We start from the raw sequence: 57,378 nt of genomic DNA on the forward strand, positions 1-57,378 counted from the left end.
GAACGAAAACCCTTGTGCATGCAAGGGTTTTTTCCTGCTCAAAAAAATCAGAGGAAATTCCTTTCCGGATCCCTCTGATTTTCTATTTTTCTTTTTTTCAGAATTTTCTCTGCAATTTCTGTTTTTACAGGTTCGGTCTTACAATCTTCGGTGTATAACCAGCCTCTTCCAGTGCTTTGACGATACGGTTCTTGTGATCGGTGCCGAATGCCTCCATTGTGATGCGGAGCTCTACTGCAGCACTTCTGTTCGTTGTAAAGAACTGGTTGTGGTCCAGTTTGATGACGTTTCCGTTCTCGTTTGCAATCACCTGGGAAACGCGTACCAGCTCGCCTGGTTTATCCGGCAGAAGAACGGATACAGTAAAGATACGGTCTCTCTGGATCAGTCCGTTCTGGATCACGGAAGACATGGTGATGACGTCCATATTTCCGCCGCTTAAGATAGAAACAATCTTTTTGCCCTTGACATCCAGATGCTTTAATGCAGCCACAGTCAGAAGACCGGAGTTCTCAACGATCATCTTGTGGTTTTCTACCATATCAAGGAATGCTACGATCAGCTCATCATCATCCACAGTAATGATCTCGTCCAGGTTCTGTCTTACATACGGGAAAATCTTGGATCCCGGTGTCTGTACTGCAGTACCGTCTGCAATTGTGCTGACAGGAGATACGGTCGTTACCTCGCCTTTTTCAAAGGAAGCCTTCATACAGGCTGCTCCGGACGGCTCAACACCGATGACTTTGATGTTTGGTTTCAGCAGCTTTGCCAGTGTGGAAACACCGGTAGCCAGTCCGCCTCCTCCGATCGGAACAAGGATATAATCTACGAGCGGAAGCTCCTGAATCACTTCCATAGCGATGGTTCCCTGGCCGGTTGCAACGGTCAGATCATCGAACGGGTGAATAAAGGTATAGCCATGCTCTGCTGCAAGCTCGTATGCTTTTGCACATGCCTCATCGTACACATCTCCGTACAGAACAACCTCAGCGCCGTAGCTCTGGGTACGCTCTACTTTGATGAGCGGTGTGGTAGTCGGCATTACGATGACAGCCTTTGCACCGTAGCATTTTGCCGCATACGCAACGCCCTGTGCATGGTTTCCTGCAGATGCGGTGATCAGTCCTTTTGCGCGCTCCTCTTCACTTAAGGTGCTGATTTTGTAATAGGCACCGCGCAGCTTATAGGCGCCGGTCAGCTGCATATTTTCCGGTTTTAAGTAGACTTTATTTCCCGTCTGCTCGCTGAAATATTTGCTGTAAACCAGTTTGGTCTCCTGTGTTACTTTTTTTACGATTTCAGACGCTTCCTCAAATTTCGGGAGTGTCAGCATTTCTTCTGCCATAGTCTTTTCTCCTTGTTGTCTTTTTAAGCATTCTCTTCGGATGTATGGAACAGTGCATTTACAAACTGGTCTGCATCAAATTTCTGTAGATCGTGGATGCTCTCGCCCACGCCGATGTATTTGACCGGAATATCAAGCTCGGACTGGATGGCAACGGCGATACCGCCCTTTGCAGTTCCGTCCAGCTTCGTCAGAATGATACCGGTGACATTTGCCACTTCTGCAAACTGTCTTGCCTGCTGCAGCGCATTCTGGCCCGTGGTACCGTCCAGCACCACCAGCGTTTCCAGGTATGCCTCTGGGTACTCTTTTTCCAGAATCCGGTAAATCTTGTGGAGCTCTTCCATCAGGTTCTTCTTGTTGTGAAGTCTTCCTGCCGTATCACAGATCAGCACATCCGCATTTCTGGCTTTTGCCGCTGCGACTGCATCGTACACGATGGACGCCGGATCTGCTCCGTTCTGTCCGCCGATGATATCCACGCCGGCACGGTGCGCCCACTCCGTGAGCTGCTCGCCTGCCGCTGCACGGAACGTATCTGCTGCCGCAAGAACAACCTTTTTGCCCTGATCCTTCAGAAGGCCGGCCAGCTTTCCGACGGAGGTCGTTTTTCCGACTCCATTGACACCGATCACCAGCACTACCGATTTCCGGTTTTCAAATTCATAGGCTGTATCGCCTACATCCATCTGTTTTTTGATGCTCTCGATCAGAAGCTGTTTGCACTCTGCCGGATCGGTAATGTGTTCTTCTGCCACCCGCTCTTTTAAGTGGTCAATAATTTTGGTCGTTGTATTGATGCCGATATCTCCCATGACGAGAATCTCCTCGATCTCCTCATAAAAATCGTCATCAATATTGGAATAGCCGCTGAAAATAGAATCAATTCCAGCTACAATGCTGTCTCGGGTCTTCGTCAGACCGTTGACAAGACGTTTGAAAAAGCCTACTTTCTCCTCCGCCATACCGTTCGCCTCCCTTTATCTTTTCTATCTTACTTCTTTCGTATTGTATCTTATTCGTTTCTATTTGTCCAGTTCTCCCTCAATCAAATCGACAGAAACAAGGGTAGAAACACCCTTCTCCTGCATCGTGATGCCGTACAGACGGTCTGCCGCCGTCATCGTACCGCGCCTGTGGGTGATGACGATGAACTGGGTATTTTTTGTCAGCTTGTGCAGATACTGCGCAAAACGCGTTACGTTGGAATCGTCGAGCGCCGCCTCGATCTCGTCAAGTAAACAGAACGGGGACGGCTTTAAGTTCTGGATTGCAAAAAGCAGCGCAATCGCGGTCAGTGCCTTCTCGCCTCCGGAGAGCTGCATCATATTCTGCAGTTTCTTTCCCGGCGGCTGGGAAATGATGCGGATACCTGCCTCGAGTACATCCGTGTCCTCCTCGAGCTCCAGCGTTCCCTTTCCGCCGCCGAACAGCTGGCGGAACACGCGGTCAAACTCTTTCCGGATCTCCTCGAATTTTTCCGTGAACTGCTTGCGCATACCGGCATCCAGCTCATCGATGATGCCCTGCAGTGTCTCTGCCGCTTTGACAAGATCGGTGTGCTGTGCATCGAGAAAGGCGTGGCGCTCCGAAATCTCTTTGTACTCCTCAATCGCATTCACATTGACAGAGCCAAGCTTCCGGATCGCATCTTTTACTTCCAGCACACGCCGCTTTAATTCACTGCGCTCCGGAATCTCCTCCATCTGGAACTCTCTTGCGTGGCCCGGTGTCACTTCGTACTCTTCCCAGAGATACGAGGTCTGTGCCTCTTTTGTCTCCTCCAGCTTTTCTTTCTGGCTGTTCAGACGGAAGCACTCTTTGTCCATTAGGGAAATCTGGTCGGAGAGCTGATCCCGCTTCTCGAAAAATTCTTTGTGATCTGCGCTTAATGCTTCTTTTTTCTCCTGCAGTTCCACAATCCGGCGGTCTTCCTCTTCTTTTGCCTGCACTGCTGCTGCAATCGTCTTCTGGATCTCCACGATGTCCTGCTGTTTCCTTTTGACATCGTCTTTTTCCTCCGCCGCTTTTTCCAGCATGGTGCGGCTTTCCGCTTCCAGTTTTCCCGTCTCTTCCTCAAGACGGCGGATGTTCTGGGCAAGGAATCCATCCTTCTGGGACAGATTTGCGTAATTTAACCGGATTTCTTCAAGATCCTTCGTATATTCTGCTTCCCGGCGGCGAAGCCCTGTAAGCGCTTCCTGCGCCTTCTGGATATTCTCCTGCAGCGTGCTTTCCCGCTCCACCGATTCCTGCATTTCCTGACCGATGACTTTCCGGTTCCGCTCAATCTCGGCGATCTGATTTTCAATCTCGAGACTCTCCTTCTGAAGCGCTTCAAAATCCAGACGGATTTCCGTCTTTTTCTCGCGCGCTTTTTCCAGATTCAGGCGCACCGTATTCTGCTCGATGTACTGCCGCTGCAGTTTTTCATTCAGCTCGGTGCGGAGATCGCGGATTTCATTCCGCTTATTTTTCTTCTCTTCAAGTTCCTGCTGGATTTCCCGCAGTTCCTTCGCAAGACCCTGTACGCTCTTTTCGAGTTCCTCAATCTCACGCCGTCTTCCGAGCAGATTGCTGTTGTTCCGGAACGAACCTCCTGTCATGGAACCGCCCGGGCTCAAGAGCTCGCCCTCGAGGGTTACCATGCGGAGCGTCTGACGGTATTTCCGCTGGATCACAATGGCATGGTCGATCGTGTCGACCACCAGCGTTCTTCCAAGCAGCTGTGCCACAAGGCCCTCATACACCGGGTCGTACGAAACAAGTGCATTTGCCACACCGAGCACACCGGTTTCTCTTGCCGCATCCTCATTCACCTGCGCTTTTTTCCCGCGCATACTGGTGAGCGGAAGGAACGTCGCACGGCCGAAATGGCCCCGTTTCAGGTATTCAATCAGGTATTTCGCCGTGGCCTCATTGTCGGTGACAATATTCTGAATGCTACCGCCAAGTGCGGTCTCGATCGCCGTCTCGTACTTTTTCTCCGCCTGCAGAAGATCCGCCACAACACCGTGGATGCCGGGATTCCGGTCTTTCTGCTCCATGACCTTCCGAATACTGTTTCCATAGCCGTCGTACCGCTCGGTGATGTTCTTTAAGGATTCGAGCCTTGACGCTTCTCTGTGGTAATTGGTCTGGCCGGCTTCCATCTCTTTCGTCTGGTTCGAGAGATCCGCCGTCAGCGCGGTAATCTTCTGATCTGCCTCCTGGTACTGCTGTTTCAGGCTGCTTACCGTCTCTTCGAGCGCTTCAAACGCGTTCTGCAGTTCTTCCATCTGCCCGTTCTGTTCGGACTCACTCGTCTTTAAATGCAGCACCCTCTGGCTTAATTCTGCCTTTCGGATGCCGATCTGCTCGAGCATCGCATCGTAGCGCTGCATTTTTCCCTTCGTGGAACCCCGCTGGTTCAGAAGGCCGATGACTTCGCTCTTATCCTGTTCACTCTGCAGCTCGACTGCCTGGATCTGCTCCTGGCATTCCGAGAGAGCGGCCTCTTTCTCACTCTTTTCCGTCTCTGACGCAAGAAGTGCTTCATGAAGCCCGTCCTTTTCTGCCTGATATGTATTTTTTTCTGCCGTCTTTGTGCGGCTCTCCGCGCGGATCGCCTCCAGACGTTCTCTTAATGTGTCGCTGTTCCTCTCCGATGCATGAATCTGCTCATTCAACACCTCGATCTGGTTTTCGAGCTGCTGACGTTTCAGTGCATTCTCCCCCGCCTGATCGCGCGCAGAAAGAATCGTCTGGTCCAGTTTTTCCTGCTCCTGTTCCAGCTTTTCATACTCCTGCTTCGTATGCTCAAAAGCCTCTTTCGTGCTCTTTAACTGCTCTTCTGTAATCCGGTACCGGTCTTCTACTTTCGCGAGATCGTTCCGGATGCGCTCCATCTCGAGCAGAAACATATTGATATCGAGGAGCTTTAATTCCTCTTTCTTCTTTAAATAAATCTTTGCCGTCTCAGACTGGCGTTCCAGCGGCTCTAACTGCCTTGTCAGTTCCGAGAGAATGTCGTTGACGCGCACCAGATTCTGCTGCTCTTCCGCCAGCTTCTTTTCGGTCACGGCCTTCCTTCTCTTGAATTTGACAATTCCTGCCGCTTCGTCAAACAGCTCCCGGCGCTCTTCCGGCTTACCACTTAAAATCTTATCAATCTGACCCTGTCCGATGATGGAATAGCCTTCTTTTCCGATACCGGTATCGTAGAACAGCTCGTTGATGTCCTTTAACCGGCACGATGCGCCGTTCATCAGATACTCGCTCTCACCGGAGCGGTAGAGCCGTCTCGTCACCGTGACTTCCTCGAAATCGACATTCAGCTTGTGGTCGGAATTGTCGAGTGTAATTGCAACCGACGCGTAGCCGAGCGGCTTTCTCGTCTCGGTTCCGGAGAAAATAACATCCTGCATATTTCCGCCGCGGAGCTGCTTGGCGCTCTGTTCGCCGAGCACCCAGCGCACCGCATCGCCAACATTGCTCTTTCCACTGCCGTTCGGCCCTACAACGCCGGTAATACCGTCGTGGAACTGCAGAATGGTTTTGTTGGCAAACGACTTAAATCCCTGCATTTCAATGGATTTGAGATACATAATTCACCTACGCTTTTTTTCTGGCAAGAATTGCATCGTATGCCGCTGCCTGTTCTGCCGCTTTTTTCGTTCTGCCCTTTCCGGTACCGAGCGCTTTCTTTCCGACGCTGACCTGTGCCCAGAAGCTCTTGTCGTGATCCGGTCCCTCTTCTTTTAAGATGGTGTAAACAATCTCTTCATCCGTCTCACCCTGGATCAGCTCCTGCAGAATCGTTTTGCTGTCGTAGAAAAGCTGTTTGTGTTCGATATCGTTTAAGATATAGTTCAGAACGAACGCTTTTGCCGGTTCAAAGCCGCCGTCCAGGAAAATCGCACCGATCGTTGCCTCCATAGCATCCGAAACGATGGAATCGCGGTGACGGCCGCCGGTTGCCTCCTCGCCCTTTCCAAGGAGCAGAAAGCTGCCAAGGTCAATCTCACGGGCACAGAATGCCAGTGCCGGTTCACAGACGAGGCTGGCGCGTTTTTTCGTCATCTCGCCCTCCGGGAGACGCGGGAATGTCTTGTATAAAAATTCGCTGGATACAACTTCCAGCACGGCATCTCCTAAGAACTCCAGACGCTCGTTGCACTCCAGGCGCTCCATATGGTGCTCATTTGCGTAGGAAGAATGGCGCATCGCCATCTCCAGCAGTCCGAAATCCTGAAATTTATACTGGATCTTCTTTTCCAAATCCACGAGTTTATCAATATTATTCATAACCTGTTTTAAGCCTGTCCTTCCTCATAGTTACCGTTTGCAGGTGTTCTGCGGACGGTAACAAAGGGGCTGTCCTGTAGCAAACAGCCCCTTCGCCATTTTCTATTATTCTGCCAGTTTCTTTTTGATCGCTTCCACCGCATCCTCAACCGATACGATGTGCTCTGCTTCTTCTGCTTCGATCTGGATATCAAATTCTTCTTCAATTCCCATCACAATCTGAAATACATCCAGGGAATCCGCTCCCAGATCATCTGTAAAGGTTGTCTCCATGGTTACTTCATTCGGATCTACGTTTAATACATCCGCAATGATCTCCTGTAATTTCTCAAATTCCATCTTTCGCTGCCTCCCTGCTGCTCTTATAGTCTGCCAGATGCTCCTGCACTTTCTGCGGAATCTTCTCCTCGCTAAATGAAATGCACTGGAGAATGGAATTTTTAAATTCGTTGGCTTTTGAGCTTCCGTGCGTTTTTACAACGAGTCCTTTTAAGCCAAGCAGCGGTGCTCCGCCGTACTCACTGGCATCAAAAGACTTCAGTGTCTCTTTCAGCGCCGGTTTCACAAGAAGGGCTCCGATTTTACTGCGCAGAGATGTCATCATGCCCTGTTTTACCTTGGAAATCAGGGTCGCGCCGACGCCCTCATACAGCTTTAAGATAACGTTTCCGACAAACGCCTCACAGACAACAACGTCTGCGGCTCCGTTTGGAATTTCTCTTGCTTCGATACTGCCGACAAAGTTGATATACGGGTTTTCTTTCAGAAGCGGATACGTCTCTTTGACGAGCGCGTTTCCTTTTTCTTCTTCCACACCGATATTCACGATTCCCACACGCGGATTTTTAATGCCGACAACGTGTTCCATATAGATGGAACCCATCATGGCAAACTGCACCAGATGGGACGGTCTTGCATCAACATTCGCACCGCAGTCGATCAGAAGGGATACACCGTCTTTCGTCGGGATCAGCGGAGCCAGCGGCGGGCGCTCTACGCCCTTGATGCGTCCTACGATCGTCTGTCCGCCGACCAGGACTGCTCCGGTGCTTCCGGAGGAGACAAACGCGTCTGCCTCTCCGCAGCGCACTTTTTTCATGCCGACAACGATCGAAGAATCTTTTTTGTGGCGGATCGCATTGACCGGCGGCTCTCCCGTCTCAATGATCTCGGTTGCCGGAACGATCTCAACCCGCTCCTTCGGGTACGTATATTTCTGCAGTTCTTTTTCGATGACATCCACCTGGCCGACCAGCTGGACTTTGACACGTTCATCTGCGTTTACGGCCTCAACGGCGCCTTTTACCGGCTCCACAGGCGCATAATCGCCGCCCATCGCGTCCACTGCAACTCTGACTAAGTCACTCATGTTTTTTCCTCTTTTCTCTTTTCTAAAGCGCGTTTGAAAACTCTTTTTCTTTCAAAAAACCGTTTTCAACCACGCTCTAAAAGCACTCATGCAAGTGCTGTATTAACTATACTAAACTCCTTTGCAAAAATCAAGCACAAATGCCCATCCGCGCTTTCTCCTGTATTCCAAAAAAGCGGGTGGATTTATCTTTCCAAAATCCACCCGCTCTGTTTTATCTTATTTTTCTTAAGAAACCTTGACTCCGCTCGAATTCATCTCATGACCGTCTATGGTTGTATTCCGTGCCATGACACCGGTATCCGGATCCAAATAATATTCCTCACCATCCTGCGTGAACCAGCCGGTCTGCATCTGACCGTTGTCCGCCAGATAATACCATTCTTCTCCGCTCCAGTACCATCCTGTCACCATGTATGAATTTTCATCAAACACGTACCAGTAGCCGTCGATATTCTGCCAGGTATTGGTTGCATAGCTTCCATCATTATTCTGATACTGCCATCCGTTTTCATTCTGAACCCATTTCCCTGCCGGAATTACCGTAACTTCTGTTACTGTACTCGTCGCCATGGAAACGGTATTTCCAACCGTGTTTGTTGCCACAACGTAATAGTAATCTTTGCCCTCCGCCGAAGTATCGACCTGGTATGTCACTTCTGTTGCGCCTTCAATCGGCGTTCCTCCGCCGTTGGAATTTACGTTGTTCTTATACCACTGATATGTTACTGTGCCTTCTCCCGTTATTCCTGCCTCACAAGTCAGCTTTCCAGATGTATTTCCAACGGGAATCTGCAGGCTCTCCACCGGATTTACCGAAAAAACCGGCTTTTCCAGATTGGCATCTACATGAACAGCATCGCTGTCCTCTTTTGAAATATCTACACTGGCCGAAGACGAAACCGTCGTCTCAGTTCCCATCATTTTATCCATCAGACTGTCTGTGGAACATCCTGAGAGGAATACTACACTGCACATGCATGCTGCCAGAAATATGATTCGTCTATTCTTCATATGCTTTGCACTCCTTTTTTATAATTGTTACGAAAATGTTGCAATATTGTTTCAATTCTCACCGAGACCATTATAGCACATCACGACACACCACGTCAAATCTTTTATATGACGCTTCCAGACAACCCGCAGAGACAACAAAAAAGCCCCCGGTGACGGGAGCCTTTTGCTGCATTGCACATCGGAACTGATTCCGATTTATGAATATTAGTCCATTGCAACGACTTCTTTTTTGTTGTAAGAACCACAAGCTTTGCAAACTCTGTGCGGCATCATAAGAGCACCACATTTGCTGCATTTTACAAGGTTCGGAGCAGACATTTTCCAGTTTGCTCTTCTCTTATCGCGTCTTGCTTTGGAAGATTTATTCTTAGGACAAATGGACATAGTTACACCTCCTTAAATTTGCTGAATATATCTTTGATTGCAGCCATTCGGGGGTCTAGCCCTGTGGTATCACAATCACAGGTCTGAATATTCAGATTCGCACCACAACGGCTGCAGATTCCTTTACAGTCATCTTTACACAGCACTCGAATCGGCCATTGGACTATGAGCTCATTACGAACCAGTTCTTCCACATCGAGCTCGTCTCCCTCCACAAACGAAGAGTCCTCTTCTTTTTCCTCGCGTTCTTCCTCTGACAGATTCAGATCAATCTGCAGATCGAACTCGAGCTGGAATGGAGTCGCTACCGGTGTCAGGCATCTTGCACATGGAATCTCCATTGTAAGGTCTGCGCTGCCGGTGATCGTGATCACACGATTGCCTTCATGCGTAAGGCCAAGGATAACAGGATGTTTTTCGATTACCCGATAGTCCTGCCCGCCGATCGAAAAAGTTTCGGATGTAAGCGGAATTTCATACTTTTCGGACTTTCCGTCCTGCGCAAATAACTTGGTCAGACTGATTTTCATATTGTTCTCCTAATCACACTTTACCAATTATACCCGGGAAGGTAAGAATTGTCAACTGCTTTTTGAATTATTTTTTATTTTCCTTTTACTAACTCTACAGTCTCCTCGCAGATTGCGATTTCCTCGTTGGTCGGGATCACGCATGCTGTAATCTTGGAGCCTTCTTTGGTGATGATCTTCTCAACGCCGCGGCAGTTATTTGCCTCAGAATCGAATTCCAGACCCATGAACTCAAATGCTTTGCAGATGGTCTCACGAAGTGGAATAGCGTTCTCTCCAAGGCCTGCGGTGAAGGTGATCACATCTACGCCGCCCATAGCTGCGATGTAGGAACCGATGTATTTGATAATGCGGTAAGCGTATGCTTCCAGACAGTTGATGGCATCCTGATTACCTGCCTCTGCTGCTGCAGATACATCACGGTAATCGCTGGAGATGCCGGTCATGCCGAGCATACCGGATTTCTTGTTCAGAATGTTCAGAACCTCGGATACGGTCAGGTTCTCTTTGTTGCACAGATACTCAACAAAAGCCGGATCGATATCTCCGGAACGGGTTCCCATGATCACACCTTCGAGCGGGGTAAGGCCCATGGAGGTATCTACACATTTGCCGTTCTTTACAGCGGAAAGGGAAGCACCATTTCCCATATGGCATACGATGATCTTCAGATCGTTGTAGTCTTTGCCAAGGAACTCTGCGGTTCTCTTGGATACGAATTTATGAGAAGTTCCGTGGAAGCCGTATTTACGGATTGCGTATTTCTCATAGTACTCTTTCGGAATACCGTACATATATGCTTTCGGAGGCATGGTCTGATGGAATGCGGTATCAAATACTGCTACGTTTGGAACGCCCGGCATCAGTTTCATGCAGGCATTGATTCCCATCAGGTTTGCCGGATTGTGCAGAGGACCAAGGTCAGCGCACTCCTCGATAACTTTGATTACTTCGTCATCGATGATAACAGAGTTTGTGATCTTCATTCCGCCGTGCAGAACGCGGTGTCCGATGGCATCTACTTCTTCCAGGCTCTTAATGACGCCGCTCTTCTCGTTTACCAGAGCGTCCAGAACCATCTGGATTGCCTCTACGTGTGTCGGCATTGCTGCTTCTGTTACCTCTTTTTCGCCGTTCTTTGGCTCATAAACGAGGCGTCCGTCGATACCGATTCTCTCACAGAGTCCTTTTGCCAGGACGTCACGGTTATCGTAATTGATCAGCTGGAATTTCAGAGAGGAACTTCCGCAGTTTACTACTAATACGTTCATTTCTAAATTCTCCTATTTTAAAAGTCTTATTAAAACTTCTGGCCGGCCTGTTCTCCGCAGCCGGCCAGAAAACCGCTTGTAATTGGTTTTATTTCGTGCTTACTGTGCCTGGCACTGTACAGCAGTGATTGCTACAACACCAACGATATCCTCTGCGGAGCATCCACGGGACAGATCGTTGACTGGAGCTGCGATACCCTGCGTCATTGGGCCGTATGCTTCTGCTTTTGCCAGTCTCTGTACCAGTTTGTATCCGATGTTTCCGGCATCCAGATCCGGGAAGATCAGAACGTTTGCTTTTCCTGCTACTTTGCTGTCCGGAGCTTTGGATGCACCTACGCTCGGAACGATTGCTGCATCAAGCTGCAGCTCGCCGTCGAGAGCGAGATCCGGGTTTGCTTCTTTTGCAATTCTGGTAGCCTCAACAACTTTGTCTACATCAGCATGTTTTGCACTTCCTTTGGAGGAGTGGGAAAGCATAGCAACTCTTGGCTCGTTTCCGGTCAGCATGCGGTAGGACTCTGCGGAAGACTCTGCGATTGCAGCCAGCTCTTCCGGATTCGGGTTCTGGTTCAGACCGCAGTCACCGAATACGAATACACCGTCATCGCCGTACTCGCAGTCCGGAACTACCATCAGGAAGAATGCGGATACGAGTTTTGTGCCCGGTTTGGTCTTTAAGATCTGCAGGCATGGACGAAGGGTATTTGCGGTAGAATGGCAGGCACCGGAAACAAGTCCGTCTGCATCTCCCATTTTAACCATCATAACGCCATAATATGTATAGTCATTCAGGATGGTCTCTCTTGCTTTCTCCGGAGTCATGCCTTTCTTTGCACGAAGCTCTACCAGCTTATCTACATAAGCCTGTGTTTTCTCGTTTTTCTCTGGATCTACAATAGTAGCTTTGGAGACATCCAGTCCCTCGCTGCCTTTCTTTACTGCCTCTTCGCTTCCGATGATGATCAGATTTGCAAGGTCCTCTTTCAGGATCTGTGCAGCAGCCTCATATGTTCTTCTGTCTTCTGACTCTGGCAGTACAATTGTTTTTTTGTCTGCTTTTGCTCTTGCTTTAATTGTGTCAATAAATCCCATGATCTTTTGACTCCTTTCGATAAATTTACTCGATATTCTCATTGTAGTACGCTTTTTGCCCTTTCGCAAGTATAAAATTCAAAACAACTGGACAAAAAATCCAAAACGGAGGAATTCTTGCATTCCTTTTCTGTTTTTGTTACGATAGGGCTATGTGATCCGCGGTTCCTCTCTGTTTGGAATCGTGCTATTTTTTTCGAAAGAAGGTACGTTTTATGACCATTACCGCAGTCATTGCAGAATATAATCCTTTTCATAACGGCCATGCTTATCAGCTGGCAAAAGCCAGGGAACTGACCGGGGCGGACTATCTTGTCGTGATTATGAGCGGCGATTTCGTCCAGCGCGGCGCACCTGCGATTCTTGACCAACATGACCGTGCGGAGCTGGCGCTTCTTGGCGGCGCGGACCTTATCTTACAGCTTCCGTGTCACTTTGCACTCGGCAGTGCACAGCATTTCGCACGCGGGGCGGTATCGCTTCTTACTGCGCTTGGCTGCGTCGATTTTCTCTGCTTTGGCAGTGAATATGGAGACACGGCGCCGTTTCTGGAACTCGCTGATGTTCTGCTCCACGAGCCGGAGGAATACCGCGAGCTGCTCTCCGGTCTGCTTCGGAACGGACTTTCCTTCCCGACGGCGCGCGCACAGGCACTTTCCGCTTATTTTTCTGACAGCGCTTCCTTCTCTTCGCTTTCAAAAGAAGAACTTGATACCTTTTTAAAAGAACCAAACAATATTTTAGGCATTGAATATGTCCAGGCACTTCTGCTGTCACAAAGCCGCATTCGGCCGGTAACGATCCGCCGGGAGGGCAGCGGCTACCACGAAGGAGCGCTTTTCACACAGGCACTCCCTTCTGCTACAGCAATGCGGAATCTTCTTTTTTCCAATCCGCATAAGGATCCGGAACTGTCCGCGCTCGCCTCCTGCATGCCGGAAGCAGTCTATCCCGCTTTCCAGGACGCCGTCACCGCACACGGCCTGCTTTCCAGCGATGATTTCAGCCTGCTCCTCGCCGCGCGGCTCCTCACAGAAACGAAGGAATCCCTTTCCTCTTATCTTGATCTTTCGCCGGATCTTGCCAACCGCATCCTCCGCCAGCGCCACGCATGCTCCTCATTCTCGGAGTTCGCCCTGCAGCTCAAAACAAAAGAGATGACCTACACCCGCATCAGCCGTGCCCTGATGCATCTGCTTCTGAACCAGAAAACATTGTACCCGGCCGGCTATAACCGTGTTCTCGGTTTCCGAAAAAGTGCCGGTGCATTGTTAAAAGAGATTAGAAGACGTTCTTCTCTGCCGCTCATTGCCAAGGCAGCCGACGCCCCGCGGCTTCTTACCGGCGATGCACTTGCCGCCTTTGAGAGCGATATACAGGCCTCTCTTTTTTACGAGACTGTCCGTTCTCACAAAACAGGGACACAGTTCGTCCATGAATACACAAAAAAGCTGGTTCTGTTATAGAACCAGCTTTTTTCCAGCAGCAGCATCATCTGCTGCTGTGGAACTGTATAGTCCTCCACAAACAGGAAAACATTTTTTGTATCTGCACTTTCTCTTGTAAAGTCAAACTGCATGAAACGCATCTCACCATTCAGTATAAAATTGATCATAACATGATGCATGATGTGTTCTGCTGTTCCCTGTGTGATTGCTTCCATCGTCATCTGCTGTTTTATCCGATTAAGATCATCTATATTGCCAGATGCATAACGCATGAGTATCTTCAAAATCAATGTACAGGATTTCTATATAATGATTTTTAAGAGCTTTTTCATATATTGCAGCCTGAACCGCTTTCTCCAACAACTGAATTCCTCCTTGTTTTCTCATGTACTATTAATGCTTCATAGCACTCCCGCTATAAATTACTTTCATCAGTAATTCCACATCAACAGGCTTAGCAACATGTTCATTCATCCCTGCTTCTTTTTCCCTTATTCTGTCCTCCGTGAACGCATTTGCTGTCATTGCAATGATCGGTATTTTCTTTGCATCCTCTCTGTCCAGAGACCTAATCATCTTTGTAGCTTCATAACCATTCATGACCGGCATCATAATGTCCATAAGAATGACATCAAATTCACCAGGTTCACTATTTCTGAACAGTTCAACAGCTTCCTGACCATCCCATGTTTTTGTCACGTCGGCACCTTTTTTCTTTCAGGAAATCCTCTCTTAGCTGCCCGCCGTTTTCTGTTTCCATTTTAATATTTGTACTCATTTGTCTGGCACTTTCAATGGCACGGAGGAGACTTTTGGATTCCGAAGATTCATTATAATGGGTGTAGTGGAACACTGCACTTTCACATAGTTTACAATCTCCACCATTCTTTTCTCTGCTTCTGCTTTTTCTGCGTGGAAGAAATAAAACAGAGAGACTACAGCTACACAGATTCCTATCAGACCGCCGAGCAGCTGGATCCGTTTTTCTCCACCTCCAGATACTTCTGGGGATCATCCAGGTATTTTTCAATGATTTTCAGGGATGTGCCATCCAGACGCATCTCTTCCTGTGTCTGGCCCATCTGCTCACAGATTCCCCTGTCATCCTCTTTTGCAAAAGCAACGCCTATTCCGGTGATCATCAGAGGCTCTTCCAGGATACGGCAGCTTGCATCATAATCCTTCCTATACTGAACGATAGATTCCTCGTGTGCAGCAACCGCATCTACATATCCTTTTCCCAGAAACGTATAGATCAGCTCCCGGTGTCCCAGGATGATCAGATTTCCCAGCTTTGGGATCCTCTCATCCGTCCGGTTCAGAAAGATGCTTTTCGGTTTGGTTGTGGACTGGACAGCGGTAATCGTCAAGACGTCCTTCCATAGAAAAAACAGCCCATGATACAATCAATCTCGCCGCTCTCCACCAGTTCTTTTTTCTCCTCCCAGTTGATCTGGACAACCTTCACCTGTTATCCCATTCTTTTGAATGCTTCCGTAGCCAGTTCTACATCAATTCCTGTCGGTACACCATCCTCATTCAGATAATTGTATGGTGGATAGCTGTCGCAGCCGAGAGTAATAACAGGCTTTTCGGTTTCTTCTTTCGTGTTATCTGTGTTTTTGCACCCTGCCACGGTGACTGCTAAAATTCCAATTACTATAGTTCTTCTTAATTTCAATGAATGATTATGTTTTTGCGTTTACTACCCCTTTTTGTCAGCAGTTTTGTGATCGCTCTTTTTAATTGCGGAATATCAATCGGCTTTCCAATATGTTCATTCATCCCGGCCTCCAGACATGCTTTCCGATCTTCCTCAAAAGCATTTGCCGTCATGGCAATGATTGGAATCTTTTTGGCATCTTCACGTTCCAGCATACGAATTGCTTTTGTTGCTTCCAGCCCATCCATGACCGGCATCATCACATCCATGATGATGACATCATACTCATCCAACCTGGAATTCTGAAATATTTCAAATGCCTCTTTTCCGTTTTTCGCTTCTGTAATGTTCAGATGCTCCTCCTCCAGGATTGCATGGGCTATCTCCATATTAATGACATTATCTTCAACAAGAAGCACCCGTTTTCCTGACAGATCCCTGTCCTGTGAGTAGCTGTCCTTCTGTGAATCATTATTTTCAGCCAAATAATCTATTTCAAATGGAACCGTAACCGTAAACGTGCTTCCTACATTTTCTTCGCTTTCCAGTTCTATCGTTCCACCCATCCGTTCAACAATATCTTTGACAATCGAAAGTCCCAGACCGGAGCCACTGAATGTTGTAGTTGACTGTTTGCCTTCCTGCGCAAAAGCATCAAACGCATGTTTTTGAAATTCTTCACTCATACCAAGACCGGTATCTGAACATACAAACTGAAAAACAGCTATATTCCCATCATCCGATAATTCTTCGCAATGAACATTCACTGTTCCATGAAAATGATTGTATTTAATCGCGTTGGAAGAAAGATTCATTAAAACCCTGCTCAGATGTACCGGACTTCCAATCAAATATCTGTGGCGGATTGTGCTTGCTTCCACGCCGCCTTCAAATCTTACACCATTCTCATAAGCACTCATTGCAACAACCGTCAGATTATTCCTTAACAGTTCTGCCAGATCAAAGGATTTATGTTCCAACACAAGGGAACCGGATTCCAGTTTGCCGATATCCAGGACATTGTTGATCAGATTTTGCAGATAATCGGCGGACTGAAGTACCTTCTTCCTGCATTCCCTTAACTTGACCACATCATTGTTATATTTTTCAGCGATATGGATCATCCCCACGATTCCGTTTAGCGGTGTACGGATATCGTGGCTCATACGCCGGAGAAAGGCTGTTTTTGAAAGATTCGCGCGATGAGCATCTTCCATGCTTTCCTTAAGCTGTTTCTGATACATGAGTTCCCGTGATTTTTCTTCCGTAATATCTCGTACGACATAAAGCACATCCACAGCGTTTCCATGTGCATCTCTGCTCTTTACAATAAATCTGGCCAGCCGCCATTCTCCGTTTACTCCCATAAATTCAATCGAAACAGAATTCGTATTACGAAGTCTCTCTGTCAATGTATCAAAGTCAAGAAACTCCCGGTATTTTTCTCTCTCTTCCTGGGCGGCAAATGCTGTTGGAAGTCTTTCCATAACATCATCAATTTTCCCCTTTTGTCCAAGGATTTTTTGCACAAGGTCATGACCTTTCAAAAGCTCATATGTCCGCTCTTTAACATTGGCTTGTACGATTGTTACATACAACGTAGCAATTGCGGCAATAATCTCTGACCTCTTTGTCGCCTCATCAAGAGCCTTTTTCAACAGTACCGTACTTTTCAGATTTTCCCTCACACATCCAAGATGTCCGCCAACATCAGACAGCAGTGTAATGGAAATCTCATTCTGCCTCAAATCAGGATTATCTACCCCGATGAATCCATTCATCTGATGATTGGCATAAATCGGCACCGCAATCAAGGAACATATTTCCTGTGTTTTTAACAATTCATATTCTTCCGGTTCAGAATTTTTTGTCGCTTCCAGATCATGAATCACGATTACTTCCTTGTTTTCAAATCGTTTCACCCAGTTCGGCATCGAACTGACCGGGATTGCCTGAAGGTTATCTATCTCTGGTGCCACTCCATCGGCACACCATTCAAATGCATTGCTCAGACTGTCCTTCTGATCGGTTTCCCAGTCAAAAACATATACCCGGTCTGCCCCTGTATAGTTTCCAATCGCCTGCAACAAAGAGTGAATAATTTCTGACAGCTCCTGCTCATTTTCCACCTGATCCATAAGCGATATCTGATGCAGGATCGTGTCCATACTATGTAATTTTATTTGATAGAGTTCCTGAATCTCTTTTGTTTTCATTTTCTATCCCCCCTGCAGTAAAACTATTATGGTTACGTCTGTGAAATAACACCGTAAGAAAGGATCCTGCTACGGCAGGATTCTCCGCCTAAACTTATGCAAAAAACTGGTTTTATTATACTCTAACACTTTACTGCACACAAGAAAAACATTACCTTTTAGCGTTAAAAGGCAAAAAAAGAACAGCAACTGTGCCCGAAGTTCCAGTGATGTGTATCAAAAACGGAAATGGACTTTCGGCAGATATATTTTCTTCTGTTTCTCTGTCTTCAGGATCAGATGGAGGAACTGACAAAACAGACACAGACCCGCAATGATAAGATGCAGCTGATGATGGAACAGATCGTGCTGTCCAATAAGAGCAGCCAAAAAGAAAAAACAGATCGGCAAAAAGAATGAAAACAGCTTCCAGATGCCATATCCAGATGTTACCGCTTTGTGCCTGAAAAGTCGAAGTTGAGGAACATCATATTTTGGAGATCTGAAGATCGCAGGGTGCTGGGTACATTACAGGCGCAAGTTCCATGAGGCACTGGAGGTCATACCGAAAGATCTGAGGAAACAGTCTGTTTTGTACCTCATCATGAACCAGATCCGTGCGATTTACCGGGAGGAAAGAAAGCTTTCCGGTCTTTCATCAGACGAACGGACTGCCCATCGACTTTTACATAATAAATTCCGCTGATCCATTTAGATTCCTGCAGCGCTCCGTTCTTATCCATGTAATACCATTTTCCACCGATCTTCTGCCAGCCAGTCTGCATTTTGCCGTTTTTGTTCAAATAATACTTTGTGTTTTCTATGGCGGCCTTCACATCCACATCCGCAGAGGTATTGCTAGAACAACGGCTGCTACCGCTGAAGTTCCCCGTAATAATTCATTTTTTCTTACACTTTTTATGGGTTGCAAGTAAAATTATCAGTATGTAATATATCATACTATACATTCCTTAAAATTACTATTTTTATTTGCGCAGATAGTAAAAAAAGCCGGCAGCGATCCTTTCCATCCAGGATCACTGCCGGCTTTTCAGCTGTCTTTTTAGTTTTTAAACGAATGAATCGGTGCCGGGATTCTTCCGGTGCGGTTGACGAATGCCTCGCAGGAGAAGTTGTTGACCGGCATGATCGGTGCATAGCCGAGGAGGCCGCCGAATTCTACGGTCTCGCCCACGCCTTTTCCGATGACCGGGATCAGGCGGACTGCCGTTGTTTTCTGGTTGACCATACCGATGGCAAGCTCATCTGCGATGATTCCGGAGATGGTCGATGCTTTCGTGTCTCCCGGGATGGCGATCATGTCAAGGCCTACAGAGCAGACACAAGTCATAGCTTCCAGCTTCTCGATGGTCAACGCACCGTCGTTGACTGCGTTGATCATACCCTGGTCCTCAGAAACCGGGATGAATGCGCCGGAGAGACCGCCGACATAGGAAGATGCCATAACACCGCCCTTTTTCACCTGATCGTTCAGAAGTGCCAGCGCCGCTGTCGTTCCCGGTGCACCTGCGTGCTCGAGGCCGATCTCCTCAAGGATATCCGCAACGGAATCTCCGATCGCCGGAGTCGGTGCCAGGGAAAGGTCAATGATACCAAACGGAATGTTCAGCCGCTTGGAAGCCTCCTGTGCAACGAGCTGGCCGACACGCGTTACCTTAAACGCCGTCTTCTTGATCGTCTCGCAGAGTACCTCAAAGTTCTCGCCGCGTACTTTTTCCAGAGCATGTTTGACAACACCAGGGCCGGAAACGCCGACATTGATGATGGCATCCGCCTCGGTTACGCCGTGGAAAGCGCCTGCCATGAACGGGTTGTCGTCCGGTGCATTGCAGAAAACAACGAGTTTTGCGCATCCAAGGCAGTTGTTCTCTTTGCTTGCCTCCGCCGTCTTCTTGATGATCTCACCCATCAGTTTGACAGCATCCATGTTGATACCGGTTTTAGTGGAGCCAAGGTTGATGGAGCTGCAGACAAAATCCGTCACAGCCAGTGCCTTCGGGATAGAACGGATCAGAAGCTCATCTGCTGTCGTCATACCTTTGCTTACCAGAGCGGAATAGCCGCCGAGGAAATTGACGCCGACTTCTTTTGCCGCACGGTCCAGAGTCTGTGCAATCGTCACGAAATCCTCCGGCGTTCTGCAGGCTGCTGCGCCGACTAAGGCAATCGGGGTAACGGAAATTCTCTTGTTTACAATCGGAATACCGAACTCGCCCTCGATCTCCTCACCTACGGAAACCAGATTTCTGGCAGTCGTCGTGATTTTGTCGTAGATTTTGCGGTTCAGCTTGTCAAGATTGGAGTCGATACAGTCCATAAGACTGATTCCAAGGGTAATGGTACGAACGTCCAGATTCTCTTTTTCGATCATCTCGTTCGTTTCCTTTACTTCAAACAGATTTATCATGTCGTTTTTCTCCTTCGCTTTAGATACGGTGCATCATATTGAAAATATCTTCATGCTGGCAGCGGATGACAACGCCGATGGAACTTCCAAGCTCCTCCAGATCTTTTGCAAGCTCTGCGTTGGATTTCTCGCTCTTGGAGACGTCCGTTACCATCATCATGTTGAAATATCCCTGCACAATCGTCTGAGAAATGTCTTCGATGTTTACCTGGTTCTCTGCCAGATAATTACATACCTTTGCGATAATGCCCACGGTGTCCTTGCCTACGACAGTGATAATTGTCTTCTTCATGTTTCCATTCTCCTTTTTCTGGTTTTATGTCAAAGCCCCGGAAAAACCGGTAATGGCGGCCTTGCGAAAAACATGGTATGTAGCTCTAAAAATGTATATTTAAACCTCAATTAACGGTGATACTTCGCTTCTTTTAGCGACAGCGAGATGAAAATCACCCGAGTGATACGGATTATCACCCGTTGTGACCTCGCAGGCCACGGTTTCAAAGGCCAGTGCCTCATAATTATTTTCCTTGCTCAGATGGCCGAGCAGCACTTCCTGCAGATTGTCGTGCAGAATCTCGCAGAGGAGATGGCCTGCCGCCAGGTTCGATAAATGGCCTTTTGCCCCGGCGATCCGCTGTTTTAACGGATACGGGTACGGTCCGACCGCAAGCATGTTCTCGTCGTGATTTGCCTCTAGCAAAACGGCATCCAGCCCGGTCAGATTCTGAACCGTGTAATCGCTGTAAACGCCAAGATCCGTCGCAATCGCAATCAATTTCCCGCCGGATTCCATGCGGTAGCCGACCGGCTCTGCCGCATCGTGGGAGATCGTAAACGGATGTACGGCGATGTCTCCCAGTGTAAACGTGTCATCCGCGTGAATCGTGTGAAAAATCCCCTCCGGAAACTTTCCAAGGCTCTTCGTCTGCTGCATCGCCTGAATTGTTCCATCCGTTGCGTAAATCGGAATACCATACCGGCGCGCCAGCACGCCAAGGCCCTGGATATGATCGGAATGCTCATGTGTCACGAGAATGCCGTCCAGCTCCTTCGCGCTGCGGTCGAGAACAGCCAGTCCCGCCTCCACGCGCTTTCCGCTGATGCCCGCATCAATCAGAAGGCTTGTGGTCTCGCTTCCCGCGAAAATGCAGTTTCCGCTCGAACCACTTGCAATACTACAAAGTTTCATATTTTTTCATCCTATGGTCTAACTGTTTTTTTGTTTCCTCAAAATCGCCGCTGTTGTCGATTTCAAAATCGCAGTGGCTGCTGAATTCATCCTCGGAGAGCTGATTTGCCATGATTTCGCGTACTTTCTTCTCGGAATAGCCGCGTCCTTCGATCAATCGCTCCTTCCGGACTTCTTCATCCGCATAAATATACCACAGTTCATCACAAATTTCATCATATTTTTCTTCGATTAAGAGTGCGGCCTCCACAAAGACGTATTCCGTCCCTGCTTTTTCCGCGGCTGCAATGGCTTTTTTGATATACCGTTTTACCGCCGGATGAACGATCGCATTCAGGGCTTTTAACTTTTCTTCGTCCTGAAAAACGATCTCAGCAATCCGTTTCCGGTCAAGTTCGCCGGTCTCTGTGGTGATCTGTCTGCCGAACAGCTTCACAATCTCTCCATAGCATTCGCCGCCCGGCAGCATCACAAGGTAACCTGCCTCGTCCGCCTGGATCACCGTTGCATCATAATTCTGTCCAAGGTACGTGAGCACTTCGCTTTTTCCGGCGCCCACGCCGCCTGTAATTCCAAAAACTTTCATTCTTTTGTATCCTTTCGCTCCTGGTATGAGTGCACTATTTCGCCTCGTACCAGTTGTTTCCTGTGTGCATATCAATCTCGAGTTTGACAGCCAGATGTGCTGCCCCGGTCATCTCCTCTTCCAGGATCTGTTCTGCCTTTTCGAGCTCGTCTTCCGGCACTTCCAGCAGCAGCTCATCGTGTACCTGAAGAAGAAGTCTGGTCTTTAACCGCTCCTCTTTCAGCCGTTTCGCCACGCGGATCATCGCTATTTTAATAATATCCGCCGCCGTTCCCTGGATCGGCGCATTCATCGCAACGCGCTCGCCGAATGACCGCTGCATAAAGTTGCTCGATTTCAGCTCCGGCATCGGCCGTCTGCGTCCGAACATCGTCACGGAATAGCCTTTTTCTTTGGCATCCTCTACGCAGCGGTTCAAAAACTCATGGATACCCGGATACGTCTCGAAATACTGCTGGATATAGGCCTCTGCCTCTTTCCGGCTGATGCCGAGATCCTGGCCCAGACCGAACGAACTGATGCCGTATACGATACCGAAGTTGACCGCCTTCGCATTTCTTCTCTGCAGCGGTGTTACCTCTTCAAGCGGCACATGGAACACTTTCGATGCCGTCATGCGGTGGATATCCTCCGCCTCGCGGTACGCCTCGATCAGGTTTTCATCGCCCGACATATGGGCCAGCACGCGGAGCTCAATCTGGGAATAGTCGGCATCCAGAAAGACACAGCCAGGCTTTGGCACGAAGGCTTTCCGGATCAGACGGCCAAGCTCCATCCGCACCGGAATGTTCTGCAGATTCGGATCGGTACTGCTGATGCGGCCGGTCGCGGTGATGGTCTGGTTAAATGTCGAATGGATTCTTCCATCTTTCCCGATCACGGCCTGCAGACCGTCGGCGTACGTCGATTTCAGTTTGGCAAGCTGGCGGTACTCCAGAATATCGGCAACGAGTTTGTGATCCGGTGCGAGCTTTTCGAGCACATCGGCGGCGGTGGAATAACCCGTCTTGGTCTTTTTGCCGCCCGGAAGCTGCAGCTTTTCAAACAGAATCACGCCGAGCTGCTTCGGGGAATTGATGTTGAACTCCTCGCCGGCCTCCTCGTAGATCTGTGCCTCCAGCTCTCCGATCCGCTCCGCCAGCTCAGCTCCGTAAACGGAAAGTGCTTCTTTTTCTGCGGCGATTCCATCCGCTTCCATCTGACGGAGCGTAAACACCAGCGGAATCTCCACATTCCGGTACAGATCCCACATGCCCTGCTCCTTCAGCAGCTTTTCCATGTTTTCCTGTGCGGCAAATACAGCATACGCCTGATGACCTGCATACGACTCCTGCTGTTCCGGCGTCATCTTTCCTGCGGCCGGAATCTTGCTTCCGCCGAAGATCTCTTCCACTGCCGGCACATAGCGGTGTACGTACTCTTTTACGATATCATCGTACGAATACTGTGATTTCAATGGATTTAATAAATACGCGGCAATTCCGGCATCAAACAGATGGGCTTCATCGGCGTCCGGCATATCCTTCAGAAATTCTTTTCCGTCCATGACGCAGAAAACCGAAATCTGCTTCTGCAGCTCAGTCAATTTTTCTTTTAAATAATCTCCGGTCAGGAAACCTTCTGCTGGGAAGTAAACAACATCCGGCTCTCCGCTTCCATACGCAACTGCCATACCGACAAGTGAACGGCTCCGATCTGCCATCGGTCCGTCCTTCGGGGTTTCTTCTGTCAGAAGAGCGGCTCCTGCCTTCTCCTCCTTCGCGATGGTTTCAAAGAGTTCTTCCGCCTCGGAAAAATCCGTTACGGTGCGCAGAAAGACGGCATCCTCTGGTTCTGCATTCGTCTCCTCGAAGCGGCCCAGCAGGTTCTTAAACTCCAGACGTTTGAACATCTCATACGCTTTTGGTGTATAAAAATTCGAGAGTGCCGCTTTTTCACGGTCGAGCTCCACCGGCGCATCGGTATCAATCGTTGCAAGTTTTTTGCTTAATTCCGCCAGATCATAATGATCACGCATCGCTTCTTTTGCCTTGTTCGGTTTGATCTCCTCGAAATGTGCATGCGCATTTTCCAGTGTCTCGTACTGCAGCAGGATTTTCGTCGCGGTTTTCTCGCCGACACCCGGCAGACCCGGGATATTGTCTGCGGTATCGCCCATCAGCGCTTTCAGATCGATGATCTGTTTAGGGAGAAGACTGTATTTTTCCAGCACCTCTGCCGTGTGGTAATTTTCAATCGTCGTCACACGCTTTACGGTCTTTGGAATCCGGATCAGAATGTGGTCCGTTGCAAGCTGCAGCAGGTCGCGGTCTCCGGATACGATCGTAACTTCCATCCCTTCCGCCTCGCATTTGCGGCCGAGCGTTCCTAAGATATCATCCGCCTCATAGCCCTCTTTTGTGACAATCTCAATGTCCATTGCTGCGAGCACTTCCTGGATCACCGGGACCTGTTCGCGCAATTCCTGCGGCATCGGCTTTCTCGTTCCCTTGTATTGGTCATACATTTTGTGGCGGAATGTCGGTGCATGGAGGTCAAACGCCACGGCAAGATACTGCGGCTGCTCCTCATCGAGAATTTTAAACAGAATATTCAGGAATCCATATACGGCGTTCGTGTGCAGTCCTTCTGCATTGGACAGATCCGGTACGCCGTAAAAAGCCCGGTTCAGAATACTGTGTCCGTCCAGTAATACGATTTTATCACTCATAATAATCCTTTCAGCCAGGGTAATTCTATCACTTCAAAATAGTGCAGAGCCAGGAGCACCAGAAACAGAACGAGAATCAGCATCAGCACCCGGAAAAACGTATCTTTGTACCGGCGGTGTCTCGCTTCTTCCTCTTTTTTCTCCAGATCGCGTTCCAGAAGTCCTGTCAGATTGTAGGAATCGGGCGCGTCATCCTCGAAATATGCCATCGCACGGTTCACAATAAAATATGTCTCCAGTTCCTCGTGGCATGTATGGCATTTCCGGATATGGGAAATAAACGGTTCCATCTCTTTCTCCGGCATATTTCCCTGCACGTATGGCTGTATTAATTTTTCTGCTTCTTTACAGTCCATAAAATCCTGCTCTCCTTTTGTATCCGGCCAGTGTTTTCCTCTGGCCGTTTTTTCTGCTATCTACCATCATACACTATTTTCTCATAATTTAAAAGAGACAACCCGCCGAAAATGGGTTGTCTCTTGTTCTCTTATAAGATAACTGTTTTCTAGTGGATTTCCATTATACACGGACAATGTTCGGGGTCTCTTTTCCTGCCTCGAAATCCAGTGCATTCTGCAGTGTGGTCTCTGCAATCGCACGCAGTGCTTCCTCGGTGAAGAATCCCTGATGTGAAGTGATCATAACGTTCGGGAAGGACAGGAGACGTGCTGTGGTGGAGTGCTCCAGAATCTCATCGGAACGGTCCTCGAATACGTTCGGGGTTTCCTCCTCGTATACGTCAAGGCCGACGCCGAAGAATTTTCTTGCACGGATTCCCTCGATCAGGTCGTCTGTCTTTACCAGACCTCCGCGGGACGTATTGACCAGGATCACGCCGTCTTTCATCTTTTTGATGCTCTCGCGGTTGATCATGTGGTATGTGCTGTCCATCAGCGGGCAGTGCAGGGAGATCAGATCACTCTGTGCCAGCAGTTCATCAAGAGTTACGTACGTAACAAAATCTTTTAAGGATTCATTCTGGTATACATCGTAAGCAATGACTTTCATGCCGAAACCGCGGCAGATTCTTGCCATAGCCGCACCGATTTTTCCGGTTCCGACGATTCCGGCGGTCTTCTGATAGAAGTTAAATCCCATCAGTCCGCCCAGACTGAAGTCGTTTTCTCTTACTTTCGTATATGCTTTGTGCATGTGGCGGTTTACCGTCATGGCCAGTGTCATCGCATGCTCAGCTACAGCCTCCGGGGAGTAACCCGGTACACGGCGTACATCAATGCCGTATTTTGCAGCTGTCTTTAAATCTACGTTGTTGAAGCCTGCGCAGCGCATTAGGATCAGCTTGACGCCTGCCTCATGCAGTGCTTCTACGGTTTTTGTTCCGACATCGGAGTTTACGAAGGCGCACACGGCATCGTAGCCCTTTGCCAGGGAAGCGGTTCTTGCAGCAAGGCCGGTTTTTAAATATTCCACTTCAATTTCTGGAAACTGCTCTTTGGTTCGGTCGAAAGATTCTCTGTCGTAGCTCTGGGTATCGTAAAATAAAATTTTCATAATGTTTTTCCTCCTCGCTTTGCGGTCATCTTATTGTTCCCGCTTACAGGTATTACTATACTTCATTGTTAAAACTTTGTCAATGTATTATTTGTTAAAATTTTATCAATTAGTAAATTTATTTTCAACATCTTTCACAACAGTACAAATTTACTGGATCACCTCGTCCAGGAACCGGGACGGCTCGACTTTCTTTTCAAACCGTTCCTCCACATAACAGAGCGTCAGCTCTTTCCGGGCGCGCGTCATTCCGACGTAGAACATCCGCCGCTCCTCCTCGATCGCCTCCGCAAGGACTGCTTTCTGATACGGCATTACACCCTCGTTGACGTCAAGAAGATAGACCTTGTCGTACTCGAGTCCCTTGACGCTGTGCAGGGTGGAAACCATAACTCCTTCCGCACTCTCTGCGCGCTGCTTCTGTTTTTCCTTCATCTTCTGCTGGTATTCCTCAATATGTGCAAACCAGCCCTCGATGCTTTTCTGGCTCTTTGCCGCCTCCTGCAGCTCGTCCAAAACGGAAATCAGATCATCCTCTTTCAGATGGCGGTATGCAGCATATTCCTTCACATACTGTTCATAGCCGATCGCATAGCGGATGTAATTGACCGCGCCGAACGGCGATAAATGCGTCAGTGTCGTGATATCCTGCTCCAGTTTGCGGATCCGCTGGCACATCCAGTCTTTTTCTTCGTAATATTCCAGAAGTGCATCGAACGAAACAGTCGCCTCCTCAAAGGCATCCCGCGACAGATAACGGTTCGGGCGGTTGGCAATCTTTAAAAACTCGCCGCGCTTCCGGCTTCCCATCGCAAGATTCAGATACGTCAGCAGATCTTTCGCAATCCAGTGGTCATAGAGATCCGGCAGGGTATCCCGCATCTGGAACGGGATCTGTGCTTCCATCAGTTCCTCTACTGCTGTCCGGCAGCCAAGATTCGTGCGGAACAAAAGCGCCATCTCTTCATACGGACAGCCGTTTTTCTCCGCCTCCCGCAGCTCCTCGGCAACGGCACGCATCTCCTCGCGCGGGTTCTTATATCCCCGGATTGCAACCGGAGCGCCTTTCTCGTTGTCGGTGGAAATCGCCTTTTCATACCGCTTTTTGTTGTGGTGGATCAGGCATTGGGACCGCTTCACGATAAATTCCGTACTACGGTAATTTTTATCGAGCACTACCTGCGCCGCGCCCGGGTAATCTTTCGGAAAATTCAGCATGATCTCCGGCTTGGCCCCGCGGAACTGATAAATCGACTGATCGTCATCCCCGACAATAAAGAGGTTATTTTCCGGCAGCGCCAGCATCCGCACAATCTCATACTGCACGGGGCTGATGTCCTGAAACTCGTCAATCAGGATATACTGAAATTTCTGCTGCCAGGCGCGGAGGACCTCCGGCCGCTCCAGAAAGAGACGTTTGCACTGCACCATCAGATCGTCGAAATCGAGTTTTTTGTTCTCCTTCCGCCATTTCTCATACGCCTCATAGATTTCGCGGAACTTTTCCTGCGGCATACAGGCGGAATAGTAATGTTCCAGCGGGATCTGATTGTTCTTCACAGTGCTGATTTCGCGCGCCAGATTTTCCTCGAGATCCTCTTCCTCCAGGTCTCTGGCATAGTGGTTGACCAGCTCGCGCATCAGCCGCTTTTTCTCTTCCTCGCTTAAAATATTGTTGCCGGACATGCGGTACGTATGGCGCAGAATCGCGTAGAATATCCCGTGGAACGTTCCAAAGGTGACCTGGGTACTCGTCTTTCCCATCGCCTTCAAATACCGCTCCTTCATCTCTTTTGCCGCCGCACGCGTAAATGTTACGACAAGAATACGAGAGGCGGAAATGCCGCTCGTTACAAGCTGGCAGGTCCGCCCCGTAATCACTGCGGTTTTCCCCGACCCCGGTCCGGCAAGGACCATCATGGGGCCGGTGGTATGCATCACCGCTTTTTTTTGTGAATCATTATATATCATTTGGATAATTTCTCAATCGCTTTGTCGATGCGGGCAAGAGACTCCTCTTTTCCCAGAACCTCAAGGATTTCCGTTGCGCCGGCCGGTGTCATCTGTTTTCCGGAAAGAGCGGTACGGATCGGCCACATAATATAACCGGTCTTGTATCCTTTTTCTTTTCCGAATGCGCTGAGCATCTCAAAGAGAGCATCATTGCTGAAATCTTCCTGCGCTGCCAGCAGCGGTTTTACTTCCTGAAGAAGTGCAAGGGAGGTCTCCTCGTTTGTCTTCATCTTTTTGTGAGTGTACATCGAAGCGTCGTATTCCGGAACTTCCTCGAAGAAGTCGATGAGGTCTGCAATATCCGGGAATACTTCGATTCTTGTTTTTACCATGGCTGCAATTTTCTTAAAATCGAGCGGACGGTGGATTGTCTTCTGGATATACGGAAGCGCCATCTCATAGAACTTCTCGTCGTCCATTGCCTTCATGTACTCGCCGTTCATCCAGCGGAGTTTTGTCATATCGAAAACGGCCGGAGATTTGCTGATGTGGTGGTAATCGAAGATTTTTACCAGCTCCTCGAGAGAATAGATCTCGCGGTTTCCTTCCGGGCTCCATCCAAGAAGGGCTACGAAGTTGACAATGGCATCTTTTAAGAAGCCCTGATCGATCAGGTCTTCATAAGAAGAATGGCCGCAGCGTTTGGACAGCTTCTGATGCTCCTCGTTGGTGATCAGCGGACAGTGTACGTAAACCGGAACTTCCCAGCCGAATGCCTCGTAAATACGGTTGTATTTCGGGGATGAGGACAGATACTCATTACCGCGGACAACGTGGGTTACACCCATCAGATGGTCGTCGATGACGTTTGCGAAGTTGTAGGTCGGATATCCGTCGGATTTGATCAGGATCAGGTCTTCCAGCTCCTCGTTGTTTACGGTGATGTCTCCGTAGATCTCATCGTGGAAGGTTGTGGTTCCTTCGGTCGGCATATTGAAACGGATGACGTACGGTTTGCCGGCTGCCAGATTGGCCTCTACTTCCTCTTTGGAAAGACCAAGGCAGTGTTTGTCGTAGATCGAGATTTCTTTTCCGCCTACGTTACGCTTGCACTGGCTCAGGCGCTCTGCGTCACAGAAGCAGTAATAAGCGTCACCCTGCTCTACCAGCTGTTTTGCGTATTTCAGGTACAGACCTGCTGCATTACGCTCGCTCTGTACGTACGGGCCGCAGCCGCCGTCTTTGTCCGGTCCCTCGTCGTGTACCAGGCCGGTCTCTTTTAAGGTACGGTAGATGATATCAAGTGCGCCTTCCTGGAAACGCTCCTGGTCGGTATCCTCGATACGGAGCATAAAGGTTCCGTCATCGTGTTTTGCGATCAGATACGCATACAGGGCAGTACGCAGATTTCCTACATGCATCCGGCCTGTCGGGCTCGGTGCAAATCTTGTTTTTACATTGCTCATTTTTCTTTTCTCCTGATTTCTGGTTTTTCTGGAACAATCCTTTTGTCTGTTCCCTTCCACCATTTATTTAGAATGGAAAACAGCCCGGCGTTTCTTCCGAGCTGCACCATCCTTCCACTTTTGCCAGCGGCAATGCTCTTTTTCAGACCTCTACGCCGTGCTGTTTCAAATATTCCATAAAGTCGCCGACGGTAGAAAGGTCTGTCAGTTCGTCGGTGTCGATTTCAATTCCGTACTCGTCTTCTAATGCCATAACCATCTCGTAGAGATCCAGGGAATCTGCACCCAGGTCATCTTTAAAAGAGGTATCTTCGTTGATGCTGTCTGCATCACAGTTGAGCTGTTCTACTAAAATTTCTTTTATCTTTTCTAACATTATTCTGCTCCTTCCTGCCTCTACCCGGCAGCCAGTATTTCTTTCGAAAAAAGTGTATCTGTTATTCCGGCATTTGTCAATAGATTTTTCTACTTTTACTGTTCTTCCGCCTGTGCCTCTCCTTCTCCGCTCTTTCCATCCTGGAACACAATAAAGCGGGAGACGCACAGGGCAATGCCGATTTCCGTCAGGATAAAGAGCACCGATGTTCCTCCGTAACTGATAAATGGAAGGGTAATTCCCGTTGCCGGCATCAGTTTCAGAACAACGCACAGGTTCAGAATAACCTGAATGGAAATATGTGCAAAAACGCCGCTCACCATCAGCATTCCATACGCGTCCGGTGCATTCTGTGCAACCACAAACAGACGGTACAGCAGGTAGCCAAACAGCAGCAATACAAGAAGCGCGCCAAATATTCCAAGCTCCTCGCAGATGATCGAGAAGATCATATCGTTCTGTGCTTCCGGAATTGTTGTAATCTTCTGCGTACTGTTGCCAAGTCCTTTTCCGAGAAATCCACCGGAGCCAATCGCATAAAGTCCCTGCAGAATCTGATAGCTGCCTCCGGAAAGCCATTCATAGATACGGTTCGACCGGAAGTCACCGCCTATTCTTTCAAAGATCTGCAGATTATTTTTTAAAATGATAATCGCAAAAACGCCAATTACCGCCGCGCCCGGAATCACACGCGCATAAAATTTTACCTCCGGGTCCGCCAGAAACAAAATGACGCAGGCGATGAGTCCCAGAATAATGGCGGTACTCAGGTTGTCCGTCAGAATCCACGCAGCCAGCGCCTGCAGCACGCCAAGTCCGAGGACAATTGCTTTTGCGCGGATGGTACGCATATTTTTTCCCATCTTCAGGATAATGTATGGCAAATACAGAATCAGCCCCAGCTTTCCAATCTCCGCAGGCTGAAGACTGCCACCGCCGATCCGGAGCCATCTTCTCGCCCCGTAGGCTTCATAACCAAGCGGCGTAAACCTTACCGCCGCCATCAGAAGGAGACTTCCCCAGTATACCAGTGCTGCAATCCGCTGGAACCATACACTATGATAATCTACAAACTTCGACAATATCACAATCCCCACCAGAACAATAGCAGAAAGCCCCGCCTGATGCGTGAAATAATACATATCATTTCCCTTGAATGTACTGGCCGCCTCGTAGGCACTCGCGCTGTACAGCATAATCAGTCCGAAGCTGACCAGCAAAATAGTGCAGGCCAGCAGGTTATAATCATAAAAATCCGAAGGAAGTTTTTTCTTCCTCTTTTTCTTCTTTTCTTTCTTCTGGGATGGCATGTTTACTTTCTCTGCCATGAAGTTTCCACCTCCATTGTTTTACTCCATTTATTTCAGTGCATAGCCAAGCAGGCTGACAAAGCCCGGATTTCGGTCGGTCGTTCCGAGGATAACCTTACGCACCAGCTCCGGATCGTCCGTGATAATGTTGTCCACGCCGCAGTTGACCATCCGCTGCATATCTCCCTGATAATTCAGCGTCCAGGCACAGACTTCTTTACCAAGACTGTGCGCATGCTCTACAAAGCTTTCGGTGATGTACGTATATTTTACAGAAAAGAAGTCCGCCGCGTCCATATCCTCCAGGCCTCCGTACGACATTTTCATCGTATACCCGGTCTTGATATCCGGATTGATTTTCTTTGCCTGCCTGAGGAAATTGTAGTTCATGGAAGTCAGCACACACTGATCCACAAAGTCATTGTCCTCGATGATTTTCACCACTTTTTTGACAATATTCTGGTTGTGGCCGTTGTATTTTACTTCAATATTCAGGTTGATTTTTCCTTTCGCGTACGCGATGACTTCTTCCAGCTTCGGAATCTGCTCGCCGCGGAATTTTTTGTTGAATCGTACACCGGCATCGAGCTGGCTGATTTCATCGTAGGTCAGGGTCCAGATGCTGGCATTCAGACCGGTTGTCCGCTTCAGATTTGTGTCGTGCATAAGGACAATCTCACCATCACTCGTCTCCTGTACATCGATCTCCGCGTAATCCGACATGCTGTCCACTGCATATTTGATCGCGCTCATCGTATTTTCCGGTGCTTTTCTGGCTCCGCCCCGGTGCGCTGACACCGAAATATACTGGGAGGAAGCCGTTGCCTCTGCACGTGTTGCGCGCATGGCATATACAAGATAAACCGTTTCTCCCGCCAGCATGGCGATCGTGAGAACCACCGCCGTTACCGGACCGCAGAAGGTGCGTACCAGCTTCGAGCTCGGCTTTTTCGTTGTCCGGCTCTTCTGGTAGCCCTTTCGGGAGGAACGGATAAAAATCAGATACAGATACGTAATGCTTCCGACAAGGCCGAACGCTCCGCCGATCAGGCTCATCGTCGATTTGACCCAGTCACCGTAGACGATGACGGTACTGACAACGGTAGACGGCGTTTTCACCAGCTTTGCATAGGCAACGACAGCCGTTCCGAAAATCAGATACAAAACCCACGTAATCAGAAAAATCATCACCTGGAAAAAGACGTTGATGCCAAGCTCACGCAGCACGCGTTTTTCCAGTGTCTGGCGCACCCGCAGATGGGTATTTTTCTCTTTTTCCGTCATCATGCACCGGAACGGGATGGTGTAGGAAAACACAAACGAGAACGCGACAAGCAGAATCGTCAGCACCACCGGGATCCAGTATGCCGGGAAGGCATTGAAAATCTTCGTCAGGGAAACCTGAAGCAGTTTCATACTGCGGATGGCGCTGTAGCTGCTGTGCAGCCAAAGGTACGGGAAGCTCGCTGCCATGTAGAAAAACCAGGTCCATGGGCGGGCACGCACAAACTGTGCAGCTCCTCTTCCGCCGGCAAGCATCATGACAGGAACGGAAATCCGTTTTCGTTTCCAGGAGGCCTCCAGAGCCGCCATGACAGCATAGATTTCAAACAGCATACAGAAAAAGAAAACAAGCAGAATTCCAAAAATCAGCAGAAGGGTCAGCGGATGCAGCATGATCTTGTTGAAGTTTTCCGATGTCATATAACTCGTTCCCAGCTGTTTTAAGGAAAAGTTGATCGCCGCATTGGCGAGTCTTGAAACCAGCTGGCTGGAAAACAGGCGGTAGACCGTCTCAAATATCACGATGCTAAGCAGGTTTTTCTGCAAAAGTTTCCATGCCATATTCAGATAAATTCGTATCATTCCTGCATTTTTTACTGCCTTTTTTCTCATCTGCTGTTGTTCTCTCCTGTCAGCCGCAATTCCCCCGATGAATCTGTATGCAAAAATTACCTTTATTTTTTCTCTTTTGTATTTTACATTTGACACTTCGAGTCTTTTTTGAAGCTCTTTTCTTTCTGTTCATTTTAAACTATCTTCCAGTATAACACAAAACCGGGTCTTTGAGTATTCTTTTTTCTATTTCTGGTTGCACCACTTCTGCAGTTTTTTTACCATGGCGGATGGGCTGCTTACTGTGCCGTCGATCGGCGTACCGAGTTTTTTCTGCCAGGCGAGGATTGTCTGCGGACCGATATAGCCGTCCATGCCGGCCGATGCCCATTTCTGCATTTCTTTTACAAGGGCCGATCCGCCTTTTGGCGTACTGTCCCACTCGGCGGCTGTGATGCCATCACAGAATTTCCGGTTGACGGCCAGCTGATTGCTGATTTTTCCATCCTGCGGTGTGCCGAAAAGTTCCTGCAGACGGCGCGTCAGATTTTCGCCCCAGATTCCGTCCTCTGCGACTGTCTTTCCGGATGACTTTGCTGTCTCTGCCGATTTTTCTTTTGCGGGACCGGCATAACGGCAATACGCTGTATGGCAGTTGACCCAGCCTGCCCCTGAGAGAAGCCGTCCCCAGCTTGTGTTCTGGATTTCCGTCACCGTGTAGCTTCCCTGATCCCGGATCGTTCCGGCAATCCTGCTGTCCGCATCCGGTGCCTGACGGATGTTGAGGGCCGCTGTCTGCACCTGATAGATCCCGGGCGCATACGTTTTTCCTGTTCCGCTGCCTGCTGTTCCCGTTCCTGTGCTCCCTGCACCGCTTCCGATCATCCGCTTCATGCGGTCCCAGTCACCGCGGTTCATGATCTGGCTCGGACAGTATTTGCTGCAGATGTCATAATGACGATAGACTCTTTCCAGCGGAATCCCCGTCTCCCGCATGATCTCCCGCACCAGTGCCGCAGTATTCTCAAATGCTTTTTCATAATTATACCCGGCCTGCACACACATCTCCACGCCGATGCTGTTCTTGTTGCCGTACTGCTGAAACAGATTTTTTCCGCCGTAATTAATGCCGACATGCCAGCACCCCCGGCTGTGCGGTGCCGCCTGGTAGGCTGTGTCACCGTCATCGACGTAATAGTGTGCGGAAATGTTCTGGAAATTCCCGTCATGCTGTGCTCTCGCATGTGCCCGCGCATCGGCACCTGCTGCGAAGTTGTCGGTGTTGTGGACTACGATACATTTGGGATTGTTTTCCGCATACGTATTCTGATTTCCAAGATACGACCGATCAATTTTCATATTCTCCCCTTTCTGATGGTTCAGACTGCCCGGCATAACACAGATTTTTTGAAGCGCCGTTCACTCCGGCTTATGGATCTGCTTGATAATCTGATTCACATAATTGCTCAGCCCCGCCACCAGAATCCCCTGCGTGACCGCCGTAAAAACCGCCATCGCCCCCTCCTTCGCCGTCTCAATCTCACTCGTCGCCATCACCCAAACCGCACACAGCACCATGCTGATGCCGCCTAAGATCAGCGGAATGTACTTATTCTTCACCGCCTGCGACTGCCGCAAAGCAACACCGAAAAAATACAGCACGAACGCAACGACGATGAGTTCGGGCTTTACATAATTCATTGCTTCCATGGAACATCCTTTCTGACTGTTCTGTTTTTGAAAGTCTTTTTTCTATATTATGATGGGATAATGATTTACGACTGGATAAGAATTTCTTACTGTAAATCCAAAAAATCCCACCTGTTTTTCAGATGGGATTTTCCAGTGATGTGCTGTTCTTTGATTTTTAATTTACTATCTTGTGCAGCAATTCCCCTGACCTGCCCCTGGCTGCGGTGCCGCACAGAAAGTCTTTGCATCAAACGACGGATTAAACGCATAAAAGTTCTTCGAATTCAATTCGTCCTGTACAGAACGCAGCGCTTCACCAAAACGTTGGAAATGCACAACCTCACGTGCCCGCAGGAAACGAATCGGATCTGCAACTTCAGGATCTTTTACCAAACGAAGGATGTTATCATACGTTGACCGGGCTTTCTGCTCCGCAGCGAGGTCTTCGAACAAATCTGTCAAAGGATCACCTTTCGACTGGAACTCACAAGAATTAAACGGAACTCCGCCAGCCGCCTGTGGCCAGATTCCGGCTGTGTGGTCTACATAGTAATTAGCAAAACCGGAATTCTGAATTTCTTCCAGCGAAAGATTACAGGTAAGCTGATGAACGATCGTGGATACCATTTCGAGATGAGCTAATTCCTCGGTACCAACATCATTCAACACCCCCGCTACAATTCGGTTCGGTGCTGTGAAACGCTGAGAGAGATACCGCATGGATGCGCCCATCTCTCCATCCGGGCCACCATACTGACTCATGATAATTTGGGCGATTTTGGGGTTTGGTGTCGTAATGTTTACAGGATACTCGAGGCGTTTTTCATAATTCCACATCCGTCAGCACCCTCCTTTCCGGTTGACTTCCCACGGCCATGGCTGCATAACCCATTCGAAAGAACGGCTCATGCGGTCGTTGGCGGTATCGATCGTGAGCGGGCCGTACTGTTCGGCGTACTGTTTCAGTGCTTCTTTTCGAAGCTCCACTTTTTCCCGGAAAAAGGCAAGTGCATCTTCATCCTCCGGGTGGGTGTCGAGGTAAAGGTTCATTTCAACAACAGCAAAGCTGACCTGATCAATCCAGGCGAGCAGCTTTTCGCGGGATGGCATCTGCGGCATCATAGGCACTGTCCTCCTCCCTTTCCACAGAATGGTTTACAGAGTTCCGGGAATAAGGTTCCCTTTTTTAATGCAGCGGAAAGATCATAGATCTGTTCAAACCGCTGCATCGGAACGTACGCCATTGCAGGTATCATATGATCTACATGCTGCATTTTCCGCGGGAAATTCCTTGGTTCCATCTTCAGTTCCATATTGTTTGAAGCGGCGCGGCGGTTCTGCATATTGTTCGCACCGCAGCAGCCGCGATTCATACGGGATGAATCCATACCATGTTCCTCTTTCATTTTCTGTTCTTTATAGAGTATGAAGAAAATAAGAAAGTGTCAAAAAAGGCAGCGGTTTCTCTTCCGCTGCCTTTCTGTCATACTAATGAAATTTTCATCAAAACTGCATCTCATACAAATGCGCATAAATCCCGCCTTTCGCGAGCAGTTCCTTATGTGTGCCTTCCTCCGCAATTCCATTCTCCGTCAGCACCAGAATCCGCTTTGCATTCCGGATTGTGGACAGCCGGTGCGCAATCACGAAGGTTGTCCTGTCTTTCGCCAGAAGTTCCAAAGATTTCTGGACGACTTTTTCGCTTTCGTTGTCGAGCGCTGAGGTTGCCTCGTCGAAAATCAGGATCGGCGGGTTTTTGAGGAATACGCGGGCGATGGAAAGCCGTTGTTTCTGGCCACCGGAAAGTTTTACGCCGCGCTGGCCGATATCGGTGTCGTAGCCGTCCGCCAGCTCCATGATAAATTCATGTGCATTGGCCGCTTTCGCTGCGCGGATGACCTCCTCGTCGGTCGCATCCGGTCTGCCATAGCGGATGTTGTCGATGATCGTTCCCGCAAACAGGTACACATCCTGCTGCACAATACCGATTTCATCGCGCAGATCCTTCAATTTCACATCGCGGATATCCTTTCCATCCAGTAGAATCCTTCCTTCTGTCACATCGTAAAAACGCGGAATCAGAGAACAGAGCGTCGTCTTTCCGGCGCCAGAGCTTCCCACCAGCGCTACATAGTCTCCTGCCGGGACATGCAGATTCACATTGCTTAACACATTCTCCTTCGACTCCTCATAATGGAACGAAACGTTTTCAAAGGTTACTTCTCCCTGCACATTCTTCAGTGGCAGTGCATCCGGCTTGTCCTGGATGTCCGGTGCGATGCTCATAATTTCCAGGAAACGTTCATAACCGGAATAACCATTCTGGAACTGCTCCGTAAAGTTCACCAGCTTTTTCACCGGATCTGTGCAGTTATTGATGTACAGAAGAAAGGTAACCAGATCCGCCGCCCCAAGCTTCCCGCCTGTCATCAGCAATGCGCCGACAATCAGCGAAATAACGGTAATCAGCGTCGAAAAGGCTCCCATTCCCGAATTGTAAATTCCCATATAGCGGTAGCTGACCTTCTTCGAATCGACAAAACGGTCATTTCCCGCATTGAACTTACGCATCTCTTCTGTCTCATTTCCAAACGATTTGACAACACGGATCCCCGAAAGACTGTCCTCAATCTGACTGTTGATATCCGCAATTCTGCGGCGGTTTTCCTTAAATGCACTCTTCATGCGGCTGTTCATCACTAACGCAAACAGCAGCATCACCACAATAACCACAAGCGGCACACATGCCAGCATCGGATTTACCACAAACAGGATGATCATCGCACCGATCAGTTTGATAAACGAAATGACAATATCCTCCGGCCCATGATGTAAAAGCTCACTGATATCGAACAGATCGCTTGTGATGCGCGACAACAGATGGCCGACCTTCTGGTTGTCGAAAAAAGCAAACGAAAGCTTCTGATAATGGCCGAAGATCTCGTTCCGCATATCATGCTCAATCCGCGCCCCCATCACATGGCCGTAATAGGCAATATAAAAGTTACAGTACATTTCAACCAGAACCATAGCAATCATCAGAATACCGAGGCGGATAATCTCACCCGTTGCCTGCTCCAGCGGCTTTTCCACAACCGTACTCGTAATATACCGTACAATCAGTGGAATCACCAGTGTAATGGCTGCTCCAAGCATTGCAAAAAACATGTCGGTAAAAAACAATCCCTTATATGGAATGTAATACCGCGCCAGCTGGCGGATTCTTCTCTTCTCTTTTCCGGTTTCTTTTTCTTTACTCATCCTGTCCTCCCTTTCCGTTGGAAACCATTTTGTAATCTTTTCGGAACTCAGACGGTGATACGCCGCATGCCGTTTTAAATGATTTCATGAAATGCTTATCATTTTCAAATCCAACCTGTTTGGCAATTTCCGTAATTTTATCTTCTGTTTGAATCAACAGACGCTTTGCCTCCGCAATGCGGATCTCCTTCAGATAGTTCACAAAATTCACACCGGTATGTTCTTTAAACGCTGCTGAAAACAGCGAATAATTCATACAAATATGGTTAGATACCATTGCCATATTCAGATCTTTTGCATAATTTTCCCGAATATATGAAATTGCCTCTTCCATTTTTTCTTTTCCGGCTGTCTGACTTTTCAGGCTTTCCCTGTAAACGTGTATCCATTTTTCAAACGCATCCAGAAACAGATCTGCATCACGGTACTGCAGAGGGCGCGGACATTTTTCCTGTTTTTCCGCCACTCGATGAAAAAGATCCAGCTCTTTACAGATTGCTTCTGTTACTGCCAGAAGCTGATAGGGGGAAACCCTCTGATGTGCTGCCTCAAAATACCAGTTCCGCATTTTTCGCAGCACAGTATCTGCCCGGTCCGTTGGCACCTGCAGAATAAATTTTTCCTGAAACTGTGCCAGTTCCGGCTTTTCCTCAAAACATTTTTTCTGATATTCTTCCACAGGATTTTTCTGTATAAATGCCATTTCCCGGGCCAGCAGTGCTTCCTGGTATGCCTCTGGAATTTCCATCACAGAACGATGTTCTTTTCCCACTCCGAGACAAAATCTCTCATCTTTTTCTTTCATGATCCGCTCTGCCTCCGGTTCCGGCAGAAGATACAGAACTCCTCCTTCTACGCCTTCCAGCAGAATTCCGCTGCATTTCGAAAACCGTTCCCCATTTGCCTTGCTGGTCAGCAGGATCCGGAAGCTGTCGTTTCCGATGTATCGCCGGATCCTGCTTTCCATATCCATCCATTCGTTTTCTTCGGCCATTTCTGCATTCATCATCAGATAACGGAGCTGATTTAAAAAGCACCGTTCTTCCTCTTCTTCCGTTTCCCGGGTCTCCGAAAGCTCTCGTTCCAGATTTTCCAGAAGCTGTTCTATCGTCTCCCGCTTGATCGGTTTTAAAATATAGTCCCGAACTCCATGCTTCATCATTTCAACCGCATAGGAAAATTCATCATAGCCGCTTAAAACAATAACAACAGGTTTCTGTGACAACTCCTCCATTTTGTTGACCAGTGTCAGACCATCCATTTTGGGCATACGGATATCAGTGAACATGACGTCCACCCTCTGTTTTCTCAAAATCTCCAATGCCTCTTCTCCGTTTCGACACTCCAGAATCTCCTCCACCGGCACGCTGCTTCGCCGGATCATCGCCACGATTCCCTGTCGAATTAATTTTTCATCTTCTACAACCAGCAGTGTATTCATTTTCTTTTTCTTCCTCTTTCTCGTCACCCTCTTGATCCATCAGAGAATATTTCCCCCTCGTGATGGGAAGATGAATACTCACCTTCGTATAGCAATGCTCTTTTGTATAGACCGACAGCCCATACTCTGTTCCAAATTGAATGTGGATTCTGTCCTGTACATTCCGAAGCCCGATTCCATGTTTCGGCTGTGTATCTGAATTCAGGCGCATTCTTAGTTTACGTCTCAGAATTGCAAGCTGCTTTTCTGACATGCCTGTTCCGGAATCTGTGATTTCAATCTCAAAGCTCTTTTCATGCTCTATTCCTTTGATTTCAATGACAGCGTCTGCATCCAGCTCCTCAATTCCATGTGTAATTGCATTTTCCACAATCGGCTGAAGAGACATCTTCGGGATATCCTGCCGATATAAATTTTCCGGCATCTGAACGGACAGTGTTATTGTGAAATCATACCGCAGATTCATCAGTTCCACATAGTTCTGAATATAATTCATCTCATCCTGAACGGTTACCAGGAATTTATTCCAGCGCATATTGTAGTGCAGCATTTCGCCAAGTGCTGTCACTGCATCGGAAATCGTATATTCTTCCTTAATCTCAGCCATCATCTTGATGGATTCCAGAACATTATAAATAAAATGAGCGTTAATCTGGTTCTGCATTGCCCGGATTGCCGTATCTTTCAGCGCTGCCTCCCTTTTGATGCTTTCCTCGTTCTGTTTCTGAATTCTCTCCAGCATTCCGTTGATACCATAGCTCATTTCCCGCATCTCTTCTGCGCTGTAACAAACCTTTATCTTTGTTGTTCCATTGTCAATCTGACGCATCTCACCCAGGACGTCATAAAACTCCTTCAGCAGGCCACGCACAATCAGATTGACCACCACAATCAGAAGCAGTCCGAAGCCGGCAAATTCAAGCAGCATTCTCTGCTGCTGTTTGATCATGTTTCCGGTTGCATCATCCAAATTGGTCAATGTTACAAACATTCCATTGAGTTTATCGACTTTCCGAAGCACAATTGCAACGTTTTTCCGGTCAATCACCGCGCTCTGCTGACTCTCTTTTTTGTCACGGATTCCTGCCCGGAACAGAATCAGCCCCCGATAGGACTGCCATTTGCAGGCTGCCGCTGTCTTCCCGCAGTCATATAAATTCCAATTTTCATCAACAAAACAGGCCCAGCTGCTGTCACCGGATCGATAGATTTCAGGAAATATGTCTGCCATACGCATGGATACCTCGATCACGCCAAGCCTTCCTCCGCTTTGATCCCGCAGCTCCCGTACATAAGTCATCAAATGGGAACCTTCTTTTTTTGTACCGGAGATAATATTTTTTTCCTGTATGTCAAAAAACCACTGTCCTCCGCCCTGATAGCTTCGGTACCAGGCGCAGTTTTTCATCTTTTCCTTCTGGTACAGGATCGGCTGCTGCTCCAGAAAACCATCTGCCATGGCAAAAATATGGATCTGGTACAGATCCGGCATTGCCTCCTGCATTTTATCGATTATGCTGATGCTGTTGTTCCGAAATTGCTGATAATAGCTCTCCGAGATCTCCTCTCCCCTCCTGAGATGAAGAAGATATTTTTCCAGTGGTTCATACTCCTGCAGCGTATCTACAACCATTGAGCAGGCATTCGCTTTTGCATTCACCTCCGCACAGGTAAGATCTATTGCTGTTACTGCTTCATTTACCCCATGATCTATGGCATTCTTTTTGATACTCCTAAACCCAAAGCACATCATGCCAAAAAGCGGAATAAAAATAAAGATCAACGTTGTTACGGTAAATTTTTCGTTCAGTTTCAGTCCGCGAAACCAGTTTCGCATTTTTCATCCCCCAGTTTTCTTTTCGGTTCTGTAACCTTACTAATTTTACCAGTTTTTTCTTTAAAAAGCAATTTTTTCGGAAAAATTATTGACAAAAAGAGAAGACGGTACACTTTTTTTCCGTGCACCGTCTCTCTTTTCGCAAGACTCATATATGACGCAAAGCATGATTCCAGGGAAACAGCTTTCGTACCATTGTTATACTGTTGTCAGATCCCACGGTTCATAAATCTTTGGAACATCGCTGATCAGACGTTTGGTATACGCTGCTGTCGGGTGAAGAATTACTTCTTCTGCCGGTCCCGATTCCACAAATTTTCCATGCTCCATAATATAAACATTATCGGATACATAGTAAGCAAGACCAATATCGTGGGTGATGAAGATAATCGTCATATTGATCTCATCACGCAGCTTCAGCAGCATATCAAGGATCGTTGCACGTGAGCAGGCATCAATCATAGACGTCGGCTCATCGGCAAGCAGAATCTTTGGTTTCAGAAGGAAAATACGTGCAATCATCAGTCGCTGCATCTGGCCTCCTGACAGCTCAAATGGATATTTGTTTGTCAGTTCTGCGTATTTTAAGTTTACAAAGCTGCAGGCCTCTGTCATCAGACGTTCTTTTTCTTCTTTCGGCAGATTTTTGTCACCGCGCATATTAATGCAATCCAGCAGAACAGAATCTACACGTTTGAACATATTGTAGGAAGCGAACGGATCCTGGAAAATCGCCTGAATTCCCTTCCAGTACTCTTTTTTCTTCTTTCCGTTCGAGATGTCTCTTGGTTTACCCTGGAAATCAATTTCGCCTTCCGTTACGCTGATCAGCCCGAGCAACATCTTCGAAAGGGTTGTTTTTCCGGATCCGGATTCTCCTACGATAGAAACAAATTCACCTTCATGAAAATCGAAATCAACATGGTCTACAGCGACCGTTTTTGCATCGCCAAAGCCAAACACTTTCGTTACGCCTCTTCCGGAGAGGCATGGTTTTAATTCTTTACCATCACGCATTTGCATACACCTCCCGAATCTTTCTCTCAGACATCAGGCAGCGGTACTCTCTTCCGTTCGGCAGTTCGATGACCTCTGGTTTCATACCGCGGCAGGTTGGCTGTGCATAAGGACAGCGGTCTGCGAAACGGCAGCCCTCCGGCGGATGCTTCAGGTTTGGCGGAGTTCCCGGAATTGCAGTCAGCTTCTGTTCTCTTACACCTTCCTCCGGAACGATGATCGATCCCATCAGACCTTTGGAATATGGATGCAGCGGATCGAATACCATTTCTTTTGCGGTACCTTTTTCTACAATCTGTCCAGCATACATAACCATAATATCATCGGTTACGTTGTAAAGAAGCGGCAGCTCGTGTGTGATGAAGATCATGGATTTGATAAATCCTTTTTCCATCAGATCACGCATCATTTTAATAACCATTTTCTGGGAAGTTACATCCAGCGCGGATGACGGCTCATCGGCGATCAGTACCTTCGGAGAAAGAATGGTCGAAATTGCGATAACGGTTCTCTGTTTCATACCTCCGGAAAGCTCAACCGCATGCTTCTGCAGTACCTCCGCCGGCAGGCCTAAGATCTGAAAACGTTCTTTTGCCAGATCATAAATATCCTTTTTCGGCATTTTCGGATCATGCGCATGAATAACGTCTTCTACAAATCGGATGATTTTCTGTGTCGGGTTCAGAGCATTCATTGCTGCCTGCGGAATGTAGGCGATCTCATTGCCCAGAATATTTTTCCGGACATCGTCTGGTTTCATTCCGGAAATTTTTCTTCCATCTACGATAATATCGCCGCTGATGTAGTGAAGCGGTGCGAAATAATAGCCCATCAGGGACAGCGCCAGCGTCGATTTACCACAGCCGGACTCACCTGCTACACCGAGGGATTTTCCCTCCTCAATCTTCAGGGAGACTCCGTCTACGGCGTATACATCTTCATGAAAACGAGTCACATATTTCGTTTTCAGATTGTTTACTTCCAGCATTACTTTTCCCATAGCTGCCTCCTTAGTCTCTTAACTGCGGGTTGAATACCTGGTCAAGACCGGTGTTCATCAGGTTAAGAGAGAATGAAATAAGTGCGATTACAAGAATGACCGGGAAATATGCCCACCATGCACCGTTTAAGTGTGCATTGTACTGGGTTGCCCATTGCATCATAAGACCAAGTGTTGCGGTCTTTGTGGTTGCCGGTCCAAGTCCGATCATAGAAAGCTGTGCCTCTGCCAGAATTCCGGAGGAAATCTGGAGAATGAAGGCCATAACAACGTAGGATGCAACGTACGGAAGGATGTCGGTAAGGACAATTCGCAGCATGCTGTGGCCGGACAGTTTGGAAAGGTTTACATGGTCACGGTTTCGAAGAGAAATAACCTGGGAACGTACGGAACGTGTTGTCCACGGCCATGCGGTAATTCCGATCAGGAGTGCCACCATCATGATTCCCCTCTGAGACTCACCTACGCTGTAGGAGATGAGGATCAAAAGAACGAAGGATGGGATAACGGTGAACAAGTTGGTAAAGAACAGAATCAGGTTGTCCACAAAACCTCCAAGGTAACCTGCAAGAAGTCCGAGGAACAGTCCGATCACGGTTGCAATGATTCCCGCAACCAGACCAATTTTCAGGGATGAACCTGTTGCAGAGATCAGCTCAGTCAAAACATCACGGCCAAAGTTATCCGTACCAAGCACAAAGGTCTGACGGTTAATGACATCTTTTTCATTGATATACTGCTTGCTGTCGATGCTCTGAACCTCTTCCAGCTCACCGGTCTCTTCATTTTTCTCGGCAATAATGGTTGGAACATCCTCTAAAATACCGTCGATTTCGTTGTCGAGACGCTGATATTTTTTCTTTTTTGCTGCGATAAGGCCTTTCTGTTCTGCATTTGGGTCATATTTTTCCTCCCAAAGCGCAATCAGACCTTCTGCATCGGTAACATCGATTTCACTGGCATCTACACCGCCGTATTTTTCCAGCCATTCTGCCATCATAGAACGGTTGTCCATTGTCAGTTTGCTTTCAACGATGGATGCGGTTGCATCAACATTCATCTTATACGTTTTGCCGGAATTTACGGTGTCCTGAATCGAAAGATAGGTACCCGGTTTGAAAAAGTTTCCGTTTCCGATCATTGCCAGCGGATCTTTTGCCACAACAAACGGATAGATGATAATGGTCAGGAGAATTGCCAAGAAGATTACAAATCCTGTCACGAATTTTCCTGAATGAAAAATCTGTTTGATTGTATTTTTCATAGCGTATTCTCCTTTCTAATCCTGCTGGGATGCTTTGACACGTGGGTCAATGACTGCATACAGAAGTTCAACAAGCAGGTTGGCCAGCAGAACCATGATGGTAATGATTAACGTACAGGCAGAAAGCAGCGGATAATCCTGGCCGGTAACTGCTGAGAGCATCGTTGTTCCAAGTCCCGGGTAACTGAATACCATCTCAGCTACCAGGTTGCCGCCGATCATGGTACCAAGGGACATTGCGAGACCGGTGATCTGCGGAAGCATTGCGTTACGGAACACATATTTCACAATCGTATGATCCTTGATACCAAGGAAACGACTGTATTTTACATAGTCGGCATTCAATTCATAAATTGACATTGAACGCATACCAATCGCCTGGCCGCCGATCGTGATGATTACGATAGACCAGAATGGCAACTGGTAATGTGAAAGCACAGATTTCATAAAAGCAAGGCTCATATGCGGAATCATACTGCTCGCATAGCCGCCTGCTGCAGGTGCAATATGTAATTTCAGTGAGAAAATGAACAAAAGTACGGTTGCCATACCAAAGGCAGGTACGTTACTGATAAACAGGAATGCCGGAAGGATTGCCTTGTCGAAAACACCTTTCATATAAGCTGCAATTGCACCAAGCAGGTTACCAAGAATCCATCCAACAATAATGGCCGGAAGCTGTAAACATATGGTCCACAGAACCGAACTGGAAATAATATCGGATACGGTACGCGGATACTGGCTGAAAGAAACGCCGAAATCACCGCGAAGTGCATTTTTTACCCAGGTAAAAAACTGGACATACATTGGTTTGTTAATACCAAATTTTGCTGCATAGTCTTCATATACTTTCTGAATTGCAGTCGCATCGGTCATACCTTCTACCGATTTGGACGCAATAGTTGAAACCGGATCGCCCGGCATCAGACGCGGAAGAATGAAGTTCAGCAGCACTGCAAAGACTAACGTCAAAAGATACCACATGATCTTCTGCGTATAATACTTTTTCATTCCTTTCATAGAGGAACCCTCCTTCTGATTTTGTAAAAGCGGCCGGAGCACCCCGGCTCCGGCCGCCTCTGTTACAATTCAGTGTGTGCTTTCTTTCTGTTTGGCAAATCAGCCGTCAATCAGTTCCAGATTGTACAGTGCTGCTACGCCATAACCATCGGTGCAGTCCATCGGAGGAACATTGGTTCCATCGTCTTTCTGCGGATAGTTGGTCCATACGGACTCGTTTACTTCGTGGAATACCTGCGGTCTGTACATCAGCGGTACACACGGGCAATCTTCCAGCATAATCTTGGAAAGTTCTGTATAGTAATCTTTCAGTTTTGCATCATCGGTCTCATGAGGAATTGCTGCAAGGATTTCATCTACACGGTCGTTCTGATAATGACCGAAGTTACCACTGAAGTTAACCTCAAGATCGTTGTAATCAGAGCTCATGAAGAAACGGCATCTCATGTACGGGTTGGCAACCGATGTACCAGGGCCGGACTGCATGGTGATTTCGAAGTTTCCGGTACTGTAATCCGTGCTGTAGTTTGCTGCTTCCGGGAAGTAGGTCTCAATGTTGATACCAATATTCTTTCCTGCTGCTGCTACGATTTCAAGGGTTGCATTCCAGTCAGACCATCCTGTCGGGCACTCAGCCTTATAGGAAAGGTTCTTTCCGTTGTACTCACGGATTCCGTCTCCGTCGGTGTCTACGATTCCGGCATCGTCCAGAAGCTTCTTAGCACCTTCTACATCGGCATTGGACCACTGATACTCTTTTAAGGCATCCTGATCCACCATAGCCTGCTCAGCATCGGTCGGGTTCATGACAGAACGCGGAACATCTGCGAAGGTAGGAGACTGTCCGGACATTGCTGAAGAAATAACCTGATCGTAGTCAACTGCCATAGCGATTGCCTTACGAACAGCTACCTGATCCAGTCCTTCTACTTCTGTATTAAAGAACAGGGTAGGCATTGTCATACACAGCTGATACGGTGCTTCATCAACATAGGTAGAAATCGGAAGATCCTGCTCTAACCACAATTTCTGAAGGTCTGTGATGAATATCTGTGCCACATCAATATCACCATTCTGGAATGCGGTGGTAGCTGCTGCGTTATCTTTAAAGATCGGGTGAGAAATATATTTCGGAACCGGAAGCTTACCCCACATGGAATCTGCCTGTCCCCAATAATTATCATCGCGGATCAGAACTACGTTCTGGTCATTGTCAAAGTATTTTTTGTACGGTCCGGAAGTTACCAGATCGTCCATCTTATCCATTTTAATTGCTTCAGCATCGTTGTTGTTTCTGTCAGCTACGGTCTTCAGATAGTTTTCCTGCATGATATAAAGCATTGGAAGATATCTTTCCGCAAGAACCGGGTTAACTGCTTCGCCGGAGTCATCGGTTGTCAGTTTGAAGACTACGGTACTGTCATCCTGTGCAACAACATCTGCAATGTAGCTCTTCATTTCAGCGCCGGTAGAAGAATTGTAATCTACATGTGCATGATAGGTAGCTGCTACATCTTTTGCAGTAACCGGTGTGCCGTCATTCCATTTTGCGTCAGCTTTGATTTTCACTGTGATCTCGGTACGATTGTCGTTCCACACTGGATCTCCGTCTGCAAGCAACGGATACATTTTTGCATCCAATGGATTCCACATATAAAGAGTTTCATAAACAAGTACACGTGAAGCATCGCCCTGTGCTATAACCATTGCATTGTTTGAGTTTGCGGACATTGGGTTGTAATCATTGACGGTACCCCACTGCTGTCCTGCGAAGTAAAGAGTTTCATTTCTTGGAAGCTCGCCTACCACATCATCTGAACCTGTGGTATCTTCGCTGGAAGCATCTGCTGTGCTGGAAGATGCTGCTGTGGTATCGCTTGATGCATCTGCTGTTCCGCTGGAGGATGCTGTTGCTCCTCCGCTTGAACTAGTGCTTGTGCTTCCGCTGTCTCCACATCCGGCAAGCATCGTTCCTGCCATTGTCACTGTCATTAACAGTGCAAGGACTTTCATGTTACGCTTTTTCATACTTTTTACCTCCTTAAGGTTTTCGTTCTTGCTTGATGAATTCATTATACACAAAGACTGTTAGAAAAACAGTGTCTATTTTTTGTTTTTGGTGTTCTTTTTTTGTTTTATGTTGGTTAAATTGCTCATTTTACTCTTTTTAACTCCCTTTGTTCTGCTCATTTTTCACATATCCGTTTTCGCAACATCTGCACTATTTCGTCATTATGATTATTTGTGCTATTTTTCCGTCTTTTCCGACATTTTTCCGTTCGCTTTTTCCATCTCTTTGTGCTATGATGAATATCGTATCAATTTCAGGAGGTTTTTTCTATTATGAATACTGTTTCTCATAAGTACCGACAGTCAGCGCTTCTGCTTCTGACCGCTGCGATCTGGGGTTCTGCCTTTGTCGCACAGCAGACCGGTATGGATTATGTCGGACCTTTTACGTTCAACGCGGCACGAAACCTGCTCGGCGGACTTACGCTTCTTCCGCTGATTGTCTTTTTCTCCTCGCGTAAAAAGCGAACCCTGCCGCCGGATGCTTCGTCAGAAAATGGCACACAGCCAAAAACGCTCTGGGCGGGCGGTATTCTCTGCGGCATCGCACTGTTTGTCGCCTCAACTCTGCAGCAGATCGGCATCCAGTACACAACCGTCGGAAAGGCCGGTTTTATCACCGCACTTTACATCGTACTTGTTCCGGTCTGCGGTTTTTTTCTCCGAAAGCGTGTACAGCCGAAGGTCTGGCTCGCAGTTCTTATTGCCGTCGCTGGTCTCTATCTGCTCTGTATGACAGACGGCTCCTTCTCTTTGCAGAAGGGAGATTTTCTTGTGCTTGCCTGCGCGCTCGGATTTACCGTACATATTCTGGTTATTGATCATTTTTCTCCGCTTGTCAGCGGCATCAAAATGTCCTGCATTCAGTTTTTTACCTGTTCGATCCTGTCCGCTGTCTGTATGGTTCTCTTTGAAACCGTAAACTTCTCCGATCTTCTGCACGCCTGGATGCCGATTCTCTATGCCGGAATTCTCTCTTCAGGTATTGGCTATACCCTGCAGATCATCGGGCAGAAAGGATTAAATCCTACCATGGCTTCTCTGCTGATGAGCCTGGAATCCGTTTTTTCTGTTCTTGCCGGTTGGATTCTCCTTCATCAGGCTCTCTCCGCTCGCGAGCTCTCCGGCTGTATTCTGATGTTTGCAGCGATCGTGCTGGTACAGCTTCCGGACTTTCACAAAACCAACGCTGTTTCCTGATGTCATTCCTGTTTTGGTGTAAGAAAGATTCCTGTTTTGCGAGCTTCTTTCTTACGGCAGCTTGCTTTGATGACACAATTCCCCTCCGCCGCAGGTGATCCTGTCCGGAGGGCTTTTTTACGCCATTCGAAAATTTAACCGAATCAAGCAAGTCTCTGGCTTCCATTGCGAACATCCGCTTGCCTAACATTTTTATAGCATAAAAATACAAAATTCTGTATATTGATTGCAGGATTTTTTAATTCGTGCTACACTGTTTTTATTGTACCAATAAGCACTTATTTTATTAGGAGGTTCTGTCATGCCCGTTTTTGATTTCAGCAATTCCCCGGAAAAAGCAAAAGTTTCCGAATGTACGTATACTGTTTTCCGCACAAACGCACCGTTTACTTCTCCGGATCAGCCGATCCTAATTCTGGATACAAAAGAGAAGGCTTTCCCGCATCATCCCTGCGGTATTTTCACAAACCCATCCAAACGGACCTCGTTTGAATTTAAAGATGAAGAAGAATCCTTCATTGCCGACATTCTTCAGATCGATGCCCGTTTTGTCAGCCTTTTAAAATGGCTCGGTGAAAACCATATCAATGTCCGCCTTTCCGGTACACAAACATCCGACGGTTATGCAGTTTACAAAATCCGCGAGATCGCTTTCGGTGGCGGCGCAAAGCTTTCGGCTGAGGATGGATTTTTACAGTTTATGATTGAACGTCTCCTCGCCAGCAATGCACCGGAGGAAGAAATCGAAGATGAAGACCAGGAAGAAACCGGTGACAGCATGAAACTCACCAGCATCCAATCCATTACTGATTTTATGAACTGTGCCGGAAGAACGCTGCCGGATAATATCCGCCTTTGGGCGCGTCGAAATCTCGCTGTTGCCCGATCCCACGAGGTTTCTCCGGAGGAGCGGCGTCACGCACAGCGCGCTCTTTCCATGATGATGAATATCCAGTGGAAAAGCAATTATTTTGAAGCCATTGATCCGGTAGAAGCACGCCGGATCCTTGATGAAGAACTGTACGGCATGGAACGCGTGAAGCAGAGAATTATCGAAACTATCATTCAGATTAACAGGACTCATACGCTGCCGGCCTATGGTCTGTTGTTGATCGGTCCTGCCGGAACTGGAAAATCACAGATTGCTTATGCCGTTGCGCGTATCTTAAAATTACCGTGGACAACACTCGATATGAGTTCGATTAATGACCCGGAACAGCTGACCGGAAGTTCCCGCATCTACGCAAACGCAAAACCGGGAATCATCATGGATGCTTTTTCCATGGCTGGTGAATCCAACCTCGTCTTTATCATCAATGAGCTCGACAAGGCTGCCTCCGGCAAAGGAAACGGAAACCCGGCAGATGTTCTGCTGACCCTTCTTGATAATCTTGGTTTTACCGATAACTATATCGAATGTATGATCCCGACCGTCGGTGTATACCCGATTGCAACCGCAAACGACAAGAACCAGATCAGTGCTCCGCTGATGTCCCGCTTCGCTGTGATTGAAATTCCGGACTACACACCGGAAGAAAAGAAAATCATTTTCTCCCGCTATGCACTTCCAAAGGTATTAAAACGCATCGGTATGAAAGAAAATGAATGCATTCTGACACCGGAAGGACTCGATGCCGTAATCTCCTGCCACGAAAACACAAGCGGTATTCGTGATCTTGAGCAGGCTGCTGAGCATATCGCAGCAAATGCGTTATATCAGATAGAAGTCAACCATGTTTCCTCTGTTACCTTTGATGCAGAAATGGTACGTGAACTGCTCTTGTCCTGCTGATCTGCCTTATTTTCTATTTTGAAGGCGTATCAGGGTACGGCGAAAACCAGTGACGCAACAATTCACGCTCTGTGGTGCTGAAATTTTTTGCATTATTTTGGAGTGTGCTGTAAAATAGTTTCCTGTCCCCTCAGTCTGTACTTTCGGGCCGGGAACTATTTTATTTCTCCAGATATTTTCATAAAAGAAAGCCCCTGACACTTTCATGTCAGGGGCTTCCTTTCGGTCAATTCAGAAAATTTATTTCTGCGGACCAGCGGAAACAAGTGCTTTACCAGCAGCGTTTCCTTCGTATTTTGCAAAGTTCTTGATGAATCTTTCAGCCAGATCCAGTGCTTTGGTCTCCCACTCGGAAGCATCAGCATAGGTATCGCGAGGATCCAGGATAGCCGGATCAACGCCCGGAAGTTCAGTCGGAACTTCGAAGTTGAAGTACGGAATAGTCTTCGTCGGAGCTTCGTTGATAGCACCGCTTAAGATTGCATCGATGATTCCACGGGTATCACGGATGGAGATACGTTTTCCGGTTCCGTTCCAGCCTGTGTTAACCAGGTATGCTTTTGCTCCGCTCTTCTCCATTTTCTTAACAAGCTCTTCTGCATATTTGGTTGGGTGCAGTTCCAGGAATGCCTGGCCGAAGCATGCAGAGAAGGTAGGAGTCGGCTCGGTAATTCCGCGCTCGGTTCCTGCAAGTTTTGCAGTAAATCCGGACAGGAAGTAGTACTGAGTCTGCTCTGGTGTCAGAACAGATACTGGCGGAAGTACGCCGAATGCATCTGCGGACAGGAAGATAACATTCTTAGCTGCCGGTGCAGAAGAAATCGGGCGAACGATGTTCTCAATGTGGTTGATCGGATAAGATACACGAGTATTCTCGGTTACGCTCTTATCATTGAAGTCAATTTTGCCTTCTGCATCAACAGTAACGTTCTCAAGCAGAGCGTCACGTCTGATTGCGTTGTAGATATCCGGCTCAGACTCTTTGTCCAGGTTGATAACTTTTGCATAGCAGCCGCCCTCGAAGTTGAATACTCCGTTGTCGTCCCAGCCGTGCTCGTCATCACCGATCAGAAGACGTTTCGGGTCTGTGGAAAGTGTTGTTTTTCCTGTTCCGGAAAGTCCAAAGAAAATTGCGGTGTTCTCACCGTTCAGGTCTGTGTTTGCAGAGCAGTGCATGGAAGCGATGCCCTTCAGCGGCAGATAGTAGTTCATCATGGAGAACATACCTTTCTTCATCTCTCCGCCGTACCATGTGTTGACGATAACCTGCTCACGGCTTGTGATGTTGAATACTACTGCTGTCTCAGAGTTCAGACCCAACTCTTTGTAGTTCTCAACTTTTGCTTTGGATGCGTTGTATACAACGAAATCCGGCTCGAAGTTCTCAAGCTCTTCTGCTGTAGGTTTGATGAACATGTTAGTTACGAAATGTGCCTGCCAAGCTACCTCAACGATGAAGCGGATAGCCATACGGGTATCTTTATTTGCACCGCAGAATGCATCTACAACGAACAGTCTTTTGTTGGAGAGCTCTTTTTTGGCGATCTCTTTTACTGCTGCCCATGCTTCCTGGGTTGCCGGATGGTTATCGTTTTTGTACTCATCAGAAGTCCACCATACAGTATCTTTCGAATTCTCGTCCACAACGATGTATTTGTCTTTCGGTGAACGGCCTGTATAGATACCGGTCATAACGTTAACTGCACCAAGCTCTGTCTCCCGGCCTTTTTCATAGCCTTCCAGCTCTGGTTTTGTCTCTTCCTCAAATAACTGCTCATAAGAAGGGTTGTACACAATTTCTGTGGTACCGGTGATGCCATACTTTGTTAAATCGATCTGTGCCATCTTGTAATTAACCTCTTTCCTTTGATAGTAATACTGCTTCATTCTGCAAAATGCAGAAATTTGAAGGTATCCTTTAGAAGAAACCGGACCAGCCGACCTCTTCTACTCTAATTATACATAAAAGGCCAAAAAAATCAACTGAAAATCTTCCGTTTTTTTACAGAACGTGTCCCAAAATCTGTAAAAATTTTATAAACTTCGATTTTTCGAAGTTTTCTGACAATTGCATTTTTGTACACTTCATCCTGCAAATTGACATTTTTTGATTTTTTATGTTATAATATTAATAATTATGTTCGGAAAGAAGTTTCTTTATGTATTACGATCTGACCCGCGGGAAAATCTCCCGCTCTCTTATCCTGTTTGCCCTGCCGATGATCGCAGGAAATCTGTTGCAGCAGTTTTACAACATTGCCGACACCCTGATCGTCGGACGCGTTCTCGGAAGCAATGCGCTCGCCGCCGTCGGCTCCTCCTATACGCTGATGACGTTTCTGACTTCCATTTTTCTCGGCCTGTCGATGGGCGCCGGTGCGCTCTTTTCGATTTATCAGGGACGAAAAGATCTTTCTTCTTTAAAACTTTCGATTCTCCACGCGTTTCTGCTGATCCTTGCCGTTACGCTCGTGCTGAATCTCGCTGTTTATGCAGGCATCGAGCCGATCCTTACGTTTCTTCGCGTCCCGGATGAAGTCCGTCCCGGCATGCGGACGTATCTTCTGATTATCTTTGCCGGCCTTATTGCAACATCCGTATACAATTTCTTTTCCTGTATGCTGCGCGCGCTCGGAAACTCTTCTGTGCCGCTGATTTTTCTCGCTGTCTCTGCTGTGCTGAACATTGCACTGGATCTGCTCTTTGTCGCTGTACTGCCGTTCGGCATCGCAGGCGCGGCGCTCGCTACGGTTCTTGCGCAGTATGTGTCCGCCGTCGGTATTCTGCTCTATGTGCTGCTCCGCTGCCGCATGTGGCTGCCGTCAAAAAAAGAATGGCGTTTCAGCCATTCCATTTTAAAAGAGATTCTGAATCTTTCTTCGATGACCTGCATTCAGCAGTCGGTCATGAATTTCGGCATTCTGATGGTACAGGGGCTCGTCAACAGCTTCGGTCCGGCGGTCATGGCGGCATTTGCGGCCGCGGTGAAAATTGATACCTTTGCCTATCTGCCGGTGCAGGATTTCGGAAATGCCTACTCCACTTTCACCGCACAGAATTACGGGGCCGGAAATCACGAGCGGATCCGGCGCGGCACGAAAGATGCTTTTGCACTGAGCGCTGCTTTTTCCATCGTCATTTCTCTGCTTGTCAATCTGTTCGCGCATCCGCTGATGCAGATTTTCGTGAAAGCATCAGAAATGGAGGTCATCGCGATCGGCATACAGTACCTGCGGCTGGAAGGCTCGTTCTATCTCGGCATCGGATGGCTGTTTCTGCTGTACGGGTATTACCGCGCTGTCAAACGCGCCGAGATGTCGGTTGTTCTGACCGTCATTTCGCTTGGCATGCGTGTGGCGCTGGCATACCTTTTCTCCGCCACGGCGCTTGGCGTTGCCGGAATCTGGATCGCCATTCCGATCGGCTGGGCACTGGCTGATATGACCGGACTTTTCTTCCTGCGGCGTGCATTCCGATCGCAGAAGCCTGCATAAGTTCCGAATCTTATATCGCAGTACGGTTTTCTGCGGATAAACTGCGGAACTGCCCCGGCGTCTGGTGCATGCGTTCCTGGAAGACGCGGTTAAAATAGCTGATATTTCGGAATCCGCAGTCGCTCGCAATCTTGCTGATCGCCTCCTCGGTGGAAAGCAGCAGCCGGCAGCTCTCGGCAATCCGCAGGTTATTGACATACGTCACGGCGGAAATATGCATAATCGACTTAAAGAAGCGGCAGAAAGCGCTCTCACTCATATGAAACTGGCTCGCCAGTTCCGCGATTTCGAGATCCTCACAGAAATGAGCATTCATGTATGTGAGGATCTCTTTCATTCTGCTGACACGGTAATTCGTCGAGGCATCCGTTTTTCCGCCGTTCTTTTCTGCCGCACTGTAATATCCCTGCCAGATTTTCAGAAGTTCCGCTTTTAACAGCAGCTCCCAGCCCGGTTCTTTTCTTTCCTGCAGATTTCGGATCTCCTGCATGGCCTGTGCCGTTTTTTCTGCAAGGCGTGTCCCCCGCTCTGTCTTGGATGGAAAACGGATCTCGGAGGACAGCACTGGTTCGATATACTGCTGCTGGATCCGGTCAAGCGATGTGCCGGACAGAAAACGCGGCTGGAATACAACGGCAAGAAACGTAAATTCCTGTCCGTCGATTCCCTCTACCTCATGCAGACGGTTTGCATTGACAAAGGCGGTCTCCCCTTCCCGCAGGAGAAAGGTCTCGGTATCCATATGAAAAACAGCTTCGCCCTTTACTGCATAAAAGAGCTCCACTTCCTCATGCCAATGGCAGTACACCCGCACGGTACTCTGCAGGTCTGTCTCGAAAACGTGAATGCTCAGTGGAAAAAGCTCATCACCGTGGGGCTGTGTTTCTTTTCGGTAATTCATCTGTGAGAGCATATTTTTGTCTCCTCTCTTGTTTTGCTCTGCTGTCCCAATTGTAACACGAACTTTGCGATTCCGGCAAGTTTCCATGTTCTGCCGGCGAATCGCCCTTCCATGACCGTATTTTTCCTTCTTAAATGATAATAATTATCATATTTTATCAGCTTATTGACATTTCTTTTCATCCGCGCTATATTTTAGATACCCCGATAGGGTATGTGATTTCAAATTTTTCATCAAATCCCAGGAATACAGTCCGGCACGCTTTCGTTTCGCTGTATTCCCGGAAGAAAGCAGGTATTGTATGATTAAAACAGTCTTAAAAATTGATGGTATGATGTGCGGCATGTGCGAATCCCATATGAATGATGTAGTCCGCAAGAGCTGCTCTCCAAAGAAAGTAAACTCTTCTGCAAAAAACGGCGAGACCGTTGTCATCAGCGAAGCGCCGCTCGATATTCCGTATCTGAAACAGCAGATCAAGGACATCGGATATGAGCTGGTTTCGTATACGAGTGAGCCGTATGAGAAAAAGGGATTTTTCCATTTCGGACGATAAGCGGATTTCATGCCCTTCCTTTTGCAGTTTGTGCATCGGAAAAAAGCACCTTTTCAGAAGTTTATTTCCTTTTGGAAATCTGCCTCTGAAACGGTGTTTTCTATTTTTTATCTATGATTTGATCAGCCGCAGCAGCATCCGCAGGACGGCGGCGTTTCTTTCTCCTCTTTTTTCGGAGATTCTGCGCCCAGATCGTACCAGGTTGGGTCGATGTCGAATCTGCGGTTGTTTCCAAGATAGATCGGATGGGTCGGGTCTGAGGACAGGTAGGCGCGCTCGGTCGAAACCTTCCACTGTGCATCCCAGTCAATCTTCGGAAGTGCCAGATCGTAGTGTGTGCTGGCGCGGAAGCCGTCTTTCTCTCCCTCAATTCTTCCCTTGGCGTCTGCCGGCGGCACGGCAAAATCTGCAAAGAAGGTGTTCACACCGTCGAAATGGCCTTCGTTGCTTCTGGAGAAGGAACTGCGGTATACCGCGTTGTTGATATTATCGAAGAGCCAGAGATTCATCTTATCAATCTCTTCCCGCAGCTCCACCGGATACAGCTCCGGCGCGCCTTTTTTGTGCCATGGGCGGAAGTTGACCTCGAAATAAGTGGTCAGCCAGTTGTAATCGTTGTTGACTACCTTTCCCGTCGTTGTGTCGATCAGCGCCGGAACGGTCGTTCTTCCCTGGTAATCATCATCAGCACGGTAATACGCCTCAGAGAGGAACTGATCGCCGAGCACCGGGTCGATGTTGTTTTCATTGTAAACGTATTCCCAGCCAAGGTTTTTCTCATGCGGGGCATGTTCTACCATATTGACGGAAATCTGATCTTCCAGGCCCTCCAGCTCTCTTACGATCGCCGCGCGGTTGGACCAGTGGCACAGCTTTGCCCAGACGAGACGGTATCTCTTATTACCTTCTGCCTTCAGATCATTTTCACCGTCGCCGAACGGAGTCGTGAAGTGATTCGGCTGTCTGCGAAAATAGCCGTTTTTGTCGATCTCCGATACGGTTTCTTTTGGTCTTACGCGGATTTTTCTTCCATTTACAATCTCATAATCATAATTCGCCATTGATTTTCTGCCTCTCTTTCGCGTGTTCTATCGAATGAATTTTCAAATAGGAAAGCTTTTGTTTTCCTATTATTTCGCTATGTTTTCTATGCAGTTATCATACCATATCTGTCTGGTTACGTCTAATTGCTAATTCTTTGGAGTGGCTATAGGATTTTCTTATATTAAAAGGCTAGTGCCGCATTCTCTGCAAAATGGGCACTGGCCTTGTTTTCGGCGCTTTTTGTTTTTCAGATTTTTCCTTCCCGGCGCAGATACACCAGAAAGCCGTTGCATCCCTCCACGACATCGCGGTACGTCGCCTCAAAATCTCCCGTATACCACGGATCCGCAATATCGCGGCCGGAACCGGCGAAGGAAAGAAATTTGTAAACCTTTCCATCCGGATCATTCTTCAGCATCCGGTTCAGATTGCGGATATTCGCGGTATCCATGCCGATGATGTAGTCGGCGCGCTCGTAATCCTTCCATGTAATCTGCTTTGCGTGATGCGGCACGAGCGGAATGTGCTCCTCGCGCAGTTTATTGACTGTCCCGTAGTGCGGCGGATTGCCGATCTCCTCGCGGCTGGTGGCGAAGCTGTCGATTTCAAAATTGTGGGCAAGGCCGAGGGAATTTACTTTGTGGGTGAATACGCTCTCAGCAAGAGTCGAGCGGCAAATATTGCCGTGGCAGATAAATAGTACTTTAATCATCTTTTTATATCTCCATTTAAGTCTTGTATTTCTTCTCAAAAGCTTGATATTTCACAATGTCATTAACTTAAAAGCAGAAGATATTTATTCCGAAATGGATTAGAT

Annotated in this window: 49 protein-coding genes and 2 pseudogenes; 6 read left to right on the top strand and 45 right to left on the bottom strand. The window is 47.9% G+C overall.

What is annotated here, in order from left to right; all coding sequences use genetic code 11:
- Positions 1 to 124: 124 nt before the first annotated feature.
- The 11 genes from ilvA to pta all read right to left on the bottom strand — a co-directional run bounded on the left by ilvA (position 125) and on the right by pta (position 12,300).
- Positions 125 to 1,336 carry a threonine ammonia-lyase gene (gene ilvA / locus DWZ44_RS13715; protein WP_055219017.1) on the bottom strand — a complete coding sequence of 404 codons (1,212 nt, stop codon included), beginning with the start codon at positions 1,334 to 1,336 and terminating at the stop codon, positions 125 to 127.
- Between the two features lie 35 nt (positions 1,337 to 1,371).
- A complete protein-coding gene (gene ftsY / locus DWZ44_RS13720; protein WP_022462735.1) occupies positions 1,372 to 2,313 on the bottom strand; it encodes a signal recognition particle-docking protein FtsY in 942 nt (313 codons plus the stop codon).
- A gap of 60 nt (positions 2,314 to 2,373) precedes the next feature.
- On the bottom strand, positions 2,374 to 5,934 hold the full coding sequence (gene smc / locus DWZ44_RS13725; RefSeq protein WP_117805082.1) for a chromosome segregation protein SMC: 3,561 nt from the start codon (positions 5,932 to 5,934) through the stop codon (positions 2,374 to 2,376).
- 7 nt (positions 5,935 to 5,941) lie between these two features.
- Positions 5,942 to 6,634: a ribonuclease III gene (rnc, locus tag DWZ44_RS13730; RefSeq protein WP_055228392.1), complete on the bottom strand. Its 693-nt coding sequence runs from the start codon at positions 6,632 to 6,634 to the stop codon at positions 5,942 to 5,944.
- A gap of 105 nt (positions 6,635 to 6,739) precedes the next feature.
- Complete coding sequence (gene acpP / locus DWZ44_RS13735; RefSeq protein ID WP_117802558.1) at positions 6,740 to 6,973, bottom strand: acyl carrier protein; 234 nt, start codon at positions 6,971 to 6,973, stop codon at positions 6,740 to 6,742.
- Positions 6,963 to 8,003 (bottom strand): phosphate acyltransferase PlsX, encoded by a 1,041-nt coding sequence (plsX, locus tag DWZ44_RS13740; RefSeq protein WP_117802559.1) that lies wholly within the window; start codon positions 8,001 to 8,003, stop codon positions 6,963 to 6,965. Before plsX ends, acpP (DWZ44_RS13735) begins: the two co-directional genes overlap by 11 nt.
- A 228-nt stretch (positions 8,004 to 8,231) precedes the next feature.
- The gene (locus DWZ44_RS13745) at positions 8,232 to 9,017 is read right to left on the bottom strand and encodes a hypothetical protein (RefSeq protein WP_055218872.1); all 786 of its coding nucleotides are present in this window, start codon (positions 9,015 to 9,017) and stop codon (positions 8,232 to 8,234) included.
- A gap of 207 nt (positions 9,018 to 9,224) precedes the next feature.
- The gene (gene rpmF, locus DWZ44_RS13750; protein WP_022462729.1) at positions 9,225 to 9,404 is read right to left on the bottom strand and encodes a 50S ribosomal protein L32; all 180 of its coding nucleotides are present in this window, start codon (positions 9,402 to 9,404) and stop codon (positions 9,225 to 9,227) included.
- 2 nt (positions 9,405 to 9,406) lie between these two features.
- A complete protein-coding gene (locus tag DWZ44_RS13755) occupies positions 9,407 to 9,934 on the bottom strand; it encodes a YceD family protein (protein ID WP_055267341.1) in 528 nt (175 codons plus the stop codon).
- 74 nt (positions 9,935 to 10,008) lie between these two features.
- Entirely contained in the window at positions 10,009 to 11,205 is a 1,197-nt protein-coding gene (locus DWZ44_RS13760) for an acetate kinase (protein WP_022462727.1), read from the bottom strand.
- A gap of 99 nt (positions 11,206 to 11,304) precedes the next feature.
- Positions 11,305 to 12,300: a phosphate acetyltransferase gene (pta, locus tag DWZ44_RS13765; RefSeq protein WP_022462726.1), complete on the bottom strand. Its 996-nt coding sequence runs from the start codon at positions 12,298 to 12,300 to the stop codon at positions 11,305 to 11,307.
- 215 nt (positions 12,301 to 12,515) lie between these two features.
- Between pta and DWZ44_RS13770 the strand changes: the two genes are divergently transcribed.
- Complete coding sequence (locus DWZ44_RS13770) at positions 12,516 to 13,766, top strand: tRNA(Met) cytidine acetate ligase (RefSeq protein WP_117805083.1); 1,251 nt, start codon at positions 12,516 to 12,518, stop codon at positions 13,764 to 13,766.
- Here the strand turns inward: DWZ44_RS13770 and DWZ44_RS13775 are convergent.
- The 4 genes and pseudogenes from DWZ44_RS13775 to DWZ44_RS13790 form a co-directional block, all read right to left on the bottom strand.
- Complete coding sequence (locus DWZ44_RS13775; protein WP_147342484.1) at positions 13,709 to 14,020, bottom strand: hypothetical protein; 312 nt, start codon at positions 14,018 to 14,020, stop codon at positions 13,709 to 13,711. The two genes, DWZ44_RS13770 and DWZ44_RS13775, sit on opposite strands and share 58 nt — an antisense overlap.
- 121 nt (positions 14,021 to 14,141) lie before the next feature.
- Positions 14,142 to 14,447: a response regulator gene (locus DWZ44_RS13780; protein ID WP_416388356.1), complete on the bottom strand. Its 306-nt coding sequence runs from the start codon at positions 14,445 to 14,447 to the stop codon at positions 14,142 to 14,144.
- Positions 14,448 to 14,704: 257 nt separating this feature from the next.
- Positions 14,705 to 15,429 (bottom strand): annotated as a pseudogene (locus DWZ44_RS19570) (substrate-binding periplasmic protein).
- On the bottom strand, positions 15,426 to 17,627 hold the full coding sequence (locus tag DWZ44_RS13790) for a hybrid sensor histidine kinase/response regulator (RefSeq protein WP_117805085.1): 2,202 nt from the start codon (positions 17,625 to 17,627) through the stop codon (positions 15,426 to 15,428). Before DWZ44_RS13790 ends, DWZ44_RS19570 begins: the two are co-directional and overlap by 4 nt.
- A gap of 532 nt (positions 17,628 to 18,159) precedes the next feature.
- Here DWZ44_RS13790 and DWZ44_RS18760 point away from each other — a divergent pair.
- Positions 18,160 to 18,312, top strand: a complete 153-nt coding sequence (locus DWZ44_RS18760) for a hypothetical protein (protein WP_330411477.1) — start codon at positions 18,160 to 18,162, stop codon at positions 18,310 to 18,312.
- A 13-nt stretch (positions 18,313 to 18,325) separates the two neighbouring features.
- Here the strand turns inward: DWZ44_RS18760 and DWZ44_RS19180 are convergent.
- From DWZ44_RS19180 to DWZ44_RS13925, 26 genes and pseudogenes are all read right to left on the bottom strand, one after another.
- Positions 18,326 to 18,448: pseudogene (locus DWZ44_RS19180) on the bottom strand (hypothetical protein); the annotation flags it as partial.
- A 221-nt stretch (positions 18,449 to 18,669) separates the two neighbouring features.
- Positions 18,670 to 20,034 carry a PFL family protein gene (locus DWZ44_RS13805; protein ID WP_022462720.1) on the bottom strand — a complete coding sequence of 455 codons (1,365 nt, stop codon included), beginning with the start codon at positions 20,032 to 20,034 and terminating at the stop codon, positions 18,670 to 18,672.
- Positions 20,035 to 20,053: 19 nt separating this feature from the next.
- A complete protein-coding gene (locus DWZ44_RS13810) occupies positions 20,054 to 20,326 on the bottom strand; it encodes an ACT domain-containing protein (protein ID WP_022462719.1) in 273 nt (90 codons plus the stop codon).
- 99 nt (positions 20,327 to 20,425) lie between these two features.
- The gene (locus DWZ44_RS13815) at positions 20,426 to 21,223 is read right to left on the bottom strand and encodes an MBL fold metallo-hydrolase (protein WP_117805087.1); all 798 of its coding nucleotides are present in this window, start codon (positions 21,221 to 21,223) and stop codon (positions 20,426 to 20,428) included.
- Positions 21,210 to 21,809: a dephospho-CoA kinase gene (gene coaE / locus DWZ44_RS13820; protein WP_117510320.1), complete on the bottom strand. Its 600-nt coding sequence runs from the start codon at positions 21,807 to 21,809 to the stop codon at positions 21,210 to 21,212. The genes DWZ44_RS13815 and coaE overlap by 14 nt, the downstream gene beginning before the upstream one ends.
- Before the next feature lie 34 nt (positions 21,810 to 21,843).
- Positions 21,844 to 24,519 carry a DNA polymerase I gene (gene polA / locus DWZ44_RS13825; protein ID WP_117805088.1) on the bottom strand — a complete coding sequence of 892 codons (2,676 nt, stop codon included), beginning with the start codon at positions 24,517 to 24,519 and terminating at the stop codon, positions 21,844 to 21,846.
- A complete protein-coding gene (locus DWZ44_RS13830) occupies positions 24,516 to 24,875 on the bottom strand; it encodes a zf-HC2 domain-containing protein (RefSeq protein ID WP_022462716.1) in 360 nt (119 codons plus the stop codon). The genes polA and DWZ44_RS13830 overlap by 4 nt, the downstream gene beginning before the upstream one ends.
- Positions 24,876 to 25,038: 163 nt before the next feature.
- Complete coding sequence (locus DWZ44_RS13835; RefSeq protein ID WP_117805089.1) at positions 25,039 to 26,031, bottom strand: 2-hydroxyacid dehydrogenase; 993 nt, start codon at positions 26,029 to 26,031, stop codon at positions 25,039 to 25,041.
- Positions 26,032 to 26,181: 150 nt separating this feature from the next.
- Positions 26,182 to 28,002 carry an ATP-dependent helicase gene (locus DWZ44_RS13840; RefSeq protein WP_117761783.1) on the bottom strand — a complete coding sequence of 607 codons (1,821 nt, stop codon included), beginning with the start codon at positions 28,000 to 28,002 and terminating at the stop codon, positions 26,182 to 26,184.
- Complete coding sequence (gene gltX / locus DWZ44_RS13845) at positions 27,999 to 29,450, bottom strand: glutamate--tRNA ligase (protein WP_022462713.1); 1,452 nt, start codon at positions 29,448 to 29,450, stop codon at positions 27,999 to 28,001. The genes DWZ44_RS13840 and gltX overlap by 4 nt, the downstream gene beginning before the upstream one ends.
- Before the next feature lie 142 nt (positions 29,451 to 29,592).
- Positions 29,593 to 29,826, bottom strand: a complete 234-nt coding sequence (acpP, locus tag DWZ44_RS13850; RefSeq protein WP_022462712.1) for an acyl carrier protein — start codon at positions 29,824 to 29,826, stop codon at positions 29,593 to 29,595.
- 95 nt (positions 29,827 to 29,921) lie between these two features.
- Complete coding sequence (locus DWZ44_RS13855) at positions 29,922 to 31,154, bottom strand: FtsW/RodA/SpoVE family cell cycle protein (protein WP_022462711.1); 1,233 nt, start codon at positions 31,152 to 31,154, stop codon at positions 29,922 to 29,924.
- Positions 31,155 to 31,184: 30 nt separating this feature from the next.
- On the bottom strand, positions 31,185 to 33,032 hold the full coding sequence (locus DWZ44_RS13860) for a glycerophosphodiester phosphodiesterase (protein ID WP_055228402.1): 1,848 nt from the start codon (positions 33,030 to 33,032) through the stop codon (positions 31,185 to 31,187).
- 186 nt (positions 33,033 to 33,218) lie between these two features.
- A complete protein-coding gene (locus DWZ44_RS13865; RefSeq protein ID WP_117510346.1) occupies positions 33,219 to 34,331 on the bottom strand; it encodes an N-acetylmuramoyl-L-alanine amidase in 1,113 nt (370 codons plus the stop codon).
- Between the two features lie 60 nt (positions 34,332 to 34,391).
- A complete protein-coding gene (locus tag DWZ44_RS13870; protein WP_117510326.1) occupies positions 34,392 to 34,682 on the bottom strand; it encodes a phage holin family protein in 291 nt (96 codons plus the stop codon).
- Between the two features lie 165 nt (positions 34,683 to 34,847).
- The gene (locus tag DWZ44_RS13875) at positions 34,848 to 35,501 is read right to left on the bottom strand and encodes a manganese catalase family protein (protein ID WP_055218834.1); all 654 of its coding nucleotides are present in this window, start codon (positions 35,499 to 35,501) and stop codon (positions 34,848 to 34,850) included.
- Positions 35,502 to 35,504: 3 nt separating this feature from the next.
- On the bottom strand, positions 35,505 to 35,786 hold the full coding sequence (locus tag DWZ44_RS13880) for a spore coat protein CotJB (RefSeq protein ID WP_022462706.1): 282 nt from the start codon (positions 35,784 to 35,786) through the stop codon (positions 35,505 to 35,507).
- Positions 35,783 to 36,052, bottom strand: a complete 270-nt coding sequence (locus DWZ44_RS13885) for a spore coat associated protein CotJA (protein ID WP_243002104.1) — start codon at positions 36,050 to 36,052, stop codon at positions 35,783 to 35,785. The genes DWZ44_RS13880 and DWZ44_RS13885 overlap by 4 nt, the downstream gene beginning before the upstream one ends.
- Before the next feature lie 115 nt (positions 36,053 to 36,167).
- Positions 36,168 to 37,925 (bottom strand): ABC transporter ATP-binding protein, encoded by a 1,758-nt coding sequence (locus DWZ44_RS13890; RefSeq protein WP_117510327.1) that lies wholly within the window; start codon positions 37,923 to 37,925, stop codon positions 36,168 to 36,170.
- Complete coding sequence (locus DWZ44_RS13895) at positions 37,918 to 39,366, bottom strand: response regulator (RefSeq protein ID WP_117805090.1); 1,449 nt, start codon at positions 39,364 to 39,366, stop codon at positions 37,918 to 37,920. Before DWZ44_RS13895 ends, DWZ44_RS13890 begins: the two co-directional genes overlap by 8 nt.
- Positions 39,338 to 41,203, bottom strand: a complete 1,866-nt coding sequence (locus DWZ44_RS13900) for a sensor histidine kinase (RefSeq protein ID WP_117805091.1) — start codon at positions 41,201 to 41,203, stop codon at positions 39,338 to 39,340. Before DWZ44_RS13900 ends, DWZ44_RS13895 begins: the two co-directional genes overlap by 29 nt.
- Positions 41,204 to 41,401: 198 nt before the next feature.
- A complete protein-coding gene (locus tag DWZ44_RS13905) occupies positions 41,402 to 42,220 on the bottom strand; it encodes an ABC transporter ATP-binding protein (protein ID WP_022462701.1) in 819 nt (272 codons plus the stop codon).
- Entirely contained in the window at positions 42,213 to 43,220 is a 1,008-nt protein-coding gene (locus DWZ44_RS13910; RefSeq protein ID WP_173841206.1) for an ABC transporter ATP-binding protein, read from the bottom strand. Before DWZ44_RS13910 ends, DWZ44_RS13905 begins: the two co-directional genes overlap by 8 nt.
- Before the next feature lie 10 nt (positions 43,221 to 43,230).
- Positions 43,231 to 44,484 (bottom strand): ABC transporter permease, encoded by a 1,254-nt coding sequence (locus DWZ44_RS13915; RefSeq protein ID WP_117805092.1) that lies wholly within the window; start codon positions 44,482 to 44,484, stop codon positions 43,231 to 43,233.
- A gap of 15 nt (positions 44,485 to 44,499) precedes the next feature.
- Positions 44,500 to 45,504, bottom strand: coding sequence for an ABC transporter permease (locus DWZ44_RS13920; protein WP_117805093.1), 1,005 nt, complete (start codon positions 45,502 to 45,504; stop codon positions 44,500 to 44,502).
- 99 nt (positions 45,505 to 45,603) lie between these two features.
- On the bottom strand, positions 45,604 to 47,532 hold the full coding sequence (locus DWZ44_RS13925; RefSeq protein WP_158565918.1) for an ABC transporter substrate-binding protein: 1,929 nt from the start codon (positions 47,530 to 47,532) through the stop codon (positions 45,604 to 45,606).
- Between the two features lie 315 nt (positions 47,533 to 47,847).
- Between DWZ44_RS13925 and DWZ44_RS13930 the strand changes: the two genes are divergently transcribed.
- Complete coding sequence (locus DWZ44_RS13930) at positions 47,848 to 48,774, top strand: DMT family transporter (protein WP_117805095.1); 927 nt, start codon at positions 47,848 to 47,850, stop codon at positions 48,772 to 48,774.
- A 301-nt stretch (positions 48,775 to 49,075) separates the two neighbouring features.
- A complete protein-coding gene (locus DWZ44_RS13935) occupies positions 49,076 to 50,566 on the top strand; it encodes an AAA family ATPase (protein WP_117805096.1) in 1,491 nt (496 codons plus the stop codon).
- A gap of 240 nt (positions 50,567 to 50,806) precedes the next feature.
- Here the strand turns inward: DWZ44_RS13935 and pckA are convergent, their stop codons facing one another.
- A complete protein-coding gene (pckA, locus tag DWZ44_RS13945; RefSeq protein WP_117761790.1) occupies positions 50,807 to 52,411 on the bottom strand; it encodes a phosphoenolpyruvate carboxykinase (ATP) in 1,605 nt (534 codons plus the stop codon).
- Between the two features lie 314 nt (positions 52,412 to 52,725).
- Here pckA and DWZ44_RS13950 point away from each other — a divergent pair, with 314 nt between their 5' ends.
- The gene (locus DWZ44_RS13950; RefSeq protein ID WP_117761791.1) at positions 52,726 to 54,060 is read left to right on the top strand and encodes an MATE family efflux transporter; all 1,335 of its coding nucleotides are present in this window, start codon (positions 52,726 to 52,728) and stop codon (positions 54,058 to 54,060) included.
- Positions 54,061 to 54,070: 10 nt separating this feature from the next.
- Here the strand turns inward: DWZ44_RS13950 and DWZ44_RS13955 are convergent, their stop codons facing one another.
- The gene (locus DWZ44_RS13955; protein WP_055228413.1) at positions 54,071 to 54,973 is read right to left on the bottom strand and encodes an AraC family transcriptional regulator; all 903 of its coding nucleotides are present in this window, start codon (positions 54,971 to 54,973) and stop codon (positions 54,071 to 54,073) included.
- A 289-nt stretch (positions 54,974 to 55,262) separates the two neighbouring features.
- On the opposite strand from DWZ44_RS13955, the gene DWZ44_RS13960 reads away from it, so the two are divergent.
- Positions 55,263 to 55,517 carry a heavy-metal-associated domain-containing protein gene (locus DWZ44_RS13960; protein WP_022461058.1) on the top strand — a complete coding sequence of 85 codons (255 nt, stop codon included), beginning with the start codon at positions 55,263 to 55,265 and terminating at the stop codon, positions 55,515 to 55,517.
- A gap of 122 nt (positions 55,518 to 55,639) precedes the next feature.
- On the opposite strand, the gene DWZ44_RS13965 is transcribed toward DWZ44_RS13960, so the two are convergent.
- A complete protein-coding gene (locus DWZ44_RS13965; RefSeq protein WP_117761792.1) occupies positions 55,640 to 56,578 on the bottom strand; it encodes a hypothetical protein in 939 nt (312 codons plus the stop codon).
- Positions 56,579 to 56,808: 230 nt separating this feature from the next.
- A complete protein-coding gene (locus DWZ44_RS13970) occupies positions 56,809 to 57,273 on the bottom strand; it encodes a low molecular weight protein-tyrosine-phosphatase (RefSeq protein ID WP_117805098.1) in 465 nt (154 codons plus the stop codon).
- Positions 57,274 to 57,378: the final 105 nt, after the last annotated feature.

Origin of the sequence: Blautia sp. AF32-4BH, from assembly GCF_003460565.1 — a bacterium.
GTDB classification, from domain to species: domain Bacteria; phylum Bacillota; class Clostridia; order Lachnospirales; family Lachnospiraceae; genus Fusicatenibacter; species Fusicatenibacter saccharivorans.

Excerpts from the sequence above, each read along its gene's own strand:
- DWZ44_RS13895 (WP_117805090.1), bottom strand. The coding sequence starts at position 39,366 with ATGAATACACTGCTGGTTGTAGAAGATGAAAAATTAATTCGACAGGGA.
- acpP (WP_022462712.1), bottom strand. The coding sequence starts at position 29,826 with ATGTTAGAAAAGATAAAAGAAATTTTAGTAGAACAGCTCAACTGTGAT.
- rpmF (WP_022462729.1), bottom strand. The coding sequence starts at position 9,404 with ATGTCCATTTGTCCTAAGAATAAATCTTCCAAAGCAAGACGCGATAAG.
- DWZ44_RS13890 (WP_117510327.1), bottom strand. The coding sequence starts at position 37,925 with ATGAGTAAAGAAAAAGAAACCGGAAAAGAGAAGAGAAGAATCCGCCAG.
- ilvA (WP_055219017.1), bottom strand. The coding sequence starts at position 1,336 with ATGCTGACACTCCCGAAATTTGAGGAAGCGTCTGAAATCGTAAAAAAA.
- DWZ44_RS13875 (WP_055218834.1), bottom strand. The coding sequence starts at position 35,501 with ATGTGGAATTATGAAAAACGCCTCGAGTATCCTGTAAACATTACGACA.
- DWZ44_RS13880 (WP_022462706.1), bottom strand. The coding sequence starts at position 35,786 with ATGATGCCGCAGATGCCATCCCGCGAAAAGCTGCTCGCCTGGATTGAT.
- DWZ44_RS13970 (WP_117805098.1), bottom strand. The coding sequence starts at position 57,273 with ATGATTAAAGTACTATTTATCTGCCACGGCAATATTTGCCGCTCGACT.
- DWZ44_RS13790 (WP_117805085.1), bottom strand. The coding sequence starts at position 17,627 with ATGAAAACAAAAGAGATTCAGGAACTCTATCAAATAAAATTACATAGT.
- DWZ44_RS13955 (WP_055228413.1), bottom strand. The coding sequence starts at position 54,973 with ATGCTCTCACAGATGAATTACCGAAAAGAAACACAGCCCCACGGTGAT.
- DWZ44_RS13755 (WP_055267341.1), bottom strand. The coding sequence starts at position 9,934 with ATGAAAATCAGTCTGACCAAGTTATTTGCGCAGGACGGAAAGTCCGAA.
- DWZ44_RS13830 (WP_022462716.1), bottom strand. The coding sequence starts at position 24,875 with ATGGACTGTAAAGAAGCAGAAAAATTAATACAGCCATACGTGCAGGGA.
- rnc (WP_055228392.1), bottom strand. The coding sequence starts at position 6,634 with ATGAATAATATTGATAAACTCGTGGATTTGGAAAAGAAGATCCAGTAT.
- DWZ44_RS13960 (WP_022461058.1), top strand. The coding sequence starts at position 55,263 with ATGATTAAAACAGTCTTAAAAATTGATGGTATGATGTGCGGCATGTGC.
- pckA (WP_117761790.1), bottom strand. The coding sequence starts at position 52,411 with ATGGCACAGATCGATTTAACAAAGTATGGCATCACCGGTACCACAGAA.
- DWZ44_RS13865 (WP_117510346.1), bottom strand. The coding sequence starts at position 34,331 with ATGAAAATTGATCGGTCGTATCTTGGAAATCAGAATACGTATGCGGAA.
- pta (WP_022462726.1), bottom strand. The coding sequence starts at position 12,300 with ATGGGATTTATTGACACAATTAAAGCAAGAGCAAAAGCAGACAAAAAA.
- DWZ44_RS13745 (WP_055218872.1), bottom strand. The coding sequence starts at position 9,017 with ATGAAGAATAGACGAATCATATTTCTGGCAGCATGCATGTGCAGTGTA.
- DWZ44_RS13925 (WP_158565918.1), bottom strand. The coding sequence starts at position 47,532 with ATGAAAAAGCGTAACATGAAAGTCCTTGCACTGTTAATGACAGTGACA.
- DWZ44_RS13885 (WP_243002104.1), bottom strand. The coding sequence starts at position 36,052 with ATGGATTCATCCCGTATGAATCGCGGCTGCTGCGGTGCGAACAATATG.
- DWZ44_RS13860 (WP_055228402.1), bottom strand. The coding sequence starts at position 33,032 with ATGAGAAAAAAGGCAGTAAAAAATGCAGGAATGATACGAATTTATCTG.
- DWZ44_RS13950 (WP_117761791.1), top strand. The coding sequence starts at position 52,726 with ATGTATTACGATCTGACCCGCGGGAAAATCTCCCGCTCTCTTATCCTG.
- ftsY (WP_022462735.1), bottom strand. The coding sequence starts at position 2,313 with ATGGCGGAGGAGAAAGTAGGCTTTTTCAAACGTCTTGTCAACGGTCTG.
- DWZ44_RS13920 (WP_117805093.1), bottom strand. The coding sequence starts at position 45,504 with ATGAAAGGAATGAAAAAGTATTATACGCAGAAGATCATGTGGTATCTT.
- DWZ44_RS13935 (WP_117805096.1), top strand. The coding sequence starts at position 49,076 with ATGCCCGTTTTTGATTTCAGCAATTCCCCGGAAAAAGCAAAAGTTTCC.
- coaE (WP_117510320.1), bottom strand. The coding sequence starts at position 21,809 with ATGAAAGTTTTTGGAATTACAGGCGGCGTGGGCGCCGGAAAAAGCGAA.
- DWZ44_RS13870 (WP_117510326.1), bottom strand. The coding sequence starts at position 34,682 with ATGGAAGCAATGAATTATGTAAAGCCCGAACTCATCGTCGTTGCGTTC.
- DWZ44_RS13855 (WP_022462711.1), bottom strand. The coding sequence starts at position 31,154 with ATGGCAGAGAAAGTAAACATGCCATCCCAGAAGAAAGAAAAGAAGAAA.
- polA (WP_117805088.1), bottom strand. The coding sequence starts at position 24,519 with ATGAGTGATAAAATCGTATTACTGGACGGACACAGTATTCTGAACCGG.
- DWZ44_RS13775 (WP_147342484.1), bottom strand. The coding sequence starts at position 14,020 with ATGCGTTATGCATCTGGCAATATAGATGATCTTAATCGGATAAAACAG.
- DWZ44_RS13815 (WP_117805087.1), bottom strand. The coding sequence starts at position 21,223 with ATGAAACTTTGTAGTATTGCAAGTGGTTCGAGCGGAAACTGCATTTTC.
- DWZ44_RS13835 (WP_117805089.1), bottom strand. The coding sequence starts at position 26,031 with ATGAAAATTTTATTTTACGATACCCAGAGCTACGACAGAGAATCTTTC.
- DWZ44_RS13770 (WP_117805083.1), top strand. The coding sequence starts at position 12,516 with ATGACCATTACCGCAGTCATTGCAGAATATAATCCTTTTCATAACGGC.
- DWZ44_RS13805 (WP_022462720.1), bottom strand. The coding sequence starts at position 20,034 with ATGATAAATCTGTTTGAAGTAAAGGAAACGAACGAGATGATCGAAAAA.
- DWZ44_RS13905 (WP_022462701.1), bottom strand. The coding sequence starts at position 42,220 with ATGCGTGATGGTAAAGAATTAAAACCATGCCTCTCCGGAAGAGGCGTA.
- DWZ44_RS13965 (WP_117761792.1), bottom strand. The coding sequence starts at position 56,578 with ATGGCGAATTATGATTATGAGATTGTAAATGGAAGAAAAATCCGCGTA.
- DWZ44_RS13840 (WP_117761783.1), bottom strand. The coding sequence starts at position 28,002 with ATGATATATAATGATTCACAAAAAAAAGCGGTGATGCATACCACCGGC.
- plsX (WP_117802559.1), bottom strand. The coding sequence starts at position 8,003 with ATGAGTGACTTAGTCAGAGTTGCAGTGGACGCGATGGGCGGCGATTAT.
- DWZ44_RS13910 (WP_173841206.1), bottom strand. The coding sequence starts at position 43,220 with ATGGGAAAAGTAATGCTGGAAGTAAACAATCTGAAAACGAAATATGTG.
- DWZ44_RS13930 (WP_117805095.1), top strand. The coding sequence starts at position 47,848 with ATGAATACTGTTTCTCATAAGTACCGACAGTCAGCGCTTCTGCTTCTG.
- acpP (WP_117802558.1), bottom strand. The coding sequence starts at position 6,973 with ATGGAATTTGAGAAATTACAGGAGATCATTGCGGATGTATTAAACGTA.
- DWZ44_RS13915 (WP_117805092.1), bottom strand. The coding sequence starts at position 44,484 with ATGAAAAATACAATCAAACAGATTTTTCATTCAGGAAAATTCGTGACA.
- DWZ44_RS13810 (WP_022462719.1), bottom strand. The coding sequence starts at position 20,326 with ATGAAGAAGACAATTATCACTGTCGTAGGCAAGGACACCGTGGGCATT.
- gltX (WP_022462713.1), bottom strand. The coding sequence starts at position 29,450 with ATGAGCAATGTAAAAACAAGATTTGCACCGAGCCCGACAGGCCGGATG.
- DWZ44_RS13900 (WP_117805091.1), bottom strand. The coding sequence starts at position 41,203 with ATGCGAAACTGGTTTCGCGGACTGAAACTGAACGAAAAATTTACCGTA.
- smc (WP_117805082.1), bottom strand. The coding sequence starts at position 5,934 with ATGTATCTCAAATCCATTGAAATGCAGGGATTTAAGTCGTTTGCCAAC.
- DWZ44_RS13760 (WP_022462727.1), bottom strand. The coding sequence starts at position 11,205 with ATGAACGTATTAGTAGTAAACTGCGGAAGTTCCTCTCTGAAATTCCAG.